Genomic DNA, 42,599 nt, shown 5'->3' with positions numbered 1-42,599 from the left:
GCCTTGCTGGCGCGCTACCGCGCGGTGTTCGCCGCGGCCTGGCAGGCGCGGCATGAACTGGCGGGCCCGAAGCGGCTGGCCGACGAGGCGGCCTTCCTGCCCGCGGCGCTGAGTCTGCAGGCGACGCCGGTGCACCCCGCGCCGAGGCGTGCAGCCTTCGTGATTTGCGCGCTCTTCGTGGTGGCCCTGTTGTGGGCCAGCTTCGGCGAGCTGGACATCGTGGCTTCCGCCCCGGGGCGCATCGTCGTCAGCGACGGCAGCAAGCTGATCCAGCCGCTCGAGGCGAGCGTGGTCAAGGCCATCCAGGTGCAGGACGGCGACCGGGTCAAGGCGGGGCAACTGCTGATCGAGCTCGATGCGACGCTGGCCGAGGCCGATCGCGGGCGGGTGATGCAGGAGCGGGCGTCGGCGATCTCGGAGGCGGTGCGCGCGGCCTCGCTGCTGGATGCGCTCGAGCGCGGGGGCGAACCGCAACTGGCGCCCGACCCTGACCTGAACGCCGAAGGGCGGCGCGCGGTGCAATCGCAATTGCGCAGCGAGTGGGCCGACATCAACGCCAAGCTGGCGAAGCTGCGGGCCGAGGCTGCCAAGCACCGCGCCGAGGCGCAGACGGTGGCGCAGCAGATCGACAAGCTGGAGACGACCGTGCCGCTGGCACGCCAGCGCGAGGCCGACTTCAAGGCACTGTCGGAGCAGGGCTTCATCGCCGGCCACGCCGGCCAGGACCGCACGCGCGAGCGCATCGAGATGGAGAAGGACCTGGCGACCGCGCGCGCCCGCCAGCTGGAGGCCGAAGCCGCGCAGCACGAGAGCGAGCAGGGCCACGCGGCGCAGCGCGCCGAGATCGTGCGCGTGCTCGGCGAGCGCCATGCGGACGCCGAGCTGAAGCGGCGGCAACTGAATGCCGAGACGGTGAAGGCGACGCAGAAGACGCGGCTCACGCAGCTGAGCGCGCCGGTCGACGGCACGGTGCAGCAGCTCGCGGTGCACACCGCCGGCGGCGTGGTGACGCCGGCGCAGGTGCTGCTGGTGGTGGTGCCCGACCGGGCCGAAGTCACGGCAGAGGTGACGCTGGAGAACAAGGACATCGGCTTCGTCAAGGAAGGCCAGCACGCCGAGGTGAAGCTGGAGACCTTCCCGTACACGCGCTACGGCACAGTGGGCGCGAAGGTGACGAGCGTGGCAGCGGATGCGGTGATCACCGAGCCGGCGCGTGCACCGCAGAACAGTTTCAGCGGCAACGCTAACGGCGCCGACAACAAGGCGCCGCAAGGCGCCAGCTTCCCGGCGACGCTGCAGCTCGACCAGCGCGACATCAACGTCGATGGCAGGCGCGTGCACCTGTCGCCGGGAATGAACTTGACGGCGGAGATCAAGACCGGCAGGCGCCGGGTCATCGACTACCTGCTGAGCCCGGTGCGTGAGCGCCTCAACGACAGTTTGAAGGAGCGGTGATGGGCACTTTTCTCAACCAACTATCAAGTCTTGAAGGTGGTGCAGTGAACCAGCAACACGCAAAGAAATTGCCTACCAGATCAATTCACAGGCATTCCTTGTTGATCCTCTCGGTCAGTCTGGCTGTGCTTGCCGGATGCGGAAAGAAAATCGAAGAAGCGAAATGGTCGGAAGAGGTGCGGCTCCATGACGGAAGAATGATAGTCATAGAACGCGTCGCTAGAGCAAACCCACAGCCGTTCCTGTCTGAGATACCGGGTGCTGATATAGATTTCGAGATCCACTATGCACCATTGAATATCCACTGGAAGGGGAGTCGGCAGCTCGCATCCTTGGAAATATTTGATGGCAATGCTTACGTAGTAACGGCGGAGAACGGGGGCGTCGAATTCTGTGAGGGAAAACCGACGTCTACATTGCCCATCAAGGTCTGGAGGCAGCAGGCCGGGGAATGGGTTGAGGTCGACGCCGCCAGCTTTCCGAGTGATGTGGCGTTGTCAAATCTGTATGCAAGATACTGGGGAGGCAACGGGGTCGAAGATGCCAAGGGACTTATCACCTGGGCGTTCAAGGCCGAGCGTGATGCCTACCCCTTTGTGGATGGCAAGGTCGAGAACGCGAGGCGTCCCGCAACCATCAAGGAATACTACATTTCGAACGGAATTGCCTGCGCCCGCTGGGCAATTGATCAGAGGAGATGAGTATGGTGGGTACAGTCGAATATTCATCGATGTCGGCAAACGTCTATGGAAACTATGATCAAGACGGTGACAATCAAGCCGGGAATCCCGTTCGCAGCCCAATCAACAACTTGCCAGTCCCGGACGGGTGAACCCAGCTAGAGAGAGCAAGTGGATACAAGCCGAATGATAAGGGAACCGGCTTCGTGGCGAGTGTCTACCTATGCGTTCACAAACACGAGTGGCTCTCCTGCTCCGTGCTGAAAATAAATTCTGAAAGAAAACTGTGGCTGCATTAATCATTCTGTTGATTCTCGTCCTTTGGGCTGGGTTTCTATTTCTTGTTGGCTATGGTCTGACCTTTCGTGTAGATAATAAAATAATGCGAATGGTTGCTGGTGGAGCGGCTGTTGTGCTCTTGTTTCTCATCCCAATTTACGATGAGATTTTGGGGGGCTCCGAGTTTGAGGAATTGTGTAAGAGGGGCGCTGTATACAAAATATCAGCCGGTGCGGCCGATAAGAGATTCGATCTCATCTATGCAGCGAGTGTCCCAAGCATAGTGCCCGGTCTTATTCGTCCAGCAAACGAAATTGCGATCAGCTATACAGATGTAGCATCCGGCGCAATCATAGCCACCGGAAAAGCCTTTGTTGCAAAGGGGGGGTGGCTCGTACGACGCCATTGGGCCGTAAATATGAGCGGAGGCGACGGTCCCCTGCTCGGTCGCGCCCAATGCTTTCCAGGCGATCAGCCGGAAGAGGCGAGGCGACTGCATGCGATTACTAATAGAATTATAAATTGATGGACCGCTTTAATCCTAATTCGCGCGACAATACGGGTGATCTAGAAATTTCCCTTATTGTGCTTTTTATAAGTGGCTTTGAGGGGGTGGTATGGAAATAAATTCAATACACAATGCATTTATCAATGCATTGCTTGCCGATGCAACATATGTTGATGGGCTTGTAGAGGGTGGGATCCCTGTTTCTGGCGCAGCGCTGGTAACTAAGCTTCAGAACCGCCTTACGCCTGATCTGGCAAAGTATTTTTCTTCGCACTTCGATGTGATTCAGCAGTACCTCACCGATGATTTAAGTCAGAGCGGATTTGACGTAACGGTTTTTCGTTCCAAGGCCGATGGGCAAGTCTTCGTATCAACGCGCGGTACTGAAGGCCTAGCCGATTTTGCGGCCGACGGGGATCTCACTCTCAACGGCTTGGCCCGGGCACAGGTTGTTGACATGGTGAACTGGTGGCTGCGTGCGCGGACGCCGGCGGGTGTCGCTTGCCCGCAAATCAAAGTGGGACCGACATCCCTGGGTAGTGTGGGAATTGGGGCCACTGCCCCAGCTGTGGGCGATGGGACGTTGAGTGCTGTTACATCAGTCGTGGTGAACGGACACAGCCTCGGCGGGCACTTGGCCACAGCTTTTGGCAGGATCTTCGGCGACTCCCTGCCAATTCTCCATGTCTATACCTACAACAGCGCGACATTCAATCCTTTGAGTGGATTCTCATTCGATCAAATTGAAGCGGCGCTCGGTATGGGCGTTAGCGCTTTTCCAAATGGTGGTGTGCAGACGAATTTCTATGCAACTCATGGGCCTGATCTCACTACGCAAAATATAACTCTGGGTCAGATTGGCCTGCGAATAGGGCTCTTTAATGAAGAGAGTCTCGATGTGCTAACCGTGCCGAATCACTTTATGTTCAAGTTGACGGACGCATTGGCGCTAGGTGATTTCTTGGCGACTTTGGATCCGCAGTTTGATCTCGGCAAACTAAGTGCCATGTACGAAGCCGCCTCGTCCAATCGCAATGATGCTTTGGAAGGCGCCATTGACTCGGTTGCTACAATACTTCGGGGCGTTGATCCCGATGTTCCAATAGGAGACGCAGGCGATAGTCCCCCCTCTCGGGTTGCATTTCATGCTGCACTGGCGACATTGCGAGCGGATTTTGAAGGACTTGCAGGGAAAATACATATTGAATCGAGCGGGCTAAACCTCGCTTCAAAAGCGAGAGCTGACTTCGGCTCATTGGTAAGCCTTCTATCACTAGGTCCCATTTCTCTTTCGGGGACGAATGCTGCCAATCAGGCGTCACTCGAAAACGTCTTGAAGAGTTCATGGGGCAATGTCTACACAAGCTGGCAATCCGACCGGAGCATGTCAAAGGAACGACGTGACGGAGGTGCGGCCATTTTCACAGACGGCTATCTATCCGCTCGCTCCGAGATGCTCGTCTGGCTGCAAGCCTACAACAATAGAAATCTGTCATATGAAAAACGGCTAACTTCCTTGGGGGGAATTCTTCCGATCCCTATTCAAGGAGACTTTATTTATCAGGATGTATCTCGTGGGATCAGTCTTGATATTGATGGTGTCAATCCCGGAACTTTGACTTCACACTACGTTCGGTTTGGCGGGGAAGCCAACGATTTTCTGAGCGGAGGCGCGCTCAGTGATCGCCTGTTCGGCGGCGGAGGTGCGGATCAACTCAATGGTGGCGATGGTGACGACTATCTTGAGGGTGGTGCTGCCTTCGATTCCCTTTATGGCGAAAAAGGGAACGACACGCTGCTGGGCGGGCAGGGAGGCGATTGGCTTGAGGGAGGCGTCGGTGCGGATGAACTCAAAGGTGGTGAAGGAATCGATACCTATCGCTTTGGTACCGGCTGGGGTCACGACGTGGTGGAGGACAGCGATGGCCAAGGTGTGCTCAGCGTCGTTGGCTTCGAATCGGGCCTGCCGCAAGGGAAGAAGGTCGCCGAGGGACGGTACCGCAGCGCAAATGAAAAGGTCATCTATTCACTGACCCGAATCAGCGACTCACGCATCGATCTCACAATTTCCTTCAGTGATCGCCGTGACGAGATCACCGTCCGCAACTGGACCAGCGGCAGCTTCGGCCTCACATTCGACGAGGTCCCTGTTGCGCCTGTCTCCACCCAGGTCGGGAATACACACACCAGCCCCAATGACCAGCTGGCGGGCGCGTCCGATTCCGACAGCCTCGTTGGCCTGAGTGGCAATGACGCCCTGTCAGGGCTGGCCGGCGACGATGTGCTCGAAGGCGGCGATGGCAGCGATGTGCTGGCAGGCGGAGCGGGTGCCGATGTGCTCAATGGAGGCGCCGGGGACGACTACATCTTCGGCTCCTCCGATGCAGCGGGTGCCCATTGGAGCGAGACCGCGACGAGCTGGGTGACGATCGACGGCACCGTGTGGAGAATCCCCGGCGTCGGTCCTGCGGTGTCGAGCGATCAGGGCAACGTCATCGATGCCGGTGAGGGAAACGACTGGGTCGCAGCCGGAACCGCAAGCGACGTCGTTCGCGCTGACGCGGGGAACGATCTGGTCTACGGGATGGGCGGCAACGACTACGTCGACGGTGGCGATGGCGCCGACGAGTTGCACGGCGACAGTGTCAACACCGCGCCCAACAACTACAACACCACCATGCCGGAGCAGAACGGTGACGATGTGCTGGTCGGGGGCGCTGGCAACGACACGCTGATCGGCGAGGGCGGCAGCGACGAGCTCTACGGCGGCGACGACGACGACGACATCGAAGGCGATGCTGCATCGGATCTCGTGCCCGCCTCGATCCATGGCAATGACTACCTGGACGGCGGCAGCGGCAACGACCGGCTGTGGGGCGAAGGCGGGGACGACGATCTGTTCGGCGGCAGCGGCGACGACACCCTTACGGGGGACGCCGTCTCCACCGCGCTCGATGGCGCCGATCATGGCAACGACTATCTCGACGGCGAGGAGGGCGATGACCTGCTGTTCGGCAATGGTGGCGATGACACCTTGTTCGGCGGCGCCGACGACGACCAGCTCGTCGGCGACACCGCGGCAGATGCCCCGAACTTCCAACTGGAGAGCGAGTATCACGGCGACGACTACCTTGATGGCGAGGACGGACAGGACACGCTGATCGGCGCCGGCGGCGCAGACACCCTCTATGGCGGCGATGGAGACGACGAGCTCATCGGCGATGACGACGCATCGCGGCTGGCCGGGGAATGGCACGGCGATGACTACCTGAACGGCGAAGACGGAGACGACCTGCTGTAGGCGGGCGGCGGAGACGACACGCTGTACGGAGGCTCTGGTGCGGATACCCTCTGGGGCGACTCGGCCCTGACGACGGAAGATGCCGTGCTGACCGGCGCTGACCTGCTCGACGGCGGCGACGGAAACGACCAACTGTTGGGTGGCGGCAAGGACGATGTGCTGTCGGGTGGCCAAGGCGATGACAGCCTGTGGGGCGATGCCGGCTCGCTTGCCGAAGGCGATCCTGGCTACCTGCAAGCCGCTCAGCAAGGCGACGACAACCTGGACGGACAGGAGGGCGACGACTACCTTCAGGGCGAGGGTGGCGATGACACACTCGTTGGCGGCGAGGGGGACGACGTTCTGTATGGCGACGACAACGAGTCGAAGCTGGCTGGCGCTGACCACGGTGAGGACCAGCTCGACGGTGGAGACGGCGACGACGTGCTGTTCGGCGATGGCGCCGACGACACCCTGCTCGGCGGCGGCGGCAACGACCTGCTGTCCGGCGATGCGGACGTCGGTCGTGTCGCGGCCGACTTCCACGGCAATGACGACATCGATGGCGGCGAGGGCGACGACATCATCCGCGGCGACGGCGGTGACGATTTTCTGGCCGGTGGCGCAGGCAACGACTGGCTGTCGGGCGAAGACGAAGACACCTCGGTCGCCGTCTCCGCGCTGACGGGCGACGATACGCTGCACGGCGACGAAGGCGACGACGTGCTGGTCGGAGGTAACGGTCGCGATCTGCTCGACGGCGGCGTCGGCAACGACTCTCTGGTTGGCGGCACCGGCGACGACACCCTGGTCGGTGGAGACGGCGTCGACTGGATGAGCGGCGGCGAAGGCGACGATGTCTACCGCGTGTCGCAGGACGACCTGGATGCAGGGCCGTTCAACACGGTCGACACCATCATTGACAGCGAGGGCCAGAACCGGCTCGAACTCAATGGCGTGACGCTGTCTGGTGTCGGCTTCACCACCCAGAACGGGACCGACCTGGTGCTGCACATGGGCATTGGCCACCAGCTCGTGATCGCCGGCGGCCTCAGCGGCGCCGTCTCGACAGTAAGCATCGGCGGCACGTCGATGGACTTCGGGCAACTGGTCAGCGAACGCCTGAGCGAGCGCGTGATCGCTACGGCGAGCCGAAGCGGCAGTTCGCTGTCTGGTGGGCTGGTCGCCGACGACCTGAGCGTGGCGCCGGAGGCGTTCGGCGTGACCATTTTTGGGGGCCAAGGCAACGACCGCATCACCGTGACGGCCGATCACGCCAACACCCTCGTGCATTCGGTGGGCGACGGCAACGACTTGATCGTCGTGGATCCCGGTCCGGTCACCTCGCATGACGCCGGCAACACGCTCAAGCTGGGCACCGGCGTTGCTGCAGCCGACCTGCATCTGCGCTTCAACAGCGCCGGGCAGATGCAACTGGTGCTCGGCAGCACCCAGGAAGTTCTCAGCTTCGATTTCAGCCGCAACACCAGCGTGTATTCCTCGAACCGGCCGTTCGACCGCATCCTGCTGAGCAATGGCGATGTGGTGCTCTGGGACGACTTGGTGGCCCAAGGCATTCCCTTCCCGGCAGTGATGCCCGACGGCATCGCAGTCCTGGGATCCAACCAGAGCGATACGCTGACGGGAGGAAGCAGCGACGACGTGCTGCAAGGATTGGACGGTGCGGATCTCCTGCTGGGCAACGACGGCGCGGATCAGCTGTTCGGTGGGCTCGGCAACGACACCATGTCCGGTGGCGCCGGCAACGATACCCTGGACGGGGGCGCCGGCGTGGACACCTATCTCTTCGGCCGTGGATCCGGCGTTGACCTGGTGCGTGGCGGACTGCAACCGTCCGACGGCGTGGACATCGTTCGTGTGGACAGTGCTTTGACCCTGGCCGACATCAGCAACCGGACGCAAACCTACCTGGAATTTCGCGATACCGCAGGGTATGACGGAATGAGCTTGGCCGGCGCGGTGGACGTGGTGTTTTCCGACGGGACCATGCTTCATTTCGGACAACCCCAACCACTGCCGGGCGTCGCCTCGGAAGGCAACGATTCCCTTGTGGGCGGAATCGGCAACGACACGCTCCTCGGAGGTGGCGGCCGCGACGTGCTGGTAGGCGGCGCGGGCGCCGATTCGCTTTTGGGGGAATGGGGCCAGGACACCTTGCAAGGCGGGGACGGCGACGACACGCTCAGTGGCGGCGCCGCACCGGACAGCCTCGACGGAGGCAGCGGTGCCGACTTGTTGCTGGGCGGCGAAGCGGAAGACATCCTGGTCGGCGGGTTCGGTGACGACACGCTGGACGGTGGCGCCGGCAATGACAGTCTCGATGGTGGTGAGGGTGGCGACACCTACCTCTTCGGCCGAGGGGCGGGACAGGACCAAATCCTGGGCTATGCCCCGGGCTTCGGCGCACCACCCTTCGACCGGATTGTGCTGGGCACCGGCGTGTCCACACAGGATGTCGAACTCAAGAGCTGGGGCAGTGGCTTCCTGCTCGGCATCAAGGGCACGCAGGACTCGCTGTACTACGCGACTCCGGTTGGCCCCATCGACAACGACTACGACGGCGTCTTCGGACTGGAGGGGATTCACTTTGCCGACGGGACGGTCTGGTCTCAAGACGATGTCCGGGCCCGACTGCTAATGCCGACCGATGGCGACGATGACATCATCGGCTATACCTCGAACGACACATTGAACGGCGGGTTCGGCAATGACACCCTCTCGGGCGGCGCCGGCAACGACCTGCTGCTGGGCGACGCTGGCGATGACGTGCTGCATGACGGCGCAGGTAGCGACACGCTCGACGGCGGGTCCGGCGACGATGTTCTCAATGGAGGGCGAGGCGCCGACGTCTATCTCTTCGGTCGGGGGGCGGGGCACGACTCCCTCCACAACTACAGTCTCCCCGGCGATCTCGAAGACACGGTCCAGATCGGGGCGGGACTCACGCTCGCGGATATCAGTTTCTCCACGCCCATCGACGGCGACCCGACAAACCTTCTGATCTCGGTCAAAGGCAACACGCAGGACAGCTTGTTGATTCAGGGCTACTTCTACGGCTACCCCAGTTCGTCTTCGCCTTCGCGGGTCGCCAAGATCCGGTTTGCGGACGGTACGCTGCTCAGCATTCAAGATGTTGTCCAGTTGCGCACCGAGGACCCTTGGAGCACGCCGGCCCTCACGGGAACCGCGGGTGCAGACAGCCTCAATGGTGGCGCGGAGGCCAGCTTCATTGACGCCGGTGACGGTGACGACACCGTCCGCGGCGGCGCTGGCACAGATCAAATCCGGGGTGGCACCGGCACCGACGTGATCCGCTTCGGTCGCGGGTCGGACATTGACCAGGTCTTGGGGGCAGATGCCGACCGCATCGGCGATGTCATAGAACTCGATGCCGGCATCAGTCCGAGCGACCTCGTCCTGAGCTGGTCGACGAACACGACGCAGCCGGATCAGGCCTCGGGTTCGCTCCATATCGCAATCAAGGGGACCTCCGACGTGCTGGTGCTCGACAACTACTTCAGCGCGAGCGCGGCGCAGTCGGGCTACCAGGGCGAACTGATCCGGTTCGCCGACGGATCGAGCTGGGACAAGGCGTCCGTGACGGCGTGGCTGGGGGCGACCGGTGCGGGCAACGACAACGCGATGGGAACGCCGGCGGCGGACCTCCTGTCGGGCCAACAGGGCGCGGACATGCTGGCCGGCGGCGCAGGCGACGACACGCTGTCGGGCGACGCGCAGAACGACCGCCTGTTCGGCGATGCCGGCAATGACGTGCTGTCCGGTGGCACTGGCGTGGACTACCTCTTCGGTGGCAGCGGCAACGACACGATCAGTGGCGACCAGGGCGACGACGCGATCGATGCGGGTGCCGGCAGCGACGTCATCCTGTTCGGGCGCGGCGATGGCATCGACAACGTCAACGGCTACTCCAACGTGCTCGGCGACTCGGATTCGATCCAGTTGAAGAGCGGCGTGCTGCCCGGCGATGTGGACCTGAGATTCGGCGGCGAGTACGTGACGCTGCGCATCCGCGACACCGGCGACAGTATTCAGTTCCGCGTCGTCTTCGACCCCTCCGGTTCGACGGTGCGCGGCGTCGAGCAGATCCGCTTTTCCGACGGGACGATCTGGGCGCTGCCGGACATCAAGCAGCGGACCCTGCTCACCGATGCCGGGGACAACAGCATCACCGGCTTTGCCACCAAGGACCTGGTGTTGGGCAGTGCTGGCCAGCATCAGATTTTCGGTCGCGGCGACAACGACACCCTGAGCGGCGGCGGAGACGATGACAGCCTCTTCGGTGAGGACGGTAACGACGTGCTCAGTGGCGACCAGCAGAACGACCTGCTGGAGGGTGGGCGGGGTGCCGACACGCTCGACGGCGGAGCTGGCGATGATGTGCTGTCTGGCGGAGAGGGGGCCGACACCTACCTGTTCGGCAAGGGAGATGGCAGAGACTTCATTGGCATCGATGGTGGGTCGGACGGCACCTTGATGTTCAAGGCGGAGGTTTCCGCTGCGGATATCGAACTCAAACGCGTGTTCGATGCCGCTCTCCCGGTCAACTCGTTCACCAGCGGGACGACGGAAGGTCCTCGGGGGTGGGAGTCCTTGACCGTGGCGCTCAAGGGATCCGGCGACAGCATCACCCTTGACGGCTTCTTCCATCGCTCCGCCCCGGGCGATATGGACTGGAACCCGGTCAACCGGTTCGTGTTTGCCGACGGCACGGTGTGGACGGAGTCGGACATCCTGGCACGGTACTTCGGCGGGACCGATGCTGCGGACCGTCTTCAAGGGACCCTGGACGCCGATTCGATCTTCGGTGGCCTGGGCGACGACGTGATCGGCGGCGGCGGCGGTGCCGACACGCTGCAGGGCGGCAGCGGTGCCGACACGCTGACGGGGGGACACGGGGCAGACGTCCTCGATGGCGGCGCCGGCAATGATGTCTATCTCTTCCAGCGCGGCGCTGGCCGCGACACGCTGATGGAGGCCGCAGACGCGACCTCGGGCCGCCAGAACGTCCTGCGCCTGGCATCGGGCATTGGCGTCGGCGACCTGACGCTGATGCGCCACGGCGACGACCTGTTCATCAGTATCATCGGCAGCACCGACCGGATCGAGGTTGTGTCGTTCTTCGCCCAGAACGATCCGTATGGCGCAGCGAATCCGTTGCAACGCCTGGAGTTCGATGATGGGACCGCTTGGTCCCTGGCGGACATCCTGACCCACATGAACGATCTTTCGGGCGAGCATGCGCCGACGCGCCAGCTGGACTTGCAGGCGCAGACGGTCGACGAAGGTTCTTGGCTGGGTGTCGACATCCCGGCGGGGACCTTTGCCGATGCGGATGCCGGCGACGCGCTGATCCTCTCAGCGCGGCAGGCTGACGGCAGCCCGCTGCCCGCCTGGCTGCATTTCGATCCGGAGACCCTGCGCTTCAGCGGGGTGGCCGAGGCGGTCGATCAAGGCGCCTTGAATGTCGTGGTCACAGCCGAGGATCGGGCGGGCAGTACGGTCACCGCGCCGTTCGTGCTCACGGTCGTTATGTCCAACCTGATGCTGGTCGGAGGCTCGTCTGCCGATGTCCTGGAGGGCCTGTCCGGAAACGACACCTTGTCCGGGCTCGGTGGCAACGACCAGCTGTTCGGCCATGCCGGCAATGATCTCCTGGACGGCGGCACAGGCAACGACACCATGCAAGGCGGCAAGGGCGACGACAGCTACGTCGTCAACGCCAGCGCTGACGTCGTGATCGAGCTGACAGGCGAAGGCATGGACAGCGTGTCGTCCAGCGTGACCTGGAGCCTGGGGAGCAATCTGGAGAATCTGACGCTGACCGGCACCGGGACGATCAACGGCACCGGCAACGACCAGGCCAACAGGTTGACGGGCGGTGCGGGCGCCAACCGGCTGGACGGAGGGATCGGTGCGGACACGATGATCGGGGGTGCTGGCAACGATACCTACGTCGTTGACAACGCGGCCGACGTGATCACCGAGGTGTCGGGCGGCGGGACCGATACCGTCGAGTCGTCTGTCAGCTATTCGCTGACCACCGAAGTCGAGCGGCTGACCTTGACCGGCACCGCCAATCTGGCCGCCACCGGCAACGGCTTGGCGAACGTGCTCACCGGAAACGCAGGTGACAACCGCCTGGACGGCGGTGTTGGCAGCGACAGCCTGATCGGCGGCGCCGGCAACGATGTCTACGTGGTCGATGTGAGCGGCGATGCAATCACCGAGGCGAGCGGCGCGGGCACTGACACTGTGGAGTCGACCTCGACCACCTACACGCTGGCCACCAACGTCGAGAACCTCGTGCTTGTGGGCAGCGCTGGCATCAGCGGTACCGGCAATGCGTTGGACAACCTGTTGACGGGGAACAGCGGAAACAACACGCTGGCCGGCGCCGCAGGCAACGACACGCTCGACGGCGGCCTGGGCAACGACACGCTGGTGGGCGGTGCGGGCAACGACGTGTACTTCGTGAACGTCAGCACCGACGTGGTGACCGAGAACGCGGGCGAAGGCACCGACACTGTCAACAGTGCCGTGGCCTGGAGCATCGCCGCCACGGCGAACATCGAGAACATCACGCTGACGGGGTCGAGCGCCATCAACGCCACCGGCAATGCCGGCGCCAACGTGCTGATCGGCAACAGCGGTGGCAACACGCTGATTGGTGCCGAGGGCAACGACACCTACGCGGGCGGCGCCGGCAACGACACGTTGACCGACAGCTCGACCAGCAGCAACGACGTTTACCGCTGGGGCCTGGGCGACGGCAGCGACACGCTGAGCGATGCAGGCGGAAGCGACCGCATCGAGCTCGGCGCGGGCATTACCGCGTCGCAGGTCACGCTCACTCGCAGCGGCAACAACCTGGTGATCGGCCTGACCGGCAACACGGCGGACAAGCTGACGGTGAGCAACTGGTACGTCGGCACGGCGAACAAGATCGAAGAGATCCGGCTGGGCGACGGTAGCCTGATCCCGGGTTCGCAGGTGCCGCTGTCGGTCACGCCGACGCAGTCGCTGGGCGGCGGCGTGTTGTCGATGGATCAGGAAGCGGCTGCGCTGATCTCTTCGATGGCGCAGTTCTCGGTGCCCGCGGAGAGCGACACCGGTCTGTACATGGGTTCCGAGGCGAGGCGGTACTCGCTGGACATCGCCGTGTCGCATCAGACGATTTGAGCATGACGCGCCAGGGCGCACTGTTCGCCTCAAGCACGCCATGCGGCGCGCCGCCAGCCAGCCTCGATACGGTCGGAGGAAAAAGATGAGTCACCCGAGGTTGCTTGCCACTGGAGCGTTGCTGACATTGAACCTCTGCACATTTGCAGCGGAGAAGGGGCCGAACTGCGAATCTCCGGAACACGGAGCAGAGCTGGTCGCCTGCGCCGCGGCGCGACACGCAGCCGCCGATGTCAAGTTGAACATCGCGTACTGGCAACTTCGGAATGCTCTCCGCAAGCACGGTGAAGCGGCGATGGAAGAGAACTTGCAGATCGCGCAACGAGACTGGCTGAAATTCCAGAAGTCGCATTGCGCGTTCGAGGCGACGTATGAAGGCGCGGGCGGCTCTTTTGCTTCAGCCAAACTGGGTGACTGCATGGCTGAAACCACTGCGGAGAGAACGAAGTACCTTGAGGATTTGTTGTCCTATTTCGAGTGAGTTCCCACGCAGGGCTTCGCGAAATGCCAGCCACATCATCGGCAGAGTATTCAATGGGCTGCGGCCGTAGCTCAACCCTCATGCCCGGTGTTCAGCTGCCGTTTTCGATCGCATGGCCCCACGCCGAGTTTCCAAAACACCTGGTGACAAGTTCCACCGCCTCGCAATCTCAGGAGGGCATGTGCTTCCGAATCAGAAGGTTCTTCTCTTCATGCAGGTCGCGAGTCGCAGTTGCTTCGACGATCTCGACGAACTCGTGCGGAAGCTCTCAGTTCATGGCGTCGAAAAAGAAGACGCGGAATGCCTGATTGCGTTCGTGCCGATGGCGTTCGCGAAAATTCTGCTGTCGCCGCTCGGAGTCAAGTCCCAAGATACGTTTCTGATCAAGGATCTTGACAGCGGCAAAGCCTCACGAGGCGTCCTGGCGAATGAAGCGATTTACATGGCCGCCCTTGAGCTTGCGAGTGTGATGGCATCGGGGGACGCCAATTCGAGAACGCGGTTTGAGCAGATGGCAGCGATCAGCGCGGAATACGAGGTTGTGCGGCAATTGGCGGCCGACCACGGTGACCCGCATGGCGTTGTTTTGACGGAGACTGTGCTGTCCCGCATTCCACTCTCGCACCTGCAGGCCTCAGGGCGGGCAGTCTTGCATCGATTCTGGCGCCGCGTTTTGGGTTCGTGACCAGCCGGCGATGGGGGATCGACGCGCACACCTGCGCGCGCCGGTCGACGCTGCGGCAGGCGCACAAGCGTCAGGCCGGCATGGCACGCAGATGGTCGACCACGCGGGCGAGATCCTTTTCCGAGACGTCGAGTCGTTGTTCATGCGTCAGGGTCGAGGCCAGGGGTCTCGATTCTGGATCAGCCGCCACAGGCAAGGTGGCGGTGCGTGGCCAGCGTACCGGTACCGGCCAGGGGCCACGCCGGCGAAGGCAGGTGGAGCAGGACGAAGCCGCCGACCTCGGTTCGCTGCGTGACGCAGTCGAACCTTGCAAGGAGGCTGGTGTCGTCATCGCGCAGCGCGACAAAGCCGCCGTTCGGTGCCAGGCGCTTCAGCGCCTCGGCCAGGGAGGCGACGAACTCCGCCCGGCCTGCGCTGTAGAACGAAGCCGAGTGAAGTCGTTCGGTCACGAACACCAGCGGCTCGCCGTTCCGTCGGCGCTGCGCTTCCCAGGCGTTGACAACGGCCTTGGCAGAACTGCGGGCGACAGTGCCCGAACGCTCGGTGTGGATCAGGAGTCCCAGTGCGCTGGCGGTCGACAGCGCCAGTCCCCCGGCAATCCAGGCGTGCATGCGTCCTGAGCCGACGCGACGCCCCAGCCAGTGGCTGGCCAGCAAGGCCATCGGCGGCAAGGCCGGCAGCACATACGGCAGGATGATGTTGCGCGCCGTTGTGAAGAACACGAGCGGCGCCAGTGACCAGCACGCAAGGTAGGCATGCCATGAGCGCGTGTCGGCATCGGGGCTGGCAGCCTTGGACCGTGGCACACGAGGCGTGGATGCCGCGGCCAGCAGCAGCAGCGGCCAGGGCAGGGTCGAAACCAGCGCGAAGAGCCAGATCGTTCCCGCAGGAAAGGCATGGGCAAAGCCATAGCGGTCGCCGGACCATCCCGGCGTGAGGAAGCGGTGCCAATGTTCACCGACGATGTAGTAGTCGATGAAGCCGGGCGTCTTCAGTTCTGCCGCGATGTACCACCAGGCGGCCGCCGCGGTCGTCGCTGCCAGCCCCGGGATCCACGGGACCTCCCTCAGCAAGCGGCGCCCCTGCCCTGTCCACACAGCCCAGGCTGCCGTCGGAAGGCCTGCCAGCACGAGCACCAGCGGGCCCTTGGCCAGCAGTCCGATCGCCAAGCCGGCAAACAACAGGATGGCGCCGTCGCGATGCCGCGGCCCGTGCAAGGCCTGCCACAGGCCGCACAGCGCGAGCGTGGTGCCGACCACGAGGGCTTCGTCGGTCATCACGGCGCCCGCCGAGACCAGGGACAGGGCCGCACCGCACAGCAGGCCGAGGGTGGCCAGCGGTGGGGTGTCGCGGCGTGATGCCGCCAGGCGGCCGCATGCCGCGGCGACGAACAGCATGCACAGGAAGTGGGGCAACCGTGCCGCGAGCTCGTTGACGCCGAACACCTTCATGCTCGCCGCGGTGAGCCAGAACGACAGCGGCGGCTTGGCCCAGAACGGCACGCCGTAGTCATGCCAAGGCGTGATCCAATCGCCGAGCTCGAGCATCTTGCGGCCGATCTCGGCGTAGCGCGCCTCGGTGGTGTCCATCAACGGCAGCCACGCCATGGCGAACAGGCGCAGCGTCAACAATGCGGCGATGAGCAGCACCGCGGCCAGTGTCCCGGCTTCGAAACGGACGGGCAGCCATCGGGCACCCGTGGCAGCGCTTGCCATCGCCTTCGACAGGCGACCTGAAGGGCTTGTGGCCTGCATCGCTCAGAAGAGATACAGGTAGCCGAATCGGACGCCGTCTTGCCTGGAGCGCTCCACCAGGGGGCTTTCCTTGATGCTGGAGCCCAAGCGGATCGTGCTCAGGTCGAGCGACAGCTTGTGGCGTGGCGCGAGCGAATAGCCGATCCTCACCCCGGCTTCAACGTTCGTCGTGGCCTTGCCCAGGTAATACCGGCGCGTCGAGGTGGATTCATCCGCGCTCACGCCGTAGTAGTAGTTGACGTACTTTCCATCGAAGCGGTGGAGTGCGAGGCGCGGCGTGAAGTCGAAGTCGCCGGCCTTGAACTCGCGTTCGATGCCCAGGCTGGCGCGTTTGCCCTTGCTTTTGCGCGAGGCGTCTCCCAGCAGTTCGACGGACAGTGTTGCAAGGTCGGTCTTCCAACTGCTCGCGCCGCCGACCCAGAAGCTCGCCTTGCGTTCGGCCATGCCGGCCAGGTCGGGGGAGTCGTCGGGCTCGTATCCGTCCCCGGCATAGTGCAGCCTCGCGCTGAACGACAGCGAGTCGGTCGACAGCAGCTTCAGATCGAGGGTCGGTCCGACCAGGCTGACCCAGCGGCTGTCGTAGAAGACGAAGGGCAGAGCCTTCGCCTTGTTGTCGAAACTTCGATAAGGCTTGCGGTCGTACAGGGTCACGAGGCCGAGGCCCCATTGCGAGCCCTGCCGGTCCTCATCGGCCTGGGCGGAGAACAGCGTGAGGATGCCCAGGGCCAGGGCACCGGCTCTGACGACGGGACGAACGTTGGAAATCATGGAACTCCAGGGGTGGGGGGTTGAAGCGGTGCGCCATCTGGCGCTTGTCTGCCGGACGTGGCCGAGCGGCATCCGGTCGGTGAGTGCATTGGGGCACCCGATGCGTGAAGCAACCGTGATATTGGCCAGGCGTCCCGAGCCCCCTTTCAGTGGGCGGCTTGAGTGAATGAGGTGAGAACGGCCAGAATGAAAAGAAGTGACGTTTCCCGGCTGCGCAGCGAATCCGCACGCGACGTCCATCCATGAGGCCCGTGATGCATCGCGAACGTGTTTTGCTCGTCGAAGACAACCGAGACCTGGCGGCCTCGATCCTGGAGACGCTGGAAGAGTCCGGCTTCGATCCGGACCATGCAAGCGATGGTGCCCAGGCGCTGCGGCTGGTGGAAAGCACGTCGCCTCCATTCGATGCGGTGCTGCTCGATGTCGGTCTCCCGCGCATCAGCGGATTCGACGTCTGCACGCGACTGCGCAACGATGGTTTTCGTTCACCCATCCTGATGCTCACCGCCCAGGGCGCCCCGGACCAGGTTGTCGAGGGGCTCGACCGGGGAGCCGACGACTACATCGTCAAACCCTTCGAATCCAGGGTGCTGGTCGCCCGCGTCCGGGCCGCGATCCGGCGGTTCCTGACCGTCCCGAACAGTGCCGGCGTCGTCCAGGGCGCCGGCCTCACCCTGGACACCAAGCACTGGAGGCTGCTGATCTCGTCGGGCGAGACCTGCACGCTGACGCCGCTCCAGGGTCGCCTGCTTCACACCCTGATGCGACACGCGCCACGCGTCGTCTCGCGCGATGAGCTCGAAAGCGCCTTGTGGGGCGATGACGACCGGCCTGCCAGCGATGCATTGCGCACGCATCTCTACCAGCTTCGCCGTCTGATCCACAACGCAGGAGGCCGCGCCGTCATCCAGACGCGAGGCAAACAAGGCTATTGCCTGGAGTCCTGATGGCCATCTTCGTCTCCACCCGCGGGCGGCCGCAGACGCTGTTCGCGAGGATGTGGCATCTGCTGCTGTCGATCCTCGTGCTGACGTTTGCGGTAAACGCGTTTCTCGTGAAGGGGGCGCTGCACCTGGGCTCGGACTTCCAGACCGAGCGCCGCCTGCAGCACATCGGTGACCACTGGGCCAGGCAGGCAACGTTGGAGGGGCCGCTCGGGATCGATCCTGTCACCGTCATCTACCCCCGCCATGACCAGCTCCCACCCGAGCTGCAGCGGATGTTGTCGCCGGACAAGCGCGGCATCGTCGAGCTCGGCGACCAGGACCTGGATTACTACGTCCTGGCGCAGTCCCATGCGACCGGCCGCGCCTTCTACGTTGTCGAGTCCCATGCCGAGGTCAAGCCGACCGAGACCATCGAATCCCAGGTCTTCATCTGGTACCTGACGGGCGTCGTTCCGTTCGGCCTGCTGCTGCTGTGGCTGTGCAAGAGGATCACCGGACGCGTCACCGCGCCGATGCGGGAGGTCGGGCGCCTGGTCTCGGCACGCGATCCCCGCAGCCTCGAGAAGCTCGCGCTGCCGGCCCATTCCCCCGTCGAGATCGAGGCCCTCGTCGCCCAGATCAACAGCGCACTGCAGAGGACCACGGACGTCCTGGACCGGGAGCGCAGTTTCACCCGCTTCGCGAGCCACGAGCTGCGCACGCCGGCGGCGATCATGCAGGCGGCTCTCGAGCGCATCGAGGCGCACGGCAGGCCGGAGCAGGGGCCGGCCATCGAGCGCGCTCGCCGGGGGCTGCGTGACATGAACGCGCTGGTCGACACGTTCCTGCAACTGTCCGGCGACACGGTGCGGCCGGTGTCGGACGCGGTGTCGATCGATGAAGCGTGGGTCAGAGCGCTGATCCGCCATCTGATGGGCGAGAGCCCGAGCCACGTGTTCTCGGTCGTGGAGCGGCATCCGCTGTTGCTGTCGGCCCCTGCGACGACGGTCCACGTGCTCGTGGCCAACATGCTGAAGAACGCCGTCTTCCACGGTGGCCCGGATCGCATCGAAGTGGTCGTCGACGAGCACGGCATCGACGTGCGGAACGGGCTTCCCGACACGCCATCGACAGCAGGCTTCGGGCTCGGGACCCAGATCGCGCATCGGATCTGCGAGCGGTTTGGCTGGACCTTCGAGCTGACGGTGGGAAAGCACCTCGCGGTGGCCCGGTTGCGGGTTCCCGAGGCCCGCCCGAAGCCGATGGCAAGAATGCCCCCCACGAATCGTCATTGACGATGGCACGACGCTCGCCTGAAACTCATCGGGCGCGATCGCCGCCCACCGATCGCCTGATGCGACGTGGCGTCGTTGTCGTCTCTGGGCCGATTGCAATTCGCCTGGGAGCCTGCCATGTCGAAGTCGTATACCGTCGGTTTCGAGAACGTCGAGTTGGTCGACGGCCTCGCCCCCGAGAAGCCCGTCTGGCTGTACCTTCGGGCCACGCTGCTCAACCAAGACGACACGGCCGGCGAGCACCCGCTGTGGATCGACGAGGTCGGCAGCCTGCCGCCGGATGCGAACCGTCCCGGCTACGACGCGTTTCCGCATGGCGACGCTGGCCGCTACGCCGAAGGTCTTGCGGTGGCGATTCCCACCACGAACAAGTCGGTGATGGGCCTGTCGAATTTCTCGGTGGGGCCGGTTGCCGTCGGTCCGGGGCAGACGCTCGAGGTGATCGTGATCATGCTGCCTCGCGTGTGGACCGAGACCGTTTCGGTGCCGGCCGAGACCTTGGACCGTCTCGGCTATGGCGTGCTCGGCGCCGCGATCGGATTCACCGGAGGACCTGCGGGGGCAATCGCCGGCCTGCTTTACGGCCTCTTCGCACCGCACGACCAAGACGTCGACGTGCCGTGCTTCAACTCGGTGATCATGGCGCGCCATACCTTCTCGGCCGCCGACCTCGACGCCATCGAGACAGCGGGCATCGAACGATTCGGTCCGCAGGACAATGAAGCCTACGTTGTCTGCCATCAGCCGATTGACGCGTACTACAGCCTGACGGTGAACGCGCAAGGGTACGGCTTCGCGAGCTTGCCGCCGCCGCGCAAGGAACTCTGTACGTTGGAGCCACGCGCCTATCAGCCGGCGCGCGACCAGGTGGAGCAGGCATGGGGCGATGTCGGCGACGGCCTGAGCGATTGCGTCCAGCTGTCGGTGGTCGCGCAGTCGAGCACCCATGCGGACGTCGAGATCCGGCACCGCACTGGCGCCGGCTTCGCGGTCGTCGCGCGCTTTTCGAACGTGCGCATCACGCGGGGCGTGCCGCATCCCGATTTCCAACGCAACTTCTTTGATGACAACTGTCCGGCCCGTGCGGCGAAGCCGGATTGCCCGGACTGCCTGCGTTTCGTGAACCTGTCGCTGTCGATGATCGTCGACAAGTCGCTGCTGTATCTCGGCATGCTGCCCGGCTCGCACGTCGGAACGCGGCCGGTTTTCCCGGTTCAGCATGACACCGATCATGTGACGGTCGAGCGGCATGCGACGCGCAACGTCTGCACTGCCGTGCCGAAGCACGGGATGGCGAGCACGGAGGCGGTGGCCGGCACCGCCACGGCCGAGCACGCATCCGGCGCGCCCGGAACGACGGACGAGGCCTACGCGGCGGGACGCGCCGCGAGCCTGCCGGCACGCCTTGGCACGCGCCATCTCGCGCAAGCCGTCAGCCGCACGCACGCGCGGCTGTGGCCGACGGGCACGCTGCCGGTACGCGACAGCGTTGGCGGGCATCGCGTGCACGACCTGTTCGTGGAGCACGACATCTACCTGCCCGAAGACCTTGGCATCTCATGGCAGCTCGTCTGCTCGCCCGAGTTCACATTGAGCACGTATCAGGAACTGACCGGAGAAGGTGGATGCCGTGGCCGACTGCGCTACACGCGTCGGGGCGCCACCGGCCAGGTCATTGCCGACGTGATGATGTCTCGGCAGCCGATTGCGCCGCGCTGAGTGCCAGGGGCGGCGTGCAAAGACTTGTCTTCGGCAACATGTTCGCGTCGACACGGGCCGTCCAGCGCGCGAAGGCCGCTGCGACAGCCTCGGGCTGCTCGAGCGTCGACATGTGTCCGCACCGATCAATCACGGCAAGCTCGACCAGGCAGAATGAAGCTGAGCTGTCCGCAATTGACTTCATTGAAATCGGAGGGCGCCAATGGGCGCAATGGGAAGTTCGAAGCGAATCGTCATGGTCCCTCACAAAGCGAACGCTCTATGCGAGAACGCTGGTCGGGAGGCGGCCGGTCCTGCTTCAAGTGCTGCTCCGTGCCACCGATGATGGCGATCGCGCACGCATCCTGCTTCGCAGGGTTCAAGCTTCGCTTGTCGAGTCGCGTCCTGGTCGGCGTCGTCCTCGCGACCCTCGGCGTCGGAGCCCACGCCGGTGAGGAATGCGCTGCGCAGCGGATCGTCGGCATTGCCAGGCTGTGGAGCGCCGTTCGCTGGCAGCACCTGAATCTGCCTGCGTCCGATGTCGACTGGGACAGGTCTCTGGCCGAAGCGCTGCCGGCGGTGTGCGCAGCCGGCAACGATCGCGAATTGCGGGTGGCCGTCGACCGGATGATGCTGCCGTTGCGCGATCCTTTCTACCGGGTCACGTCCGCGGGTTCCCGGTTGTTCGTGAAGCCGGTCCTCGGGCTGGACGAACTGGTCGAGTGGATGCCGGGAGACGTAGCATTGCTGCACCTTCACCAGGGCATGAGCTACTCGCGTGCGGGGAACTCCTTCGATGCGCGGCTGGAACGCGCGGTTGCCTCCCTCGCCGCTCGCGCGAAGGCCATGGTGATCGATCTGCGCCCGGTGAACCAGCACGACTTCTTCGACGAGAACGCGCTGGAATCCGTGCTGGCTCATTTCATCGAGACGGACCTCTGGCTGCCCGGCGAGCGCAGCCTCGTTCGTTCCGACTTCCGATTCGACCCTGACACATTCGTGGGCGGGCGACGTTCGGGTGTGTTCGTGCAGAACAGCCGCGTGCTCCACCCGGCCGCGGCGGCCCGGCGTATCCCGATGGCGATGCTTGTCGACGCCGACACGCAGCTGCCTGCGGTGGCGTTGTCGCTGCAGAAGCATGGAGCGGCCAAGGTGTTCAGCGTGGGGGCTGCCATGCCTCGGGCCGGTCGGGTGGAGAAGGTGGCGCTGGATGCAGGCCTGGGCGTTCAATTCAGCGTGGGCGACTACGTCTTCGACGATGGCACCCGGCTGGCGGCCGTCGACGGCAGCATTCCGGACGACCGCCGCTCCGTGGCGACAGCGCCCTCCGTGGGCGTGGCTGTCGCCAGCCTGGCGACCGGCGCTGGCGGCAGCGTCCCTCCGGTCTACCAGCGCGTGCCTGCCGCCGTGCGCGCCCGCCGCGTGGACCCTCGCGTGGAGAGGGGCCTGCCCGACCTGCAATGGCGCCGGGTCGCGGCGATCAGATACTGGTCCACGGCCGATGCCGTGATTCCCACGGACCAACGCATCCCGGCGGCTGTTTCGGCCGAGGCCCTGGTGAAGGTCTTCAACGCGATGGCGGCGGCCGAGACGCCCGGCCGCTACATCGAGGCCCTGGCAGTCTTCACCGTGGCTCTGGCGGACACGCATGCCCAGTTGACCGGCGCGATGGCCTCCGACCATTTCGGCCGCGGCACCGTTCCGATCCGGCTGAAGCGTGTCGAGGGCCGGTATCTCGTCGTCGCGAGGGCGGCCGGCCTCATGCCCCGCAGCGGAGCGCTGGAGGTCGGCGACGAGGTGCTCGCGATCGACGGCGTGCCGCTGCAGGTCGCCATCGACCGTCGTCTCCTGTTGATCGGGGGCTCGACCGAGGCGGCCCGTGAACGCGACGTGTTGCGAAGCTTGTTGAGAGGTCCGACAGGCAGTGTCGTGGAACTGTCCGTGATCGGGCCCTCGGGCGGCGTGCGTTCGGTCAAGCTCGATCGTTCAGGATCGAGCTCTCACCAGGACGAGGCTGTCTTGGGACCGAGCTATCGACGCCTGCCGGGCGACGTGGGTTACGTCGACCTGGTCAACCTGTTGCCCGACCGGGTGGACGCGATGTTCGAGGCGCTGGAGACCTGCCGAGCCTTGATTCTCGACCTGCGCGGTTATCCGAAAGGCAGCGTGCAGGCTGTTGCGCGGCGGTTGAATCGCATCAGGGGCGCGCAGGGCCCGGTCTTCAGCCAGCGCCTGGCCGCCGCGTCCGGATCCGGACAGGACCGCACCGAGGTCGTTCCCGTCGGGTTCGATGCCACGCATCCACCCTATGCCGGGCGCATCGTGGTGCTGACCAGCATCGAAGGGCAGAGCGCCACCGAGCACGCCGTCCTGGTTCTGGAGGCGGCCGCCCCCATCACGGTGGTCGGCGAGCCCACCACCGGAACCAACGGCGAGATTGCGGTGGACGTGCTGCCCGGCGGCGTCAACGTGACGATGACGACGATGGATGTCCGGCACGCCGATGGCACGCGGCTGCAGCGTGTCGGCATCCGGCCGCACGTCGTCGTGCATCAGACGATCGATGGCGTCCGAAGCGGGCGAGACGAGCCATTGGAAGCGGCGCAACAGTTGCTCTCTGCTGCACGGCAGAACTGAGGGCAGGGTCAGTCATTTGGCTGGGATGAGCAGATGCTCGCGTCAATCCTGCAACTACGCCCCTGCTTCAACGCCATCAGACATGCGCGCAGCAGGTCCACCTGCTGCGGCCGGACTGCCGCGATGCCGGCCATGTCCGCGATTCGGCCGATGCCGATCACGTCATGTGGGGCCAGGTCGTGCGGGGGAGGTCAGCGCGTACCGCCGCAGGTGCTCGGCCGTGTAGCCGCAGCCCGTGGCCGCCATGTCGGCCACCGTTCCCTCGAACACCACGCGTCCACCCCGTCGGCCTGCTTCCGGCCCCATGTCGATCAGCCAGTCCGCCCGGGCGATCACGTCGAGCTGGTGCTCGATCACGACGACCGTGGCGCCACGTTCAATGAGTCGGTCGAGCAATCCAAGCAGGCGGTCGATGTCGGAGAGATGCAAGCCCGAGGTGGGCTCGTCGAACACGTAGATCCGGCCTGACCGACCCAGCTCCGTGGCCAGCTTCAAGCGTTGTCGTTCCCCACCGGACAGGCTGGACAGGGGCTGTCCGAGGGACAGGTAAGCCAGCCCGACCTCATCGAGCCGGGTCAGCGCAGGCTCTATCTCAGGTTCACCGAAGAAGGCCTTCGCTTCGGCGACGCGCATCGCCAGGACCTCGCCGATGTTCTTGCCGCGCATCCGGTACCGCAGGACTTCGTCGGTGAACCGGCGTCCCCGACATTGCTCGCACGTGCTGACGATCGGCTCCATGAACGCGAGGTCCGTCTCCGTGGTGCCGAGCCCCTTGCACACGGGGCATGCGCCTCCCGAGTTGGCGCTGAACAGCGAGGCACTGGCGGCATTGGCCTGGGCGAACAGCCGCCGGATGGGGTCGAGGATGCCCATGCAGGTGGCAATGTTCGAGCGGCGCGAGCCACCGATCGACCCTTGGTCGATGCACACGACCTCGGGATGCGCGCGAACGAAGACACCGTTGACCAGGCTGCTCTTGCCCGAACCGGCCACGCCTGTCACGACCGTCATCACGCCACTCGGGATCGAGACACTCACGTCTTTCAGGTTGTGCAGGTTCGCCTGCGCGATCGGCAACCATACCGAAGGGCTGCGTGGCGTGGTGTTGATGCGTGCCGGGCGGGACAGGCAGCGCCCCGTCGGCGTGTCGGCCCGCCGCAGGGCCCCGACGCTGCCCTCGAAGACCACGCTGCCGCCTGCGTCTCCTGCCCCCGGGCCGATGTCGATGACGTGATCCGCCGCGACGATGATGTCGGGGTCATGTTCCACCACCAGCACGGTGTTGCCCTTGTCGCGAAGATGGCGCAGCAGTTCGGCCAGGCGCGCTACATCGCGTGGATGCAAGCCCACGCTGGGCTCATCGAAGATGTAGCTCATGTCGCTGAGGCTGCTGCCCAGGTGGCGAACCATCTTCACGCGCTGGGATTCCCCGCCCGACAGGCTCGTCGTCTCGCGGCCGAGATTCAGATAGCCCAGCCCGATGTCGACGAGGTGCTGCACCCTGCAGGCAAGCGCCGGCACCATGGTGGCGGCCAGCGGCGCATCGACCTGGCCGATGACCGTCAGCAGTTCGTCCACCTCGAGCGCGCACCAGTCGGCAATGTTCCTGCCATCGATGCGGCAGCTCAGGACCTTCTCGTTGAGGCGCTGCCCCTGGCACTGCGGGCAGGGTCCGGCCGTCACCAGTCGATCCCACTCGGCACGGTCCAGCCCTTTGATCTCGTCGATGTTGCGGCTCAGGAAGTTGCGCCGAATGCGCGGCAGCACGCCCTCGTAGCGGCTCGAACGCGGCCAGCCCGGCCCGGGGTTCGTGATGGGCACGTCCTGCGCGTGGAGCAGCGTTTCCCATTCTTCTTCGGTGTAGTCCTTCAGCGGCTTGTCGGCGTCGAAAAGGCCGCTTTCCACGTAGCGCTTCCAGCGGTAGCCGCCGACCGCGAACGCGCTGAAGCGGATGGCACCCTGGTTGAGCGACCGTTGCCGGTCGAACAGCCGGTCGAGGTCGATGGTGTCGACCTTGCCCAGCCCTTCGCATCGCGGGCACATGCCATCGGGATGATTGAACGAGAAGATGTTGGAGTAGCCGACGAAGGGTTGCCCCACACGCGAGAACAACAGGCGGATCAGCGCGAGGATGTCGGTGGCCGTGCCGACCGTGGAACGCGCATTGCCACCCAGGCGGCGCTGATCGACGACGATGGCCGCGCAGAGGTTCTCGAGCGAGTCGGCATCGGGCTGGGCATGATGCGGCAGGCGGTGCCTCACGAAGGTGGAAAAGGTGTCGTTCAGTTGCCGCTGCGATTCGGCGGCGATGGTGTCGAAGACGAGAGAAGACTTGCCCGAGCCCGACACCCCTGTGAACACGGTGATGCGCTTCTTCGGGATGTCGACATCGACGTTGCGCAGGTTGTTCTCTCGGGCACCGACGATGCGGATGACATCCGTCGGGAGCGATGGTGGGGGCGGCGCGGAAGGAGTGGTCGGCTGCATGGGCGTCAGCGGCAATCCATGTGCCCGTCACGCTGCGCTCCGGTGCGGCGCAAGCGTGGCCACCGACTGCATTGCTGAAAGCCGGCGAACCTCCGCTCGCGGCCGACGGACGTTCGACGATGACGATCGGGCAGTACGATGCAGAGCCACTCGCCCACGTTGATCCGGCCTGCGCCGGTGGTGGGCCGCAGCAGGTGCCGGCCTTTCACTTCGAACCATGCAACCACTCCGATGATCTACGAACTTCGCATCTATACCGCCATGCCGGGACGCCTGCCCGACGTCCTGGCCCGCTTTCGCGACCACACGGTGGACATCTGGAATCGGCACGGCATCCGCCAGCTCGGGTACTGGACCACGGCGGTCGGACCCGACAGCAATGTGCTCACCTACATGCTGGTGTGGGACAGCATGGCCGATCGGGAGACGAAGTGGGGCCAGTTCGTGACGGACCCGGAATGGATCCAGGTGCGGCAGGCCAGCGAGAGTTCAGGGCCGATCGTCGCCAGGATGGACAACTCCTTCCTGGCGCCGACTTCGTTCTCGCCGCTCAAATGATGCGTCGCGCGCGTGGGAAGGTGCCTGCGCTCGGTACCGTTGCGGCGCCGAGCGCCATCCACAGGGACAGCGTGAGCTTGCGAGTCTTGGTCATGGCGATTCGGTCCTTCAGGGGGAGATGCCCTGCACGGGGCCGATGAAGCCCTAGAACAGGCCCTCGAGCCGCTCGACCCGGGCACGGTCGCGCATGAACGCCCGGAAGTCCTGCGGGCTGGTGTTGTACTGGTCCAGCGGCTTGAAGCCCGCCGGCCTTGAAGATCGCGCCGGTCTGCGCCCAGGTCAGGAACGGATCGTTCGTCGGCAGCACGAAGCGGATCGTCGACGAATCCGCCGGCACGAAGGCGCCCGAGGTGCCGGTCGCCACTGCGTACTTGTCCGCCTCGACGGGAAGCCGATGCCGTACTTCTGCACGATCACCATTTCATCTCGCCCTTGTTGACCTTCGCGCCGATGTCCAGCGCCATCCCGAGGCCGGCTTTCGGATACGACTTCTGCATCGTCGCGATCAGCTCGGCCGCGTTCGCCGCCTTCGGCAGCTCGGCCTCGAAGCGCTTCAGGTAGTCGCGGGTATAGGTGATCGCGCTCGCGTCCAGCTTCGTACCGGCGGCCATGTGACCGGGCACGACGAGGGTCGGCTGAAGCGCCTGCATCTCGTCGAGCTGCGCGAGCCACGCCTGGCGTTCGCTGGCCTTCTGCGTGTCCGCGGTCCACACGTGCAGGTTGCCGAACACGCCGATGTTGCCGGCGATGGCCTTGATCGACGGGATCCACACGTACGGACGGTGCGCCAGCTCGCCCGTGGTGCCGCGCACCTCGATGGCCTGGCCGTCCACGCTCAGCGTGGTGCCGGCGATCGCCTCGGGCACGATGGGCTGCGTCGGCGCGTTGGCGCCCATCTTCGGGCCCCAGAACGCGAGCTTGCCTGCCAGCTTGGCCTGGATCTTCTCGCGCACCGCCGGCGTGCTCAGCACCTGCGCCTGCGGAAAGATCCCCTTCAGCGTCTCGGCGCCGAAGTAGAAGTCCGGATCGGCGTTGCTGATGAAGATCGTCTTCAGCGTCTTGCCGCTGTCCAGCACGTTGGCGGCGACGCGCAACGCGTCGGCGCGGGTGAACCCGCTGTCGATGACCATCGCCTCGCTGGGGCCGCTGACGACGACGGCGTTGACGTGGAAGCTGCTGGCCTCGGCGTTGTAGACCTTGACGGTCAGCGGTGCGGCGGCGGTCTGCGCGCCGGCGCCGTCGGCGGCGACGACGCCGAGCGCGAACAGCGGAAGCAGGCGGGCGTAGTGGAAGCGGGTGAGCATTCGGATCTCCAGGGTCGATGGGATGGAGATGACTCTATTTGCTGCACTTCAATTGATAAACAGTGCGTCGATAGAATGACCGTTGCATGTTTCGTTTGAATCCAGATCCGCATGGACCGTCTCGCCGCCACCCGCGTCTTCGTCACCGTCGTCGAGCACGGCAGCCTGACCCAGGCCGCCGAGCGCCTCGACATGTCGACCGCGATGGTCAGCCGCTACCTCGCCGCCCTCGAGACCTGGCTCGGCGCGCGACTGCTGCATCGCACCACGCGGCGCATCAGCCTGACCGAGGCAGGGCAGGTGGCGTTGCCCGGGTGCCGCCAACTCCTCGACCTCGCAGAAGACGTCAAGCACCAGGCCGGCGAGATCGGCCGCGTGCCGTCGGGCAGGCTGCGGATCACCAGTTCCCCATCGTTCGCCGAGGCGCAGCTGGCCCCGGCGCTGGTCCGGTTCCAGCAGAAGCATCCGCAGGTGGTCATCTCGCTGGTGGTTGCGGACAGCAGCGTCGACCTGGCCGCCGAACGCATCGATCTCGCCGTGCGCATCACCAACTCGCTCGACCCCACGATGATCGCGCGGCCCCTGGCGCTGTGCCGCTCGGTCCTCTGCGCCGCGCCCGCGTATCTGCGACTCCACGGCGAGCCCCAGACGGCGCAGGCGCTGCAATCGCACCAGTGCTTGACGCATGCGATCGTCGGGGCCGCGCAGTTCCGCTTCCGGCAGCGCAAGCAACTCGTGGAGCTGCCGGTCGCAGACCGGCTGTCGACGAACGACACCGGCGTCCTGCGCCGTGCGGTGCTCGACGGCGGGGGCATCGGCATTCTGCCGACCTACCTGGTCGGCGACGACTTGAAGCGCCGTCGGCTGGTTCGTGTGCTGCCGGCACTCGAACCGGAGACGCTGGGCATCCACGCGATCTTCCTGTCGCGCCAGCATCAGCCCTTGGCCCTGCGACTGCTCGTCGACTTTCTCGTCGAACAATTCGGCGGCGAGACGCCGCCTTGGGACAGGTGATGCGGCGTGCCGTCGATGCCTGGGGCCGACTTCGACGGTCTTGAGCGCAGAACACCAGGCGAGTCGCTAGACTGGGTCGTCGGTGCACTCTGCGAGCACGCGACCCGCCCGATGCCAGAACAGTCCGAACACCCCGGCTCCACTGCGGCCGGTCCCACCTCTGCGAGCGCCTCGCCGCCGGGGCGTGCGCTCGACATCGCCGCACTGGGCCTCGATGTGCGCGATCGTGCCGTGCTGGTCTCGATGACGCGCATGCTCGACGGCCAGGCCGGCCTGCGCCTGCGCTGGGTGGAAGATGCCACCGCCTGCACCACGCTGTTCGTGCCGCACGACTGGTCGCAGTACGTCTCGCCACCGCGGGTGCTGGTTCGGCTCACGCCACGCGGCGCGGCGCCGGCCGAGTCGCCGCGCGGCCTGTCGGTGGCCTCGCCGCTGCGGGTCGGCGAGATGACCGATGTGCTCGAAGCCGCCGCGGCGTTGTACGAGTTGGCGCGCGGCGCCGTGCAGCGCGAGCATGCCCGCATGGCGCTGCACGCATTGCGGGACCTGCTGGTCGGGGCACTGCTCGCCGGCGAGCGCCGGCGAACGCTGTTCGGCGTGGGGGACGGGCACGGCCTGGTGGTCGACTTCCGCACCGGCGACATCGCGAGCTCATTGCCGCAGGCCGAGCTGCTCGTGCGGCCCTTGCACCTGGCCGACCCGCAACGCGCGCCCGACGCCGTGTCGTGGCCGGGTGCGACCCACACCTTGCGACTGTCGACCCTGCTGTGGGGCCTGACGCACGTGCTCATCGACCAAGGCGTCTCGCCCCGCACCATCAATGGCCGCTACCAGCTCACACGCCAGCCCGAGCCTGCGGCCCTCGCGCGCCCGAGCACGCCGCGGCTGGTGGCCGCGTGGACGCAGCGCGCCATGAGCGTCGGCGAAGCGGCCGCGGCGGGCCGGCTCTCGGCCTTCGAGATCCTGTGGTTCCTGAGCACGGCGTTGGCCCTGGGCATCGCCGTGCCGGCGACCGAGCCAGGCTGAAGTCGACCGCGAGGTAGCTGTCGACGACGGCCTTTCGACCCCCGCGCGAGGCGCCACAGCTAGAACGCGTACTCGATCCCGAAAGAGACCAGCACCGGCAACTGGTAGGCGTCTTCGCGGGTCGTGTAGTCGGGGCTGTAGCTGTAGCCCGAGACGTTCTTTCGGTTGTAGGCGTTGATCAGCTCGACGTAGTGCGTGAGGCGGGGCGACACCTTGCGGTCCAGCCGCAGGTCCAGCCGGTGGTAGGCCGGCACGCGCAGCGAATTGATGGCGCCGTAGACCGGCTTCGTGCGCCCGTCGGGGTACACGCCCGTGCCCACCACCGGCGTGTACGGCGAGCCGGTGTGGTAGCTCCACCTGGCGCCCCAGGTCCAGGCGTCCGACTGCCTGTACTGGACCACCAGCGTGGCGATGACGGGTTGGTCGTAGTCGAAGCGGAAGCTCTCGCCGGTCAGGTCGTTGCGGCGCTTCGCCTGCGAGACGCTGAGCGAGAAGAAGCCGGTCAGCTTCTCGCTGCCGTCCTTCTTCACCAGCAGCTCGAAGCCGCTGGCCGTGCCGCTGCCGCCGTTGCGGTACTTCAGCGCCGGGTCGTCGACGGCATAGCCGGTGAAGGTCTTGCGGTAGACCTCGGCACGCACCGACCAGCCCGCGTCGAATGCCTGCGTGACGCCCAGCACGTGCTGCGTGCTGCGCAGGTGGGCGAGCTGGGGGTTGCCGATGTCGCGCAGCGCCTGCTCGATGGGCGGCGGCTGGTGGTGCCGGCCCACGCCCACCGACACCATGGTGCGCGGCAGCAGGGTCCACTCCAGTCCCACGCGCGGTTCGGTGAAGGTCTGTCGCAGGTAGAAGTCGCGGCTGGCGCGCAGGCCGCCGGTGGCCGTCCACTGCGGCGACAGCTGCCATCGGTGATGGGCGTAAGCCTCGGCCTGGTTCTGGCGCGTCTTCTGCAGCGAGACCACGCGGCCGGCGGAGCTGATGTCGCAGTTGGGGTCGAACTCGGTACAGCGCGGGTCCTGGATGTCCAGCTCGAGATCGACGAGGCGGCTGTTCACCGCACCGCCCAGCGTCGTGGCGTGTTCCGGTGTCCAGGCCAGGCGCAGCTGCTCGCGCAGGTAGGTGGTGACGACCTCGGCGTCGTAGGAGCCCGCGCTGCCGATGCGCGTGACGTCGCGCGTCGTCATCTGGCCCAGCGCGAGCTGGTGGGTGGTGGACTCGGCGAAGTCGCCTTCCCAGCTGAGCGCGAAGCTGCTGTAGGACTGGTGCAGGCTGCTGTTTCCCAGCAGCGCCGGGTCGCGCTGCACCGCCCTGGAACCTTCTTTCGTCGTGAAGTCGATGCGGTCGTTTGCGGTGCTGAAGTCCAGGCGCAGGCGATGGCCGGGGGTCAGCGCCCACAGCAGCCGGCCCTGCGAGTCGTGGTACACGGGCACGGTGAGGCTGACGCCTTCCTTCTCGTCGTCCACCGTCCTGACGGCCAGGTCGAACCAGCTGCGCCGGCCGGCGAGGAAGAAGGACAAGCCCTCGCCGACGGGCCCTTCGGCCAGCGCGCTGGCCCCCAGCAGGCTGAAGTCGAGCTTGCCGCCGAGGCGGTCGCTGCGCGGGTTGCGCAGCGAGATGTCAAATATCGCGCCCACCACGTCGCCGTACTCGGGGCTCCAGGCGGCGCTGGCCAGGTCGAAGCGGCGAATCAGGTCGGGGCTGAAGGTGCTGGCGAAGCCGCCCAGGTGGAACAGGTAGCCCACCGGCAGGAAGTCGACGTAGTAGGCGTTGTCCTGCGGCCGTGCGCCTCGCACGGCGGGGGCGCTGCTGCTGTCGTCGGTGGTGGTCACGCCGGGCAGGGCCATCGCGGCCTTCATCGGGTCGCCGCTGCTGCCGGGCATGCGCGACAGCTCCTCGCGCGTCAGTGTCTGCTGGCCGGCGGCATTGCGCACGCGCTTGCCCTGGATCTCGACGGTCTCCAGGCGCATCGGCTCGGCAGGTGCTGCAGCGTCCTGCGCCCAGGCGGCGGGGACGCAGGCCAGGGCGATGGCGCCGAAGGCGAGGCGGTGTGGGGGGCGCAGGCGTGGCATGAAGCAACCGGGGCAGTGACGAGGAGCGAGATGCTCGCCGCAATCACCTTCGTGCTTCCTGAAGGCGGGCCCCTAGGTTCGAGGGAGGTCGACGGTGAAACTGCAGCCGCGCCCGCCCGGGCCGACCTGCAGATCGACGTCGCCGCCCAGCGAGCGCGCCGCTTCGCGCACGATGGCCAGGCCCAGCCCCGCGCCGCGCTCGTCCTGGGATCTGCCGCGCCAGAAGCGCTCGAACACCTGCTCGCGGTGCGCGGCAGGAATGCCCGGGCCGTCGTCGACCACGCGCAGTTGCCAGCGCGCGGGCTGCACGTCGATGCTCACGTCCACCAGCACGCCGCGCCCGCCGTAGCGCAGCGCGTTGTCCACCAGGTTGCCCAGCATCGAGCGCAGCGCACGCGGGTCGGTGGCGAGCACGGCGTTGTCGGGGCCGCCCAGCGACAGCTCGCTGCCGAGTTCGGTCGCCAGCTCGGTCATGCCCGCCAGGGTGTCGCGTGCGAGGTTCATCACGTCCACCGGTTCGCGTGGCGCGAGCGCCGTCGCGTCGGCCTGGGCCAGGCGAAGCAGCTGGTGCGCCAGGTGCGAGGCGCGCTCCATCGCGGCCTGCAGGCGGCGTGCGGCCTCGTGGCGCGCCGGGCCCTCGCTGGTCTGCAGCACATGGGCCTGGGCGCCGATGACGGCCAGCGGGGTGCGCATCTCGTGCGCCGCGTCGTGCACGAAGGCCTTCTCCCGCGCGAAGGTGGCGGCCATGCGTTCGAAGAGCCGGTTCAGCGCCGCCTGCAGCGGCAGCAGCTCGCGGTAGCCCTTGGGCAGCACGATGGGGCTCATGTCGGCGGGAGCGCGCACCGCCACCTGGTCCGACAGGCTCTGCAGCGGCGCCAGTGCGGCACGCAGCGCCAGCCACACCGGCAGCAGGATGACCGGCAGCGTCAGCGCCAGGTAGCCCAGCAGCTCGACGCCGGCTTCGCGTGCGGCCCAGCGCGTGCGCCGCACGTCGTCGTCGAGCAGCGTCACGGTCCAGTGCGGGCTGCGGGCGGTGTAGCTGCGCAGCGTGGCACCCTGGTGCACGGTGTCCGACAGCCCCTCGGGCAGGCGCAACGGGTCGGCGTCGCCGGGCCGCGCCGGCGGCAGGCGCAGGCTGCCGTCGCGGCGGGACACCAGCAGCAGCGGCCGTGGCTCGCCGCTCGGGTCGTTGGCCGCGGCGTCGGCCCGCAGGTTCAGGAAGACGGTGACGCCGGCGCTGGCGCTGGCGTCGTCGGGCATGCGTTCCAGCGTGCGGGCCAGGCTCTGCGCGTTGCGCAGCAGCGTGCGGTCCAGCTCGCCCGAATCGCGCTTGAGCGCTTGCCACAGGATGATGGCGAAGAAGACGAGGAACAGCAGCACGATCACGCTCAGCATCGCCAGCAGCACGCGCCGCTGCAGCCGCGGCGGGCGCGCCGCGGCGGCTGCACTCACGCCCGTTCTCCGGCCAACAGGTAGCCGATGCCGCGCACGGTCTTCACGCGCTCCGCGCCGACCTTGCGCCGCAGGTTGTGAACATGGACCTCGATCGCGTTGAAGTCCAGCGGCTCGCCCAGCGGCGCCAGGGCCTGCGCCAGGCGGTGCTTCGGCACCACGCTGCCGCCGGCGCGCGCCAACGCCGCCAGCACGTCGAACTCGCGCGCCGAGAGGCTCGTCGGCTCGCCGTCCACCGTGCAGGAACGCTGGCGCATGTCGATGGCCAGCGTGCCGATGGTCCAGACCGACGCCGCCTGCTGCGCGGCACGCCGCGTCACCGCGCGCACGCGCGCAATCAGCTCGACCACCGCGAAGGGCTTGACGATGAAGTCGTCGGCGCCTTCGTCCAGGCCGGCCAGGCGATCGTCCAGCGTGTCGCTGGCGGTGATGACGATCAGCGGCACGGCCAGGCCGTCGCGGCGCCATGCGCGCAGCAGGTCGAGCCCATGGCCGTCCGGCAGGCCCAGGTCGAGCACGATGCAGTGGTGCCCGCCTGCCATCGCGAAGCGGTGCGCATCGGATGCCGTGCGCAGCCATTCGCTGCTCAGTCCGGCGCCGCGCAGTCCCTGCTGCAGCGACGCGCCCAGGTCAACATCGTCTTCGATCAGGAGCAGGTGCATGGGGCGCGATGGTAGGCGAGACGGATCGGCTGCCAGGTCTTCATCGTCGAACGGCGCGGGCCGCCGGCGAATCGTGCAGCAGGCCGAGCCGGACCAGGCTCTGCGCCGCCGCGACGATCGCTTCCTCGCTGGAGCGTGGCGACCACCCCAGCACGCGACGCGCCTTCTCGCCGGTGGCATTCAGGTTCACGCCGAGCAAGGGCACGATGCCCTTCATGGCCGGGTTGGCGCGCACGAGCAGGCGCACCAGCCAGTTGGGCAGCACCCGCGTGGGCACCTTGCGCGCGGCCTTGCCCAGGCGGTGCCGCAGCAGCTTCGCGATGTCGACCATCCACAGGCTCTCGCCGGCGGTCGCGAGGAAGCGCTCGCCGGCAGCGGCCGGGCTCGTCATCGCGCGCAGGTGCAGGTCGGCCACGTCGCGCACGTCGACGACGCCGGTGTTGATCTTCGGGCAGCCCGGCTGTCCGTCCATCAGGCGCTTGACCAGCTGGATCGAGTGCGAGGTGTCGGGGCCGAGCGCAGGGCCGAGCACGGTGACCGGGTTCACCGCCGACAGCTCGAGCCCGCCGCCTTCGCGGGCGATGAAGTCCCAGGCCGCGCGTTCGGCGAGCGTCTTCGACTTCTGGTACGACCCCACGTTGCCGCGCAGGTCCGTCCAGTCCGTTTCGTCGAACGGCCGGTCCATCGCGCGGTGACCCGCGCCGATCGCGCCGAAGGCCGATGTGAGCACGACCCGCCGCACCCCGGCGGCACGGGCTGCATGCAGCACGCGCAGGTTGCCGTCGACAGCGGGGCGGATCCAGTCCTCTTCGCGTGCCTGGTTGCCGGACGGCGTCGGCGAGGCGCCGTGGAGCACGTAGCGGCATCCGGCCACCGCCTCGGCCCAGCCCGCATCGGCCGACAGGTCGGCGGCGACGAAGCCCAGCCGATCCCCCGGCTCGGCACCGCCGGCGCGCAGGTTCGCGCGCACCTCCGCCTCGCGCGCCGGCGAGCGCACGGTGGTGCGCACCCGGTGACCGCGCGCCAGCAGCGCGAGCATGCAGTGCTGCGCGATGAAGCCGGTGCCACCGGTCACGAGGACGAGCTCGTCGTTCATGTCGTTCATGTGATTCATGGGGTTGTCGTTCGGCGATCGATCGTTGGGTCCATCCACCGCGGACAGCGGCAGCACGGGCGAAACGATAGGCGGCCCGTGCCGGACTGTGAATGCTTGAGCGTGCGAATCACTTGCGCGATAGTGCGCAAATGCAGGCCGACCCGTTCTCCGAGATCCTCAAGCTCACGCGCGCCGAATCGCTGGTGACCGGTGGGTTCAGCGCCGGCGGCAGCTGGGCCATCCGCTTCCCGGCGCCGGACAAGATCAAGTTCTTCGCGGTCGTGAAAGGCGGCTGCTGGGTGCACATCGAGGGCGAGCCGGCGGCGGTGCGCTTCGAGACCGGGGATGTGGGGCTGCTCGCGGTGCCGCGTGCGACGGTGCTGGCCAGTGCGCCGGATGTCGCGCCGGTCGATGCGATGAGCGTGTTCTCCCGCGCCGGCCGGACGACGGCGACGCTGGGCGACGGCGAGGACTTCGCGCACATCGGCGGCCACGTGCTGCTCGACCGGGCGAGTGGACGCCTGCTGGCCGACGTGCTGCCGCCATGGATCCACATCCGGGCGGTCTCGCCGCAGGCGAGGGCCTTCCGCTGGGTCCTCGACCAGCTCGTCGAGGAACGGGCCCACGCGATGCCGGGCGGGCAGCTCGCATCCGCGCAGCTTTCGCAGCTGCTGTTCATCCAGATCCTGCGTGCCCATCTGCAGGCGTGCGACCCGATGCCCGCCGGCTGGCTGCGCGGGCTGGCCGACCCGCGCCTCGCGCCGGCGCTGCGCATGATGCACGGCGAGCCTGCGCGCGCCTGGCACCTCGACGACCTGGCCCGGGCCTGCGCCATGTCGCGGACGAGCTTCGCGCTGCGCTTTCGCACCGCGGTAGGCGTGGCGCCGCTGGCCTACCTCACCGCCTGGCGCATGCGCCTCGCCGAACGCGCGCTGCGCGAAGAGGGCAGCGCGGTCGCAGTCGTCGCCCATTCGCTTGGCTACACATCGGAGAGCGCCTTCAGCAACGCCTTCAAGCGCATCAACGGACGGTCGCCGAAAGCATGGCGGCATGCCGATCGGCGTGTCCGTCAACAGGTTGGTCGCGCCGAAAGCAGCGTCGCCACAGGCATCGAGCCGTCGGTCGACGGGGGGCTCGCGCGGGCCTGAGCGCCGGGTTCAGAACCCGGCTTCGCGCACCCAGCCCGAGCTTCCCGCCCGCCAGAGCCGATGCGCGATGCTCTCCGCCTCGGCCGCGAATGCCGCATGGCCGCGCCAGCTGCGCGGCGCAAGCGGCGGCGCCTGGTCCAGCGTCAACGTGACCCGGTACAGCGACTTCGCCGGCACCCATCCGCCGTTCGCCTCCTTCGCATCGATCGACCCGCCGTGGGCCTGCACCAGCACCGGCTCGGGCACCAGCGAACTGGGCTGCGCCGCGACGCTGTGCACATGGGCCGCCACCGCATGCAGCGGATCGGCGTCCAGCACCAGCTGCGCGGCGTGCCCGGACCGCAGGCCGCGCGCCGTGACCTCGTCGACGTAGGCCACCGCGCTCCAGGCCCCGCGCGCCGCCAGGTGCATCAGCACCTGCGTCGCCGCCGGCGTGCTGCTGCCCGGGGTCAGGTCCGGCAGCATGTCGACCACGATGCCGTCGAACGGCGCCGTCACCTGCAGTCGGCCCTGCTCGTCGCGCACCGCCTGGGCCTGCTCGCGCGCGGTGGCCAGCTCGGCCTGCAGCGATCCCCAGCGCGCCTGCTGGTCGCTGTCGACCGCGGCACCGGCGACCTCCTGTTCCGCACGCACGGTGCGCGCCTGCGCCGCCGCGGCCTGGCGGGCCAGGTCGGGCGTGCTGGCACGCAGCAGCACCTGTCCCGCCTTCACCGGCGAACCGGGCGACACCTCGATCGCGTCCAGCATCGCGGCGGCCGGCAGCCGCACTGCCAGCGTCTGCGACGGCTGCACCAGCGCCGCGCCGCTGGCCGTGCTGCGCCAGGGCACGAAGGCCAGGCCGCCGAGCAGCACCAGGACCCCGAGCGAGACCTTCCAGCGCGCGGCGCCTCGCCATTCGGCGTGTCCCTCGCGCCAGGTCCTCAACTCGCGCAGCCCCGGCCACGCGATGAACCAGCCGACCTCGACGGCGAACAGGCCCATCCCGAGCAGCTTGAATCCGAACGCGTAGACCGTCCAGGCGATGCCGAGGTACAGCACCAGGCGCCAGCCCCAGGTCGTCAGCGCGAAGGCCACCAGCGCCTGCCGCGCCCGCGGGCTGAAGTCTTCGGGCCAGGGTCGGGCCCAGCCGAGCAGCAGGCGCCGCAGCGCCACCCGCGCCTGGGCGAACGAGCGCTCGTGCAGGTTCGGAAAGTCCAGCGCATCGCACAGCAGGAAGTAGCCGTCGAAGCGCATGAAGGGGCTCAGGTTGATCAGCACCGAGCTGACCCAGGTCATCGTCGCCAGCACGAAGGCGGCCGTGCGCAGGTTGCCGTCGGGCAGCAGGCTCCACGCGAGCGTCGCCCAGGCCGCGAGCGTCAGCTCGGTGCGCACGCCGGCGGCGGCGATGCGCATGCGGGCGCGCGGATCGGCCAGCTGCCAGGCCTCGGTGGTGTCGGTGTACGCCACCGGCCACAACACCATGAAGGCCAGGCCCATGGTCGGCACGCGGCAGCCGTGGTGGCGTGCCACCAGCGCGTGGCCGAGCTCGTGCGCCAGCTTCACCGCGAAGAGCGTCAGGCCGTAGAGCAGCAGGCCGCGCCACGACATCAGGTCGAGCCACTGGGCATGCAGGCGCTCGCTCTGCTGCAGCACGCCGAACAGGCCCGCCGCCAGCGCCAGCAGCGACAGCAGCGCGAAGCCCGGCTGCCCGGCCCAGCGCAGCCACGGCAGCAGCGCCTTCAGTGCGCGGTCCGGCCGTGCGAGCGGGATGCGGAAGAACAGGTAGTTGTGCAGCAGCCAGTCGAAGGCGCGGCGCCAGGCCGCGACCGCGGGCTGCGGCAAAGGGGCCGACTGCGGATGCACCAGCTCTTCGCGCCGCGCGAGCGCCAGCACCTCGGCCACGTCCTGCGCCGACAGCGTGAGCGTCGTGTGCACGCTCACGTGGTCGGCGATCAGCTGGGCGTCGCCGAGCCACCAGTGGCGCAGCACCTCCCAGGTCGTCCAGTCGATGCGCAGGAAGCGGTGGCGCACCGGATCCTGCAGCGTCCAGGTGGGATGACCCGCCGCATCGGCCGGGCCGTCGTGCAGGCGCAGTTCTTCGCGCAGTGCCGGCCAGGGGGCACGGGCAGCGGCGAGGGCGGGGCCGGAAAGCGACAGCACCGTGTCACCAGCCGGTGGCTTCGCGCAGCGCCGCGAGCGGCCGGCGCATCAGCCAGTACGCGAGCGGCACGCGCGGCCCCTCGATGCGCACCGTGCCGCGCGCGCCCAGGCGCTCTGCGGATGCGCCATCGAGCGTGCCGCGCAGCCGGTAGCCCAGCCCGAGGTCGGTTCGCTGCTCTGCTTCGTAGGCATACAGATGCAGGCGTGCGCCGACCGGTTGGCCGGGGCGGCTCGCAAGGTGCAGCGTCATCGGCGCGCCCGGCGCCAGGTCGACGGCATCGCCGACCGCGAGCCAGGCCTCGACCTCCTGGTCCTCCGGTTGGGCGAGCTTCATGATCGCTTCGCCGGTGGCCACGGTGCGGCCGGGCCAGCTGCCCGGATCCTGGACCAGCACCACGCCGTCGCGCGGAGCGACGAGCGTGGTGCGCTGCACCTGCTGCGCGAGGTAGGCGGCTTCCGCGCGGCGTTCCTCGTAGCGCCCCTGGGCCGCTGCGAGCTGCGAACGCACGCGCGGGTCGTTGAGCACCTGCTGGTTGACCTGGCGCCATTCGGCCTCGGCGGTCGCGAGCGCATGCTGGGCCACCTGCAGGCGCGACTGCCAACCGGCATCGTCGAGCTCCGCGAGCACCTGGCCGGCCTTGACCGCCTGGTTGGGCTCCACCTTCAGCGTGCGCACCATGCCGTCGATGGCCGAGCGAATCGCCACCGGGTGGCGCGGCACCAGCTCGCCCGGCGCGCGCAGCGTCAGGCTCACCGGCCAGCACAACACGAGCAGCAGCGCGACCAGCGCCACCGCCGCATGGCGCAGCGGCCGGCCGGCGAGGCGTTCGCGCCAGCGTTGCAGCAGCGGGCGGCGATCGCCGGCGGCCGCAGCCTGCGTGGCGTTGGCATCGTCATGGCGCCAGCACTGCCACCAGCGCGTCAACGAGTCGGCCTCGCGGACCGACCACGGCAGTTCGCGCACCACCAGCAGTGCATCGGCGGGCCCCTGCGGCAGCCACAGCAGCTGCGGCGGCCAGTAGTGCAACCATTCCTCGGCGAGTTCGCCACCGATGTCCCCGGGCACGACGGGGCCGGCGGGCCGGGCCTGCAGCGCCGGCACCAGCCGGGACAGCCATTGGCCGTACGGGCCCTGGGACTCGAGTTTCCCGACGCCCGAATGCCCCGCTGCGGCGCCGTGTTCCCACAGCACGGCAGCCTGGTACGGCCAGGCTTCGCGTGTGCGGTTGAGCAGCACGAAGCGGCGCTGTGCCGCATCGCCGGCACGCTGGCTGGCCTGCAGCAGGTGCAGCGTGGCCTCGGCCGCGTCGACGGTGACGGTTTCCTGCAGCATGCGTCAGGCGCGGACGGTGGCGCGGCCGGCCGCACCGAGCGGCGTGCCGCGGCCCTGCATCAGCTGGCGGCTCAGGCCCGCGCCGGAGGCCTGGCCGGCGCTCACCTTGAGTCGCATCATCGTGGTCGCCTCGCGGCCCTGGCTGTCGCGCGCCATCACGCGGATCACGACGTCGTCGCGCCATTCCGCCGGCACCTCGCCGTTCAGCGTGCCGGTGCGGCCGTCGAACTGCAGCCAACGCGGCAGCGGCCGGCCGTCGGCCAGCGTGGCCTGCAGCACCACCGTCTCGTGGATGTTGGTGTGGATGAAGGTGTCGGCCGGCACCTGCAGGCGGACGGTGCCGCCGAGCTTCGCCACCTGGTCGTCGAGCCCGCGGAAGAGCTTCAGCGAGGGCTCCGGCGACGGGTTGACCATGATCTGGAAGCCGCTCGGCCGCGTGTAGATGTCGGCCACGTTGGCATCGCGCACGGGCAGCGAGAACGCGCTCTGTGCCGCCGTGTCCTGCACGCGCGCGGCGACGAGCTGGCCGTCGGGGCGCGATTCGGGCGGCAGCGCGGAATCGAAGGTCGCGCGCGGCAGCTGCGGCGGCGGCGCGGTCTCCGGCGCGGCCACCGGCGCGCGGGCGGCGGGCTCGGACGCCGGCGCGGGCACCGGTTCGGCCGGTGCGGCGACGACGGCGAGTTCGCGCTGTACCGTCAACTGGACCGGCGCGCTCAGCGTGCCGCCGGGCAGGGCCGCCCGCAGCGTGAAGGTGTAGGCGCCGGGTGCGCCGGCGGCCGCGGCGGCGGTGTCGCCGCGGGTCGAGCGCATGTCGATGCCCTCGACGTGCCACTCGCCGTTCGCGTCGACGGCGGTGCTGGCGATCAGCCGGCCTGCCGGGTCGTACAGCTGCAGCGCCTGGCCGGGGGTGCCGGAGCCGGACAGCGTGATCGCGTCGGCCGAGGTCGTGCGGTCGGTGCTCGACACGCCCAGGTCCGATGGCGCGGGCAGGCGAAGGGTGGGCGAGGGCTCGACCGTCACGTCGACCCATGCGCGCGCGCTGCCACCCTGGCCGTCGCCGACCTCGACGCGGAAGCGGTCGGTGCCGGCATACCCTGCATCCGGCGTGTAGCGGTAGTGGCCGTCGCCGGCCAGCGTGACCGTGCCGTGCTGCGGGCCCTGGACCAGGGCGTAGGCCAGCGTGTCGCCGTCGGCATCGGTGCCGGCGGGCAGCCGGCCTTCCCAGGGCACGCCCTCGAAGGTGGTCAGCGCATCGGGGTTCAGTGCCGGTGCGTCGTTCACCGGCGACACGACGAGCTCGAGCACGCTCGCCTGGCCATGGTCGGTGGTGTAGGTGATGGTCGGCACCTTGCCGTGCCAGTCGGGCCGCGGCACGAAGACGAAGTCGCCGTTGGCGGCGATGGTGACGCTGCCGACACCGGCCAGCTCCAGCGTGCCGCCGGCGGCGATGGTGCTGCTGCCGGCGCCGAACGAGACCACGCTGGATGGTCCGCCGGTGTCGTTGCCGAGCACATTGCCCTGGGCGGGCGTGTCTTCGGCCACTTGCAGCCGGTCGGGGGCGACCGTGTTCTCGTTGACGTCGGTGAGGGCCAGCGTGATGGAGACGGCGGACGACCAGTTGCCGGCAGCGTCGCGGGCCTGCACGCCTTCGGTGAAGCTGTCGGGCAGGGTCTCGAAATCGTTGGCGGCGGCTGCAGTGCCGGCCGTCGTCAGGCTGATGCGACCGGTGCTGTCGATGCGGTAGTGGCCATCGGCGCTGATGCCCGTGCCGGTGTCGCTGAAGCGGAAGCCGGTGACGCCGACGGCGTCGTTCGCGGACACGGTGGCGAGCACCGTGCCGGCAGGCTGGTTCTCGGCGTAGCTGAAGCTCTGGTTCGCCGCGAGGACCGGCGCGGTGTCGTCGACATCGGTGACGTTGAGCGTGACGTTGACGGCGCCGGACCAGTTGCCTGCGGCATCGCCCGCCTGCACCCCGTAGGTGAAGCTGTTGGGCTGGGTCTCGTAGTCGTTGGCCGCAGCCGCGGCGCCGGCCGAGGTCAGGCTGACCTGGCCGTTGGCGTCGATGCTGTAGAAGCCGTCGGCGCTGGTGCTCGAGCCGGTGCTGCCGAAGCGATAGCCGGTGATGCCCATTGCATCGGTGGCCGACACGGTGCCGAGCACGGTGCCGGCTGACCGGTTCTCCGCGTAGGTGAACGACTGGTTGGCTGCGACGACCGGCGGCGTGCTGTCGCCGAGCGCCTCGTTGACGTCGGTGACGTTGAGCGTGATGTTGACGGCGTTGGACCAGTTGCCCGCGGCATCCCGCGCCTGCACGCCATAGGTGAAGCTGTTCGGCAGCGTCTCGTAGTCGTTGGCGGCCGCCGCGGCGCCCGAGGAGGTCAGACTGACCTGGCCGCTGGCGTCGATGCTGTAGAAGCCGTCGGCGCTGGTGCTCGTGCCCGTGCTGCCGAAGCGATAGCCGGTGACGCCCACCGCGTCGCTCGCGGACACGATGCCCAGCGTCGCGCCGGCCGTCTGGTTCTCCGCATAGCTGAAGCTCTGGCTTGCGGCAACGACCGGTGCGGTGTCGTCGACATCGGTGACGTTGAGCGTCACGTTCACCGCGTTGGACCAGTTGCCCGCGGCATCCCGCGCCTGCACGCCATAG

General features: G+C 67.2%; 25 protein-coding genes and 1 pseudogene. 15 read left to right on the top strand and 11 right to left on the bottom strand.

The features are described from left to right. From FHT26_RS05870 to FHT26_RS05840, 7 genes and pseudogenes are all read left to right on the top strand, one after another. Positions 1–1,455: HlyD family type I secretion periplasmic adaptor subunit (locus tag FHT26_RS05870; RefSeq protein ID WP_168559201.1), on the top strand; the 1,455-nt coding region annotated here is incomplete at its 5' end. After that, the gene (locus tag FHT26_RS05865) at positions 1,455–2,156 is read left to right on the top strand and encodes a hypothetical protein (RefSeq protein ID WP_168559200.1); all 702 of its coding nucleotides are present in this window, start codon (positions 1,455–1,457) and stop codon (positions 2,154–2,156) included. The genes FHT26_RS05870 and FHT26_RS05865, both read left to right, overlap by 1 nt. A gap of 875 nt (positions 2,157–3,031) precedes the next feature. Further along, positions 3,032–6,223, top strand: coding sequence for a calcium-binding protein (locus FHT26_RS05860; protein WP_168559199.1), 3,192 nt, complete (start codon positions 3,032–3,034; stop codon positions 6,221–6,223). 3 nt (positions 6,224–6,226) lie between these two features. Next, positions 6,227–6,283: pseudogene (locus tag FHT26_RS30590) on the top strand (hypothetical protein); the annotation flags it as partial. A gap of 24 nt (positions 6,284–6,307) precedes the next feature. Beyond that, complete coding sequence (locus FHT26_RS05850; protein WP_168559198.1) at positions 6,308–13,423, top strand: calcium-binding protein; 7,116 nt, start codon at positions 6,308–6,310, stop codon at positions 13,421–13,423. A gap of 85 nt (positions 13,424–13,508) precedes the next feature. Continuing rightward, on the top strand, positions 13,509–13,904 hold the full coding sequence (locus FHT26_RS05845; protein ID WP_168559197.1) for a lysozyme inhibitor LprI family protein: 396 nt from the start codon (positions 13,509–13,511) through the stop codon (positions 13,902–13,904). A gap of 181 nt (positions 13,905–14,085) precedes the next feature. Beyond that, positions 14,086–14,589: a hypothetical protein gene (locus tag FHT26_RS05840; protein WP_168559196.1), complete on the top strand. Its 504-nt coding sequence runs from the start codon at positions 14,086–14,088 to the stop codon at positions 14,587–14,589. Positions 14,590–14,768: 179 nt separating this feature from the next. Here FHT26_RS05840 and FHT26_RS05835 read toward each other — a convergent pair whose 3' ends face one another. Both FHT26_RS05835 and FHT26_RS05830 read right to left on the bottom strand, forming a co-directional pair. Next, the gene (locus FHT26_RS05835) at positions 14,769–16,238 is read right to left on the bottom strand and encodes a phospholipid carrier-dependent glycosyltransferase (protein ID WP_168559195.1); all 1,470 of its coding nucleotides are present in this window, start codon (positions 16,236–16,238) and stop codon (positions 14,769–14,771) included. Between the two features lie 108 nt (positions 16,239–16,346). Next, on the bottom strand, positions 16,347–17,111 hold the full coding sequence (locus FHT26_RS05830; RefSeq protein WP_168559194.1) for a MipA/OmpV family protein: 765 nt from the start codon (positions 17,109–17,111) through the stop codon (positions 16,347–16,349). Between the two features lie 254 nt (positions 17,112–17,365). Here FHT26_RS05830 and FHT26_RS05825 point away from each other — a divergent pair, with 254 nt between their 5' ends. The 4 genes from FHT26_RS05825 to FHT26_RS05810 all read left to right on the top strand — a co-directional run bounded on the left by FHT26_RS05825 (position 17,366) and on the right by FHT26_RS05810 (position 23,667). Further along, positions 17,366–18,058 (top strand): response regulator transcription factor, encoded by a 693-nt coding sequence (locus FHT26_RS05825; protein ID WP_168559193.1) that lies wholly within the window; start codon positions 17,366–17,368, stop codon positions 18,056–18,058. After that, positions 18,058–19,332 carry a sensor histidine kinase gene (locus FHT26_RS05820; RefSeq protein ID WP_168559192.1) on the top strand — a complete coding sequence of 425 codons (1,275 nt, stop codon included), beginning with the start codon at positions 18,058–18,060 and terminating at the stop codon, positions 19,330–19,332. The genes FHT26_RS05825 and FHT26_RS05820 overlap by 1 nt, the downstream gene beginning before the upstream one ends. Before the next feature lie 117 nt (positions 19,333–19,449). Then, positions 19,450–21,051, top strand: coding sequence for a hypothetical protein (locus FHT26_RS05815; RefSeq protein WP_168559191.1), 1,602 nt, complete (start codon positions 19,450–19,452; stop codon positions 21,049–21,051). Positions 21,052–21,372: 321 nt separating this feature from the next. Next, positions 21,373–23,667 (top strand): S41 family peptidase, encoded by a 2,295-nt coding sequence (locus FHT26_RS05810; RefSeq protein WP_168559190.1) that lies wholly within the window; start codon positions 21,373–21,375, stop codon positions 23,665–23,667. Between the two features lie 162 nt (positions 23,668–23,829). Here the strand turns inward: FHT26_RS05810 and FHT26_RS05805 are convergent, their stop codons facing one another. Continuing rightward, complete coding sequence (locus FHT26_RS05805) at positions 23,830–26,154, bottom strand: ATP-binding cassette domain-containing protein (protein ID WP_168559189.1); 2,325 nt, start codon at positions 26,152–26,154, stop codon at positions 23,830–23,832. A gap of 231 nt (positions 26,155–26,385) precedes the next feature. Here FHT26_RS05805 and FHT26_RS05800 point away from each other — a divergent pair, with 231 nt between their 5' ends. Next, positions 26,386–26,712 (top strand): NIPSNAP family protein, encoded by a 327-nt coding sequence (locus tag FHT26_RS05800; RefSeq protein WP_168559188.1) that lies wholly within the window; start codon positions 26,386–26,388, stop codon positions 26,710–26,712. 413 nt (positions 26,713–27,125) lie between these two features. Here the strand turns inward: FHT26_RS05800 and FHT26_RS05795 are convergent, their stop codons facing one another. Continuing rightward, positions 27,126–28,016: an MBL fold metallo-hydrolase gene (locus FHT26_RS05795; RefSeq protein WP_168559187.1), complete on the bottom strand. Its 891-nt coding sequence runs from the start codon at positions 28,014–28,016 to the stop codon at positions 27,126–27,128. A 111-nt stretch (positions 28,017–28,127) separates the two neighbouring features. On the opposite strand from FHT26_RS05795, the gene FHT26_RS05790 reads away from it, so the two are divergent. Next, positions 28,128–29,030 (top strand): LysR family transcriptional regulator, encoded by a 903-nt coding sequence (locus FHT26_RS05790; protein WP_168559186.1) that lies wholly within the window; start codon positions 28,128–28,130, stop codon positions 29,028–29,030. A gap of 111 nt (positions 29,031–29,141) precedes the next feature. Continuing rightward, entirely contained in the window at positions 29,142–30,056 is a 915-nt protein-coding gene (locus FHT26_RS05785; protein ID WP_168559185.1) for a hypothetical protein, read from the top strand. Between the two features lie 59 nt (positions 30,057–30,115). Here FHT26_RS05785 and FHT26_RS05780 read toward each other — a convergent pair whose 3' ends face one another. From FHT26_RS05780 to FHT26_RS05765, 4 genes are all read right to left on the bottom strand, one after another. Beyond that, a complete protein-coding gene (locus FHT26_RS05780) occupies positions 30,116–32,122 on the bottom strand; it encodes a TonB-dependent receptor plug domain-containing protein (protein ID WP_168559184.1) in 2,007 nt (668 codons plus the stop codon). A gap of 72 nt (positions 32,123–32,194) precedes the next feature. Further along, positions 32,195–33,574, bottom strand: a complete 1,380-nt coding sequence (locus FHT26_RS30460) for an ATP-binding protein (protein WP_168559183.1) — start codon at positions 33,572–33,574, stop codon at positions 32,195–32,197. After that, entirely contained in the window at positions 33,571–34,236 is a 666-nt protein-coding gene (locus FHT26_RS05770) for a response regulator (RefSeq protein ID WP_056810756.1), read from the bottom strand. Before FHT26_RS05770 ends, FHT26_RS30460 begins: the two co-directional genes overlap by 4 nt. Before the next feature lie 40 nt (positions 34,237–34,276). Beyond that, positions 34,277–35,350, bottom strand: a complete 1,074-nt coding sequence (locus tag FHT26_RS05765) for an SDR family oxidoreductase (protein ID WP_210427257.1) — start codon at positions 35,348–35,350, stop codon at positions 34,277–34,279. 92 nt (positions 35,351–35,442) lie between these two features. Between FHT26_RS05765 and FHT26_RS05760 the strand changes: the two genes are divergently transcribed. Next, entirely contained in the window at positions 35,443–36,480 is a 1,038-nt protein-coding gene (locus tag FHT26_RS05760; protein WP_168559182.1) for an AraC family transcriptional regulator, read from the top strand. Positions 36,481–36,489: 9 nt separating this feature from the next. On the opposite strand, the gene FHT26_RS05755 is transcribed toward FHT26_RS05760, so the two are convergent. The 3 genes from FHT26_RS05755 to FHT26_RS05745 form a co-directional block, all read right to left on the bottom strand. Then, positions 36,490–38,619, bottom strand: a complete 2,130-nt coding sequence (locus FHT26_RS05755; protein ID WP_168559181.1) for a site-2 protease family protein — start codon at positions 38,617–38,619, stop codon at positions 36,490–36,492. A 4-nt stretch (positions 38,620–38,623) separates the two neighbouring features. Then, complete coding sequence (locus tag FHT26_RS05750; RefSeq protein ID WP_168559180.1) at positions 38,624–39,952, bottom strand: efflux RND transporter periplasmic adaptor subunit; 1,329 nt, start codon at positions 39,950–39,952, stop codon at positions 38,624–38,626. Positions 39,953–39,955: 3 nt separating this feature from the next. Further along, positions 39,956–42,599, bottom strand: a 2,644-nt coding sequence (locus FHT26_RS05745) for an Ig-like domain-containing protein (RefSeq protein WP_168559179.1), incomplete at its 5' end; no start/stop codon positions are given.

Source organism: Rhizobacter sp. SG703 (genome assembly GCF_012275445.1).
In the GTDB taxonomy this organism is placed as follows: Bacteria; Pseudomonadota; Gammaproteobacteria; order Burkholderiales; family Burkholderiaceae_C; genus Rhizobacter.
This window is presented reverse-complemented; position numbering and strand designations above follow the sequence as displayed.

What these genes read in the sequence shown, in the direction of transcription:
- FHT26_RS05820 (WP_168559192.1), top strand. Translation starts at nt 18,058, where the DNA reads ATGGCCATCTTCGTCTCCACCCGCGGGCGGCCGCAGACGCTGTTCGCG.
- FHT26_RS05810 (WP_168559190.1), top strand. Translation starts at nt 21,373, where the DNA reads ATGATGGCGATCGCGCACGCATCCTGCTTCGCAGGGTTCAAGCTTCGC.
- FHT26_RS05760 (WP_168559182.1), top strand. Translation starts at nt 35,443, where the DNA reads ATGCTTGAGCGTGCGAATCACTTGCGCGATAGTGCGCAAATGCAGGCC.
- FHT26_RS05795 (WP_168559187.1), bottom strand. Translation starts at nt 28,016, where the DNA reads ATGCTCACCCGCTTCCACTACGCCCGCCTGCTTCCGCTGTTCGCGCTC.
- FHT26_RS05800 (WP_168559188.1), top strand. Translation starts at nt 26,386, where the DNA reads ATGATCTACGAACTTCGCATCTATACCGCCATGCCGGGACGCCTGCCC.
- FHT26_RS05865 (WP_168559200.1), top strand. Translation starts at nt 1,455, where the DNA reads ATGGGCACTTTTCTCAACCAACTATCAAGTCTTGAAGGTGGTGCAGTG.
- FHT26_RS05790 (WP_168559186.1), top strand. Translation starts at nt 28,128, where the DNA reads ATGGACCGTCTCGCCGCCACCCGCGTCTTCGTCACCGTCGTCGAGCAC.
- FHT26_RS05845 (WP_168559197.1), top strand. Translation starts at nt 13,509, where the DNA reads ATGAGTCACCCGAGGTTGCTTGCCACTGGAGCGTTGCTGACATTGAAC.
- FHT26_RS05830 (WP_168559194.1), bottom strand. Translation starts at nt 17,111, where the DNA reads ATGATTTCCAACGTTCGTCCCGTCGTCAGAGCCGGTGCCCTGGCCCTG.
- FHT26_RS05780 (WP_168559184.1), bottom strand. Translation starts at nt 32,122, where the DNA reads ATGCCACGCCTGCGCCCCCCACACCGCCTCGCCTTCGGCGCCATCGCC.
- FHT26_RS05750 (WP_168559180.1), bottom strand. Translation starts at nt 39,952, where the DNA reads ATGCTGCAGGAAACCGTCACCGTCGACGCGGCCGAGGCCACGCTGCAC.
- FHT26_RS05785 (WP_168559185.1), top strand. Translation starts at nt 29,142, where the DNA reads ATGCCAGAACAGTCCGAACACCCCGGCTCCACTGCGGCCGGTCCCACC.
- FHT26_RS05805 (WP_168559189.1), bottom strand. Translation starts at nt 26,154, where the DNA reads ATGCAGCCGACCACTCCTTCCGCGCCGCCCCCACCATCGCTCCCGACG.
- FHT26_RS05770 (WP_056810756.1), bottom strand. Translation starts at nt 34,236, where the DNA reads ATGCACCTGCTCCTGATCGAAGACGATGTTGACCTGGGCGCGTCGCTG.
- FHT26_RS05860 (WP_168559199.1), top strand. Translation starts at nt 3,032, where the DNA reads ATGGAAATAAATTCAATACACAATGCATTTATCAATGCATTGCTTGCC.
- FHT26_RS05765 (WP_210427257.1), bottom strand. Translation starts at nt 35,350, where the DNA reads ATGAATCACATGAACGACATGAACGACGAGCTCGTCCTCGTGACCGGT.
- FHT26_RS05825 (WP_168559193.1), top strand. Translation starts at nt 17,366, where the DNA reads ATGCATCGCGAACGTGTTTTGCTCGTCGAAGACAACCGAGACCTGGCG.
- FHT26_RS05815 (WP_168559191.1), top strand. Translation starts at nt 19,450, where the DNA reads ATGTCGAAGTCGTATACCGTCGGTTTCGAGAACGTCGAGTTGGTCGAC.